Consider the following 50,964-nt stretch of genomic DNA (forward strand, 5'->3'; position numbering starts at 1 on the left):
GCTCGAAAACCAGTGGATCGATTATATCCGCATGCCGCTTGCTCACGGTGGCGGCATTACCCACATGCGGCGTGTCGCTGATCTGGCAGGCCTTTATCACGTACGTACCGGCTTCCATGGCCCCACCGACCTGTCGCCGGTGTGCCTGGGGGCGGCGATCCACTTCGACACCTGGGTGCCCAATTTCGGCATTCAGGAGTACATGCCCCACGAGACCATCACCGACGAGGTCTTTCCCCACGACTACCGCTTCGAAGATGGCCACTTCCTGGTCGGCGAGACGCCCGGACACGGCGTCGACATCGACGAAGCGGCCGCCGCCAAGTATCCCTATCGTCGTGCCAGCCTGCCGGTCAATCGGCTGGAGGACGGCACTCTGTGGCACTGGTAACGAGGTAAGCCGATGCAAGCCTTTCAGGTAAACGCTCCCCAGGACTATCGTCTGGTCGAGACAGAGGTTCCCGACGCTGCCCCCGGCGAGGTGCTGGTCAGCGTCGCCTTCGCCGGTATCTGCGGCTCGGACATGCACATCATTCATGGCGATAACGCCTTCGTGCGTTTTCCGCGCATCACCGGCCATGAGTTTGCCGGCGTGGTCGAGGCGGTGGGCGAGGGCGTCGAGGACGTTGCCATCGGTGATCGCGTGTGTATCGACCCGGTGATCAACTGTGGCCACTGCTATCCCTGCCGTATCGGACGCCCCAATGTCTGCACCGCCCTGGAGGTGATCGGGGTGCATCGCAATGGGGGCTTCGAGGAGCGGGTCAACGTGCCGGCAGGCAATGTCCATCGACTGCCCGAGGGCCTGGGACTGGACGCCGCCGCGTTGGTGGAGCCCTACACCATTGCCGCCAATGTTCTCGATCGCATGCAGCCGCATCCAGGCGATCGCCTGCTGATCCTGGGTGCCGGGGTGATCGGCCTGACCATTCTGCAGGTGGCCCGAGCCCTGGGCATCGAGGATGTCACCGTCAGCGACGTGATCGATGCCCGCCTGGAAACCGCCAAAGAGCTGGGCGCTACCCGGACCCTCAACGGTGCCGAACAGGACGTCGAGGCCGAAGTCCAGGCGCTGACCGATGGTGAAGGCATGCCATTGATCGCCGATGCCGCCTGCGTGCCGGCCCTGTTGCCGCAGATGTTGCGCATGGCCTCGCCGGCAGGACGCATCGGCCTGCTCGGGTTCACGCCCACGCCCAGCGATCTGGCTCAGCTGGAGGTCATCAAGAAGGAACTGACGCTGGTCGGCTCACGGCTCAATAACCGCAAGTTTCCGGAGGTGATTGACCTGATGGCATCCGGGCGTCTCGATCCGCTGGCGCTGATCAGTCATCGCTTGCCCTTCGACGACATGCCCGGTGCCATCGAAATGCTCGACAATCATCCCGAAAGGGCCCGCAAAGTACTGATTCAGATCGGTTCTTGACGGCCATTCATGCTCGCTCGCAAATCGCACATCAAGCAAAACCACAACAGCAAGTGCCAGGAGACAACGCCATGATGAAACGACTTTTGACCAGTGCCGTTCTGGGGGCTGCCATGCTCGCCAGCCAGGCCAGCCTCGCTGCTGACTTCACCCTGAAATTCGGCCACCTGGCCAACGAGGAGCACGTCTGGCATCAGGCCGCCGCCAAGTTCAAGGAAGTGGTCGAGGCCGAGTCCGACGGGCGGATCGAAGTTCAGCTGTTTCCCAACGAGCAGCTCGGTGCCGAGATGGATGTCATCAACAGCATTCAGCTGGGTACCGCCGACATGACCATCACCGGCGAGAGCCTGCAGAACTGGGCACCCAAGGCGGCATTGATGGCCGTGCCTTATGCCTTCCGCGATTCTGCCCACATGCAACAGGCCGTGGAAGGCGAGATCGGTGACCAGATCGAGGCGCAGATCACCGAGCGCGCCAACCTGGTGCCGCTGGCCTGGTTCGAGCGGGGGCCGCGTCAATTGACCAGCAACCGGCCGATCACCTCGCCCGACGAACTGGATGGCCTTCGCCTGCGTGTGCCCAACGTGCCGCTGTTCGTGGACACCTGGGAGGCGCTGGGCGCCCGTCCCACGCCCATGGCCTTCAGCGAGGTCTTCACCTCCCTGCAGCAGAACACCATCGAAGGCCAGGAGAACCCGCTGAGCCTGATCGAGAGTGCCAGCTTCAATGAGGTCCAGGACTACGTGAACCTCACCAACCACGTGCGTAGCTGGATCTATGTCGTGATCGGCAAGAACCAGCTCGAGGCCATGCCCGAGGAACTGCAGCAGGTGGTTCGTGATGCCGCCCAGGAGATGCAGTCCTACGAGGCCGAGCTGTTCGAGGCGGATCAGAAGCGACTGCAAGAGAGCCTGAAGGAACGTGGCATGGAATTCGTCGAGGTCGACACCGAAGCGTTCGCCGAAAAGGCCCGCCCGGCCGTGCTGGAGGCGCTCACCGACGAGCAGCGCGAGCTGTACGAAGCTATCCAGGATCTGTGATGCCGCTTACGGGCGAGTCCTTTCGGGGCTCGCCCGCTTGCTGATGGGTGCCGCCCAGGCATCATGAGGAGGACGTATGGACCCCAATCAGAAGGTGGCCGAGCAGGAGGCGCTCGAGCAGTTGGACCCACTTGCCTCGGTTCCCACCTTTCAGGGCGCCCTGGGGCGGCTGATCGGGGGAATCGATACCCTGTTCACCGTGCTGGCTGTCCTGGCGCTGGTGGCGATTGCCGGCACGGTGCTGCTGCAGATTTCGGCGCGTCTCTTCCTGCCATTCAGTGTCTCCTGGACCGAGGAGCTGTCGCGCTACCTGTTCATCTACATGGTGGCCATGTCGGTGGGGGTGGTGCTGCGCCAGCACCGCAACGTCAGTGTGGAACTCTTTCATCATACGCTGGGGCTCCGCGCCAGGGCGGCCTTCCAGGCGTTGATCTGCCTGTTGATTGCCGGCTTCGCCTGGATGGTGCTGCCTCACGCCTGGCAGTACGCCATGAATGGCGCCTGGCAGACGTCCCCGACCCTCAGGGTTCCCATGCTCTATATCTTCTTCTCCACGGTGGTGATGTTCGTGCTGTTGCTGGCCTACGGCGCCATTGGCTTCCTGGAGGGCCTCGTTGCCATCTTCCGCTCGCCTGAGCGTCCCGATACGGAGAAGCCGTGATGGAAGTCATCATCCTGTTCAGCACCTTCCTGGTCCTGCTGCTGATCGGCATGCCTATCGCCTTCTCCCTGGGCATCGCCTCGCTGGCCTACCTGTTGCTGGAAGGCATCTCGCTGACCGTCGTGCCGCAGCGCCTGTACGCGGGCATCGATACCTTCGTGCTGCTGTGCATCCCCGGCTTCGTGCTGGCCGGCAACCTGATGAACGTCGGTAACATCACCGAGAACATCGTGCGCTTCTCCAATGCGCTGCTCGGCCATATCCGCGGCGGGCTGGGTCTGGCCAACGTCGGCGGCTCGATGATCTTCGGCGGCATCTCCGGCACGGCCGTGGCGGACTCGGCCAGCATCGGCTCGGTGATGATTCCTGGCATGGCCCGGTCCGGCTACGACAAGCCGTTCGCCGCGGCGGTCACGGCCGCTTCTTCCACCGTGGGGCCGATCATTCCGCCCAGCGTGCCGATGATCATCGCCGGCTCGCTCTCCGGCGTGTCAGTGGGACGAATGTTCCTGGCCGGTGCCATTCCCGGCTTGCTGCTGGGCCTGGCGATGATGATCACGGTGTATATCCTCGCCGTGCGGCGTGGCTATCCCAAGGAGGCCCGCGTGCCCTTCCTGCAGTTGCTGCGTGAGGCCAGGACCGCCTTCTGGGCGCTGCTGATGACGGCGATCATCCTCTACGGCATCATCGGTGGCTTCTTCACACCCACCGAGGCGTCCATCGTTGCCAGCTTGTACGCCCTGGTGGTGGGCATGTATGTCTACAAGGGGCTCACCTGGCGCAAGCTGCCGGCGATCCTCACCGATACCGTCTTTACCTCCGCGGCGCTGCTGCTGATGGTGGGACTGGCCAATCTGTTCGGCTGGATCCTGACCAGCGAGCAGATTCCCCAGATGATTGCCGGCCTGATCCTGACCATCAGCGAAAACCCGCTCGTCGTCATCCTGATCCTCAATCTGATCCTGCTGTTCGTCGGCGCCTTCATGGAGACCATCGCCGCGCTGATCATCCTCTTTCCGGCGCTGCTTGGCGTGGCCACCGGGGTGGGCATGGACCCGGTGCATTTCGCCGTCATGGCGGTGCTCAACCTGATGATCGGCCTGACCACTCCACCGGTGGGCGTCTGCCTGTTCGTGGTCTCGGGGATCGGCAAGCTGCCCATGCTGACCGTGGCCCGGGCCATCCTGCCGTTCTTGCTCTGCAACCTGGCGGTGTTGCTGCTGGTGGCCTATGTGCCGTCCATATCGCTATGGCTGCCCAACCTGATACTGGGGCAGTGAGGCGGAAATACCTACCGACATGGAGAGCGTGATGCAGAATGTCACACGGCTGCCGGCGAGCGCCGGCAGCGGCCAGATCCGCATCGTCCACCTGGGGCTGGGCGCCTTCCACCGCGCCCACCAGGCGGTCTACCTGGAGCGCTACCGTCAACGCAGCGGTGACGATGCCTGGGGCGTGAGCAGCGCCAACCTGCGGACCAACGTGGCGCTGGTGGACGCCCTGCGCGAGGCCGGCCATCGCTATCATGTGGCCGAGTACGCCGACAGCGAGCATGTCACCATCCGCGAGATCGGTGTGATCGAGGAGACGCATTTTACGGGGCGGGACAAGAGCACCGACGGCGACGGGCAATGGGGACGCGACCGCGAGGCGCTACTCTCGCGCCTGGCCTCGCCCGAAACGTGCCTAGTCACCCTGACGGTGACCGAGAAGGGCTACTTCCTGAGCCCGGCCAGTGGCGAGCTGCTTGTCGACGATCCGATGATCGCCGCTGACATAGCGAGCCCCGAGACGCCGTGCACGGCACCGGGACTGCTGGTGGAGGCCTTGAGACAGCGTCGTGGCGCCGAGCTGGCGCCGTTCACGGTGCTGAGCTGCGACAACATGCCCGACAACGGCAAGCGCACCCGCGACGCCGTGGTCCAGTTGGCCGCGCGTCGTGACACCGAACTGGCGGCCTGGATCGAGCGCGAGGTCGCCTTTCCGTGCAGCATGGTCGACCGCATCGTGCCAGCCATGACCGAGGAAGACTTCGCTCGACTGGCCGAACTGGGTATCGAAGACCCCAATGCCGTGGTCGGCGAGGCCTTCAGCCAGTGGGTGGTCGAGGATGACTTTCCTCTGGGGCGGCCGGCCTGGGAGGCCGATGGCGTGGAGATGGTCGCCGATGTGGCGCCCTTCGAAACCATGAAGCTGCGCATGCTCAATGGCAGCCACTCGCTGCTGGCTTACCTGGGCGCGCTGGACGGCATCGAGACGGTGGCCGAGGCGGTGGGCCGAGACGACCTGGTGGCCTTGCTGCGTCGCTACATGCTCGACGAGGCCGCCCCGACGCTGGCCATGCCCGAAGGCACCGATCTGACCGCCTACGCCGAGCAACTGCTCGCGCGTTTCGCCAATGACAGCCTGCGCCATCGCCTGCAACAGATCGCCATGGATGGCTCCCAGAAGCTTCCCCAGCGCTGGCTGCACGGCGCCCAGGCGCGTCTGGCGGTCGATGGCGATGTAGCTTGCACGGCCCTCGGCGTGGCTGCCTGGATCCGCTACACAGCCGGCAACGACCTGGCCGGTCAGCCCCATGCCGTGGACGATCCTCTGGCCGGACGACTGGCCGACCTGCATGCTCGCCATGGCGATGACGTCGCGTCCCTGGTACGGGCTTTCCTGGCCGTCGAGGACGTCTTCCCGCCGGCGCTGGCAGCCGAGCCTCGCTTTACCGAGGCGGTCGTCGATGCCTATACCACCCTGACGAAACAGGGGCTCGACGGGGCGCTGGCCGCCCTCGGGCGAGCCTGATCGAGAGGTTTTTACATGGAACACACCTGGCGCTGGTTCGGCCCTGCCGACCCCATCACCCTCGACGAGATCCGCCAGACCGGGGCGACCGGCATCGTCACCGCCCTGCACGAGATCCCCAATGGTGAGGTCTGGCCGGTCGAGGCCATCGCCAAACGCCAGCGAATGATCGAGGCGGCCGGCCTCACCTGGTCGGTGGTGGAGAGCGTGCCGGTGCACGAGGCGATCAAGAAGGGTCTGCCGGAGCGCGAGCGGTATATCGCCGCCTACCAGCAGACGCTGCGTAACCTGGCGGCCTGTGGCATTGATGTGGTCTGCTACAACTTCATGCCGGTGCTCGACTGGACACGCACCGACCTGGCCTGGCGCCTGCCGGATGGGGGGCTGGCGCTGCGTTTCGATCAGACCGCCTTTGCTGCCTTCGACCTCTATCTTCTGGCACGTCCCGGCGCGGAGGCCGAGTACACCGAGGTCGAGAAAGTCCAGGCGAAGGACTATCTCGACGGCCTCGACGACGCCGGTCGCGAGCGGCTGGTGAAGACCGTCATCGCCGGGCTGCCCGGCGCCGAGGAGCACTATACGCTGACGCGGTTCCGCGAGGTGATCGCCGATTATGCCGAGATCGATGCCGATGTCCTCCGCGAGCACCTCGGCCACTTTCTCGAGGCGATCATCCCGGTCGCCGAAGAGGCGGGCGTGCGCATGGCCATTCATCCCGACGATCCGCCGCGGCCGCTGCTCGGACTGCCGCGGGTAGTGTCCGGTCCCGAGGATGCCCAGTGGCTGCTCGAGCGAGTGCCGAGCCCGGCCAATGGCCTGACCTTGTGCACCGGCTCCTATGGCGTTCGTGCCGACCTCGATCTGGTGGAGATGGCGCGTCGCTTCGGGCCGTCGATCCATTTTGCCCATCTACGCGCCACGCAACGCGACGCGGCGGAACCCAGGACCTTTCACGAAGCGCCTCACCTGGGCGGTGACCTGGACATGGTCGGTGTCGTCCAGGCGCTGGTCGACGAGGAACGGCGACGCGAGCGAGAGGGCGGCCCGCGACTGCCGCTGCGCCCCGATCACGGCCACCACATCCTCGACGATCAGCATCGTGATACCGCACCGGGATACCCGCTCTACGGTCGTCTCAAGGGGCTGGCCGAGCTGCGCGGCGTGGAGCTGGCGGTCCGGCATCTTGGCTCACCGGCACGCTGAATCTCTCCTGCCATCCGCTTCGCCGTTTCATCCACAGCCTCATGGCCCGCGACGGGCTGTGGATGAATCAGGCCTCCTCGGTGTTGGTCACGGTGCTGGCCAGTCGTTCAATGACCGCGGGCAGCTCACGGGCATGATAGATGGCGATGGCACCCTCGGGTGTGGTTTCCTCGTCGGGGAAGTGGTTGAGGTGAATCACCTGCATGCCGGCGGCCAGCCCGGCTTCCACGCCTACTGCCGCATCGTCGATGACCACGCAGCGCTCGGGCGGATACCCCATGGCCTCGGCTGCCTTGAGGTAGAGGCCGGGGTCGGGTTTCCAGACCCCCAGGGTGTAGGCGCTGAACAGGTGCTCGCCGAAGTGATGCGCCAGGCCGGCACTGACCATGGCGCAGCGGATCTTGCTGTCGGGCCCGTTGGAGACGACGGCCTTGGGGTAGCAGGCCAGGGCGTCGAGCGCGTCGGGCATGCCGTCGATGGCGATGAGTTCCTCGCGCATGCGCGCCTGCATGCGGGTGCGCATGGAAGTTTCCAGACGCGCCAGGCTGTCTTCGGTGAGGTTGCCGTGATGGCGTTGCTGGGCGGCGACGATATCGTGGAAGCGCACGCCCCGGAAGGCTTCCATGTACTGGCGGGCGGTAAAGGGGAGCCCGTACTCGGGCAGGACATCACCCATGACCTCGGCCAGCAGGATCTCACTGTCGACCAGGGTGCCGTCGGAGTCGAACAGCAGGCAGAGGGGAGCCGAAGCGGGGCGTGCAGAAGGCGAGGACGCGGACATTGGGGCCTCGTGGGTTGGTCGTGGATGGGCGCCGCCGGCCAGTGTACCCGGCCAGGCGACGTGATGCAGGCTCACACGAAATCGGGGGCGATCAGCCGGGGCAGCATCAGGACCAGGTCCGGATAGAGGATCAGCAGCAGAATCACGCCCAGCATGACGGCCAGATACAGCAGCGTGGTGCCGAGGGCCTTGAGCAGCGGGATGCCGCCGATCTTCGCCGAGATCATCAGGCAGAGCCCATAGGGCGGCGTGATCAGTCCCAGGCCCAGTGCCATGACGCCGATGACACCGAACTGTACCGGATGGACGCCGGCTTGCATGGCCAGGGGCTGGAAGATCGGTGCCATGATGGCCATGGCCGGCAGGGAGTCCATGAAGGTGCCGATGACCAGCATGACGGCGGTCATCAACAGCAGGAGCATCACGGGATCGCTGATGTTGACGCCGGCCATCAGCTTGGGGGGAATCTGGTAGAAGCTGATCAGATAGCCGAAGATTGCCGCCCCGACGAGGCTGAACAGCGACAGTGAGCACAGGCGCACGGTGTCGGTGGAGGCATCGAGCACCTTGGCGAGGTTGAGTTCTCGATAGACGAGGGTGCCCAGCGCCAGGGCGTAGAGGACGGCGATCACGGCCGCCTCGGTGGGGGTGACCAGCCCCAGGGTGATGCCGCCGATGATGACCACCGGGATGCCGGCGGCCAGCAGGCCGTCCTTGCTCGAACGTGCCAGTTCGATCAGCGAGGCGCGACGGCGGACCGGCACCTGGTAGCGACGCACATAGCCGACGTTGAGCGCCAGCTGGGCCATGCCGATCATCACGCCGGGCAGGATGCCGCCGAGGAACAGGCCGGCGATGGAGGTGTTGGTCAGGGCACCCCAGACGATCATGTTGATGGAGGGCGGAATGATGATGCCCATGACCGACGAGGCGGCAGTCACGGCTACCGAGAAATGGCTCGGATAGCCCTCGCGCTGCATGGCCGGGATCAGCACGGTACCCACGCCGGCGCTGTCGGCCGTCGAAGAGCCGGAGACGCCGGCGAACAGCATGCTGACCATCACGTTGACATGTGCCAGGGCGCCCTTGAAGTGACCCACCAGGCGCATGCACAAGGTGATCAGCCGGTCGGTGATGCGGGCGGCGTTCATCAGGTTGCCTGCCAGCAGGAACAACGGTACGGCGAGCAGCACGAACGAGTCCATGCCGTTGTACATGCGTTGAAACATGACCCAGTAGGTCAGGCGCGGGTCGAGCAGGATCATGCCGGCGGCGGTCAGGACCAGGGCCATGGCGATCGGCACTCCGGCGATGATCAGCACACCAAGCAGGCCGAACAGCAGCCAGGGCAGGATGAAGACGGCATCCATGGGAATCATGGCGTTCTCCCGTCGGTGGAGGAGAGAGAGGCATCCAGTTCGTTGCCGTGTTCAGCGTGCGCTTCAAGCGCTTCCTCGACGGCGTCGGGCGTGTCGAGGTCGATCTCCATGCGGGGCATGCCATCGAGCAGGGCGTGCAGCAGCCGCTGGGCGCTGAACAGGATGATCAACAGGCCGCTGACGCTGAAGGCAGAATAGACGTAGATCATCGACAGCCCAGAGGCGGTGGCCTCGCGCCGCAGGCCGGACAGGGCGAATTCCTTGCCGTGGATGACGAAGAGCAGGCCGACGGTCAGGCAGGCCAGGTCGCGAATCCAGCGTGTCACCAGGCTGGCCCGCGAGCCACGGGGGAAGGCCTCCAGGACGAAATGATCGGCATGCAGCACGCCGATGGCGGTGCCCAGCATGATCATCCACTGGAAGGCAAAACGACTGAATTCCTCGGTCCAGTACAGGCGGGGCATCAGCGGCAGGTTGCGGCTGACGATCTGGTAGACGATCAGGGCGATGAAGCCGAACAGCAGGGCCAGCAGGAGCCAGTGAAGGCAACGCTCCAGGCCACGATTGAGGCAGGTCAGGCCGTGCAACAAGCGTCTCATGGTGGGGTCTCCCGAAGGCGTGATCCGGGGCGCCAGGCGCCCCGGCAAGGGCTCATTCGACGTTGGCGATCTTCTGGCGCAGCTCGGTCAGTCCCATTTCCTCGACGACTTCGGTGAGCGGTTCACTGACGATCTCCTGCATGCGTTCCCGGTCCAGTTCATGCAGGGTGGCGCCTTCCTCGACGAGCAGCTCCAGAGCCTCGGCATCCTGCTCTAGCTGGACCTGACGTGCATAGCTCGCGGCCTCGCGGGCGGCTTCCATCACGGCCTGCTGCTGGCTCTCGTCGAGGCGATCCCAGGACATCTGCGACATGGTCAGCAGGCGTACCGTGATGTCGTGCTCGGAAAGGCCGATATGCGGGGCGACTTCATGGAAGCGCATGCGGTGGATCCACTCGGCCTCGTTGAGCAAGCCATCGATGGCGCCGAGCTGCAGGCCCGTGTAGATCTCCTTCCAGGCCATGACCGTGGGTTCGGTGCCCAGGGCCGACCAGGCGGCGATCAAGGGCTTGGTCGGGTTGGTGCGCAGCTTCATGCCTTGCAGGTCATCGAGGCTCTCGAGCGGACGGCTGCTGACGATCTGGCGCTTGCCGCCGCCGAAGAAGGCCAGCACCTTCACGCCGGTTTCGTCCGTGATCCGGTCGGCGATCTCGCGACCCACGTCGCCATCGAGCACGGCTTGCCAGTGCTCCTGATCGCGATACAGGAAGGGAATGGAAAAGACATTGGCGGTCGACGAGAAGTCGGTGATCAGGCCGGGATTGATGATCGACAGGTCCAGCGCGCCGGCCATCTGCTGCTCGAACATCTCGGTTTCATGACCGAGTACCGAGTTGCCCATGATCTGGACCCCGATGTCACCGTCACTCTTGTCCTCGACCAGTTCCTGAAAGCGGGTCGCGCCGAGATGGTAGGCGGTGTCTTCGGTACCGCCGTGGCCGAAGCGCAGTTCCACGGCCTGGGCGAGGCTCGTTGCGCCGAGTGCCGCGATCAGGGTGGCGCCGGTGATGAGGTGCTTGAAGACGTGTCTTGGCTGTGTGCGTGTCGTGAGCATGTCGTTACCTCTTGATTGTTATGTGTTGCCTGATGGGATACCGCCGGGCCGAAAGACGGTGGCGACGCCCTGGTGCCCGGCCGGTCAGGGCGCCGTCGTGGCGATGTCATGAGTGCGTCGGCCCAACCTCGTTGACCGGACTGGGCGGTTGCTCGCCGTTCAGGGCGGCGAGGATGTTGGCGACCGCGCGATCGGCCATGGCGGTGCGCGTTTCATGAGTCGCCGAGCCGATGTGCGGCAGCGCCACGACATTGGGCATGTGGCGCAGCGGAGACGTCTCGGGCAGAGGCTCGCGCTCGAAGACATCGAGGCCGGCGGCGTGCGGCGTGCCCGCGCGCAGCGCTTCGATCAGCGCCGCTTCATCGACCACCTTGCCGCGGGCGACGTTGACGAAGATCGCCGAGGGCTTCATCAGTGCGAATTCCCGGGCACCGATCAGGTGGTGCGTGTCGGCGTTGAGGGGCACGGTGACGCAGACGATGTCGGCCTCGGCGAGCAGGGCATCGAGTTCGCGGTGCTGGGCACCGAGTTCGGCCTCGAGTTCGGGCTTGGGCGAGGCGTTCGAATACAGCACCCGCATGCCGAAGCCCAGTGCACCACGTCGCGCGATGGCGGCTCCGATGCGGCCGAAGCCGACCATGCCGAGCGTCTTGCCGTGCACGTCGGTGCCGAACCACTCCTTGCCGATGCTCTCGTGCCACTCGCCGCGCTGGACCATCCCGGCCAGTTCGATGGCGCGGCGGGCAGCGCACATGATCAGCAGGAAACCGGTGTCGGCAGTGGTCTCGGTCAGCACGTCGGGCGTATTGCACAGCAGGATGCCGCGCCGGGTCAGCTCGTCCACCGGATAGTTGTCGTAGCCCACCGAGATGCTGGCGATGGCCTCGAGATTCGGTGCCCGGTCGAGCAGCGCCGGGGTGATCGGCAGGCTGGCGCCGACCAGGCCGTGAGCGTTGACCAGGGCATCGAGGAAGGCGGGATCCTCGGCGCTGTCGATCTTCGGCAGGTAGTCGACCCGGAAGTCGCGCTCCAGTCGTGCGAGCTGGTCCTCGTTGAGCGGGCGATATACCAGAATGCGCTTGGTCATGGGGAATTCCTCCGGGAGATCTAGCCGAGGGCGGCTTCGAGGTATGCAAGGCGGTCGCGATGGGGCAGGCCCTCCATGTCACCCGGGACCTGCACGGCCTCGGCGCCGATCAAGCAGCCTCGCTGCAGGGCCTGGCGCGGCGCGCCGCCATCGAGCAGGGCGCTGATCACACCGACCGCGAAGCCGTCGCCTGCGCCGACGGTATCGACCACCTCGGCTACCGGAATGCCGGGAACGCTGAAGGCCTGCTCTTCGCCGCCGAGGCGACCGCGATAGTAGCCGCCTTCCGGGCCGAGCTTGAGGAAGACCGCCTCGGCACCTCGGTCGAGGTAGAAGCCGGCGATGTCATGGGGCGTTTCCAGGCCCGTCAACAGTCGTCCCTCGGCGAGCCCCGGTAGCACCCAGTCGGTATGGGCGGCCAGGTCGTTGAGCGTCTCGCGCATTTCGCGCTCGCTGGACCACAGGCTGGGGCGCAGGTTGGGGTCGAAGGACAGGCTGGCGCCATGGCGACGTGCCTCGCCGAGCAGGTGCCAGGAGAGTTCGCGGCAGCTCGGCGACAGCGCCGGCGGAATGCCGGTGGCGTGCAGGTGCCGCAAGGCCGGGAAGTCGACCTCGCCGGCATCGGCGGTAGAGAGCCGACTGGCGGCGCTGCCCTGGCGGCGATATTCGACGCGGGGATCGGCACCGTCCAGGGCGCGTTCCTTGAAGACAAGCCCGGTGGCATGGTCGGCATCGGTGATCAGGTGACGGCAGTCCAGGCCCTCGTGTTCCAGGGTGGCACGCAGGTAGCGGCCGAAGCTGTCGTCGCCGACGCGACTCAGCCAGCCGACATGAAAGCCCAGGCGTGCCAAGCCGATGGCGACGTTGGTGTCGGCCCCGGCGATGCGTCGCTGAAAGCGCTCCACCTCGGCCAGGTCGCCGGTCGTCTCGGCAACGAACAGGGTCATGGCCTCGCCGAAGGAAAGAAGCTCAGGGGAAGAAGATCGTGTCATGGTCGTGTCTCGTCACAAGTGGCGTCGGGGGCCTTGTTGCCGGGGCGGCATGTCGAGGCCCGGGGTATCAGGGTCGGGATGAAGCGCTCGTGTCGGGGCTCGGGCGTGGTGCGTCCGGCCTGGCGGGCACGCAGCCGATCGACGGCGGCCTGGCCGATGGCATCGGTCGGCTGAGCGAGCGTGGTGATGCCGGGCGTGACCAGTTGGCACCAGTCGAGCTCATCGATGCCCATCAGGCCGATCTCGCCGAGCGGCACTTGACGGGCCTGGAGGGCTCGGGTCACCGCGAGCGTGACCTGGCCGTTGCCGCACAGAATGGCGGCGGGTTGCCGGGTCGAGGCAGCGAGGAAGTCGCTCAGCCCATGGTCGAGGCGGGTCGTGTCGTCGAGTTCGGCTTGCAGGATGTCGCCCTCGAGCCCTCGCGCGGCGCGATTTGACTCGAAGCGTGCCAAGCGCGCTTGGCGTGAACTGGCTCGGGCTGGCGGTTCGGTGACGAACAGTACCCGGCGGTAGCCGCGTTCGGTTAGGTGGTCGAGGGCTATGTCGATGGCCTGGTCGTTGTCGAGCCCGACCTCGTCGGCATCAATGCCTTCCAGGGAGCGGTCGAGCAGCACCAGGGGCAGGCCGCCGCCGGCCAGTTCGGCCAGGGCCTCGCCATGGCGACCGGCGGCGTTCACGATCAGTCCCTCGATCCGGTATGAGGTCAGCAACGCCAGGTTCTGGCGTTCCAGTGTCGGGTCGTTATCGGTGTTGCAGACCATCAGCGACAAGCCTTGTCGGCGACAGGCCTGTTCGACGCCATGCATCACAGCCACCGAAAAGGGGTTGCGGATATCGGCGACCAGCATGCCGACCAGGCCCGATGGGCCACCCTTGAGGCCGCGGGCCATGGGGTTGGGCTGGTAGCCGAGGCGCTCGGCGGCCTGGGCGATTCGCTGCTGCATGCTGGCAGAGAGACGCTCTCGCTCGCCACTGTAATAGCGGGATACGCTGGTCTTCGAGACGCCGGCGTCGCGGGCGACTTCGAGGATGGTGGCGGGGCGTGACGACGCGGGCATGGTGTTTCCGTATTGAATGGGAACGTTCCCATCGTAGGCAGCGCGTGCCGCTGGCGGCAAGGTTCTCGGTGCTAGACAAAGGTCGAAAGGCGGGGTAACGCGCTGATTGGAAACGAAAGCGGGTAGTGCCCGCGAGCATGGGCGGCCCGGGGCGAGCGGTCGTCACAAGACCGGCGGTTCCGCGTCGATCAGTTCGCCATGGCCTGCGCCTGGGTCAGACGCGAGATCACGGTGGGTAACTGGAACATGCTGGTGATGGAGATGGCGCCTTCGGGCGTTTCTTCGACATCCGGGAAACGGTTGAGGTGAATGACCGTCATTCCGGCGGCCAGTGCAGCCTGAACGCCAACGATGGAGTCGTCGATGGCCACGCAGTCTGCCGCGGCGAATCCCATCATGCTGGCGGCATGGAGATAGAGGCAGGGGTCGGGCTTCCAGCATTGGGCGTCATAGCCACTGAACAGGTAGTCGCCGAAAAGCTCGTCCAGTCCGGTGGCTTTCAGGGAGGTCCGAATCTTGTTCTCCGGCCCATTGGAGACCACGCCCATGGGAATCGACGCGAGTACCGCCAGCGCCTCGGTGGCGCCGTCGATCGGCTTGAGGTCGGTGGCCAGGCGACGGTTGAGGTTGGCGCGCATTTCCCGCTCGAGGGGCTCGAGGCGTTGCGCGTCCACGTTGCCATGGCGACGCTCGAGTTCAGCGACGATGTGCCGGAAGCGCGCACCGCGAAACTCGCCGATGTAATCGCTGGCCTGGAAGGGCAGGCCCACGGCGTTGAGGCTGGTCGCCATCTCGTCGGCCAGCAGGGGTTCGCTGTCGACCAGGGTGCCATCGCAATCGAAGAGCAGGCAGAGAGGACGCATTGTCACCGAGCCTCTGTGGGAATGTTGGAAAGCGAACACGCTGTCCTCGCGGGTCAAAGTGTGCTCACTGTCAATTAAAGACCATGTGACGCGCTTTGTGAACAGTGTTCTTCAACTGTTCATCATCCTTGCACCGAGTGTCGCCGATTCGCGAAACGTCACTACCCTGGCGAGATGGGGAGCCTCAGCCAATCCTCGAAGGGTCCGGAGTGCGACTCGCAGGCCGCGTAATAGACCAGACGCAGATGACGATCCTCGTCCAGCGTGAGGGTCATGTGTTCGAAATCGAGCGTGCCGATGTCCGAGGTGAATGGTGGGCGCTGGGCAGGATTCGCCGGTATCTCAGCGAGCGGTGCGTGCGCAGTTCTCGCGGTAGCGCGTGGCATTGGTGCCTACTGCCAGCTTCTTGGTGACGGTGTGGTAGTAGAAGGCGATGGCGGGACGGTCGTCTCTCAGGTAATCGCCGCAAAGACCGTAGCCCTTGTTCACCGTGCGCAGGTGGCTGATCTCTCCCTTGTCGTGGGTCTCGAGGTGCTCGGCGATACGGGTGGCGATATGGGCGTCGCGCTTGGCATCGGATACTGCCTGGCTGCCGAAGATCAGGCCGGCGATGAGCAGGATGGCGACGACGGGAATCCATAGGTTGTGCATGGTGGATCTCTGAGGAGGACCCACCGGCGCGGGGGCCGGTGGGTCGAGGGGCTCACTTCACCCGCGGGTCCAGTTCGCCGCGCTCGTAGCGCAGGAACATCTCTTCGAGGTTGATCGGCTTGATCTTCGAGGCGTTGCCGGCGGTGCCAAAGGCCTCGTAGCGGGCCTTGCAGACGTCCTTCATGGCCGCGGTGCTGGCCTTGAGGAACTTGCGCGGGTCGAACTCGGCAGGGTTCTCGGCCAGGAAGCGGCGCACCGCACCAGTGGAGGCCAGGCGCAGGTCGGTGTCGATGTTGACCTTGCGCACGCCGTGCTTGATGCCTTCGACGATCTCTTCGACGGGGACGCCGTAGGTCTCGGGGATCTCACCGCCGAACTCGTTGATCACCTCGAGCCATTCCTGGGGCACGGAGGAGGAGCCGTGCATCACCAGGTGCGTCTCCGGGATGCGGGCATGAATCTCCTTGATGCGCTGGATGGAGAGGGTGTCGCCGGTGGGCGGACGGGTGAACTTGTAGGCGCCGTGGCTGGTGCCGATGGCGATGGCCAGGGCATCCACGTGAGTGGCCTTGACGAAGTCGGCGGCCTCTTCGGGGTCGGTGAGCAGCTGGTCGTGATCGAGCTTGCCCTCGGCGCCGACGCCGTCCTCTTCACCGGCCATGCCGGTTTCCAGGCTGCCCAGGCAGCCCAGCTCGCCCTCGACGGAGACGCCGCAGGCGTGGGCCATCTCGACGGTGCGCCGGGTGACGTCGACGTTGTAGTCGTAGCTGGTCGGCGTCTTGCCGTCCTCACCCAGCGAGCCGTCCATCATCACCGAGGAGAAGCCGAGCTGGATGGAGCGCTGGCACACGGCGGGGCTGGTACCGTGGTCCTGGTGCATGGCCACCGGGATATGCGGAAACTCCTCGATGGCGGCCAGGATGAGATGGCGCAGGAAGGGGGCGCCTGCGTACTTGCGGGCACCGGCGGAGGCCTGGATGATCACCGGAGAGTCGGTCTCGTCGGCGGCTTCCATGATGGCGCGCATCTGTTCGAGGTTGTTGACGTTGAAGGCCGGAACGCCGTAGCCGTGTTCGGCGGCGTGGTCCAGCATCTGGCGCATGCTGATCAGTGCCATGTTTCGTACCTGTCTAGCGTGACGGCGGCGCCGTCCTGGGACGGCGCCGCACCGAGAGTCGATCGTTTAGAATCCGCGTAGTGTATCAGGCCTTGTCGGCCGCGGCTTCCAGGGCAGCCACGGCGGGCAGTGTCTTGCCTTCCACGTATTCAAGGAAGGCGCCGCCGCCGGTGGAGATGTAGGAAACCCGGTCGGCGATGCCGTACTTGTCGATGGCGGCCAGGGTGTCCCCGCCGCCGGCGATGGAGAAGGCCGGGCTTTCGGCGATGGCCTGGGACAGCGCCTCGGTGCCGCGACCGAACTGGTCGATCTCGAACACGCCGACCGGGCCGTTCCACAGGATGGTGCCGGCGGCCTTGAGCTGCTCGGCCAGGCGCCCGGCGGTGTCGGGGCCGATGTCGAGGATCATCTCGTCATCCTGCACTTGATCCACCGGCTTGATTTCGGCAGTGGCGCTTTCGGAGAACTCGGTGGCCACCACCACGTCGCTGGGCAGCGGGATCTCGACCTTGTTCATCAGGGCCTTGGCCTGCTCGATCAGGTCGCTTTCATGCAGTGACTTGCCGACGTTGTAGCCGGCAGCGGCGATGAAGGTGTTGGCGATGCCGCCACCGACGATCAGGCGATCGCATTTCTCGGCCAGGGCGGTCAGCACCTCAAGCTTGGTGGAGACCTTGGAGCCGCCGACGATGGCCGTCATCGGGCGGGCCGGCGTGGCCAGGGCCTTCTCGAGGGCGCTGAGCTCGTCGGCCAGCAAGGGACCGGCGCAGGCCTCGGGCGCGAAGCGTGCCACGCCATGGGTAGATGCCTGGGCGCGGTGAGCGGTGCCGAAGGCGTCCATCACGTAGACGTCGCAGAGTGCCGCGTACCGCTTGGCCAAGGCCTCGTCGTCCTTCTTCTCGCCGCTGTTGAAGCGGACGTTCTCGAGCAGCGCGACTTCGCCGTCGGCGAGCTCGACCTCAGTGTCGAGGTAGTGCTTGACCAGGCGCACGCGACGCTCGAGCAGCTCGCCGAGGTGATCCGCCACCGGGGCCAGCGAGAATTCCTCGGCGGGCTCGCCCTCGGTGGGGCGTCCCAGGTGGCTCATCAGCATCACCCGGGCACCGGCTTCCAGGGCCGCCCGAATGGTCGGCAGGCAGGCCCGCAGGCGGGCATCGCTGGTCACCTTGCCGTGCTTGACGGGTACGTTCAGGTCCTCGCGGATCAGGACACGCTTGCCGCGAAGGTCGAGGTCGGTCATCTTGCGCACGTTCATGGAAGCAGATTCCTCGTCTGGGAAGCCGAAGGGAGTCAGGCGTTGGGAGGTGGCACCGGGCCCAGCCTGGCGATCCGGCCGGCGACATCGAGCATGCGGTTGGCGAACCCCCACTCGTTGTCGAACCAGCACAGCATCTTGATCAAGCGGCCGCCGGCCACTCGGGTCTGGGTGGCGTCCACGATACCGGAGCGTGGGTCGTGGTTGAAGTCGATCGAGGCCATGGGCTCCTCGGTATAGCCGAGCAGCCCGGCCAGCCGGGTGTGGCTCGCCTCACGGAGCAGGGCGTTGACTGCTTCGGCGGTGGTGTCGGTACGTACGCACAGCGACAGGTCCATGGCCGAGACGTTGATGGTCGGCACACGCACGTGCAGGCATTCGAAGCGCTCGGCCAGGTGTGGCATCAGGCGGTTGATGCCTCGGGCCAGCCCGGTATCGACGGGCACGATGGACTGCATGGCCGAACGCGTCAGGCGAAGATCGGTCTGGTGGTAGGCGTCGATCACCGGCTGATCGTTCATCGCCGAGTGGATGGTGGTGGTCACGCCGTGTTCCAGGCCCAGCGCCGCGTCGAGCTCGGTCAGTACCGGCACCAGGCAATTGGTGGTGCAGGAGGCGGCGGAGACGATGCGGCACGTCGCCGTCAGGTCGGCATCGTTGATACCGGTGACGATGGTGGCGTCGACATCGCTCTCGGCGGGCTGGGAGAACAGCAGTCGGCCGGCGCCGGCGTTCAGGTGGCGCTCGGCAGTGGCGCGATCCTTGAAGCTGCCCGAGCACTCGAGTACCAGATCGATGTCGAGCGCGTCCCAAGGCAGTTGGTCTGGATCGGGTTCCGACAGCACCCGGATCGGGTGGCCATCGATGATCAGGCGGTCGCCATCGACCTCGACCTGGCCGGGGAAGCGGCCATGGGTGGTGTCGTAACGCGTCAGGTAGGCAATGGTATCCAGCCCCGACAGCTCATTGATGGCCACCACCTCGAGATCGGACTCACGTCGCTCGATGAGCGCGCGCAGTACGCACTGGCCGATGCGGCCGTAACCGTTGATGGCGATGCGGTGAGCCATGGAAAGCCTCGAATATGCTGGCGCCGGGAAAACTCGAGTTCGCGATTCTAGCGCAAATCCGGTCGGGCGTCCCGGAGCCGGGACTGGACGCGCTCGCCTGGCTTCGGCAGTCTGTGGCGGGCTACCCGCATTCGATGGCCGGGCCTGGGACGGGGCACTGAGGCTGCCACGAACGATGCCTGTACTCGTCGACTTCTCGTACAAGTCCTAGGCTAGATGGTGCATCCCTGTTATCCGTCGAACCACCAAGGAGAGGAAACGCACAATGACTGATATTACACGGCTGCTCGGCAATGAAGCGGACAGCCTGCTGAATCACGAGTGCCGGGGCGTGCCGGCCGAGTCGATCCACAAGCCGGGCCCGGACTTCATCGATCGCGTGATGGCGGACAGTGATCGCAGCCCTCAGGTGCTGCGCAACCTGCAGGCTATCTATAACCATGGCCGTCTGGGTGGCACCGGCTATGTCAGCATCCTGCCGGTCGACCAGGGCATCGAGCATTCGGCGGGTGCCTCGTTCGCCCCCAACCCGCTCTACTTCGACCCCGCCAACATCGTCGAGCTGGCGATCGAAGGGGGCTGCAACTGCGTGGCTTCGACACTCGGCGGCCTGGCCTCGGTGGCGCGGCGTTATGCCCACAAGATTCCGATGATGGTGAAGCTCAATCACAACGAGACGCTGACCTATCCGGCGGTCTACGACCAGACGCTGTTCGGTCAGGTCGAGCAGGCGCACGCCATGGGCTGCGCAGCGGTGGGCGCGACCATCTACTTCGGCTCGCCCGAGAGTCGCCGCCAGATTACCGAGATCAGTGAGGCCTTCGAACGGGCTCATCAGCTGGGCATGGTCACGGTGCTGTGGGCATACCTGCGCAACCCCGAGTTCAAGAAGGATGGCAGCGACTATCATGTCGCTTCCGACCTTACCGGCCAGGCCATCCATATGGCGGCGACCATCAAGGCTGACATCGTCAAGCAGAAGCTGGCGGAGAACAACGGTGGCTATCGGGCCGTCGGCTTCGGCCATACTCACGACAAGGTCTACGACGAGCTGACCTCCGACCATCCCATCGACCTGGCGCGCTACCAGGTGGCCAGTTGTTACATGGGGCGTATCGGCCTGATCAACTCGGGTGGCGGCTCCAAGGGCCATTCCGATCTCGGCGAGGCGGTGCGTACCGCGGTGATCAACAAGCGTGCTGGCGGTATGGGCCTGATTTCTGGCCGCAAGGCCTTCCAGAAGCCCATGGCCGAGGGCGTCGAGCTGCTCAACGCCATCCAGGATGTGTATCTCGACGACAGCATTACCATCGCCTGAGAAAAGATCCGATCTTCTGAGGCGTAAGTCTCGGTGACGCAAAGGGCGCGGCCAGTTGGCCGCGCCCTTTCATTTTCTCTGAGCGGCCAGGTGTACTCAGTCCTCGGCGTCGTCGAGCATTTGCTCGGCCTCGTCAACGACGTTGTCGACGGTGAAGCCGAAGTGCTTGAACAGGTCACCGGCCGGGGCGGATTCGCCGAAGGTGGTCATGCCGATGATCCGACCCTCGAGACCGACGTACTTGTACCAGAGGTCCGGGTGGCCGGCCTCGATGACGAGGCGGTTACCGACCTCGGCCGGCAGCACGGCCTGGCGGTAGGCGGCGTCCTGGGTGTCGAAGACATCGGTGGACGGCATGGAGACCACACGCACCCGGCGGCCCTTGTCGCCGAGGGCGGTGGCGGCGTCCATGGCCAGACCGACCTCGGAGCCGGTGGCGATCAGGATCAGCTCCGGCGTGCCGTCGCCGTCCTTGAGGATGTAGCCGCCGCGCTGAATGTCGGCGAGCTGCTGCTTGTCGCGGGCCTGATGGGGCAGGTTCTGGCGCGACAGCACCAGGGCGGTGGGGCCGGACTGGCGCTTGAGGGCGGCGTTCCAGGCGGCGGCGGTCTCCACGGCATCGCAGGGGCGCCAGGTGGAGAGGTTGGGCGTTGAGCGCAGGGTGGTCAGCTGTTCCACCGGCTGGTGGGTGGGGCCGTCCTCGCCCAGGCCGATGGAGTCGTGGGTGAACACGTAGATACTGCGCAGCCCCATCAGCGCGGCCATGCGCACGGCGTTGCGCATGTACTCCATGAAGATCAGGAAGGTCGCGGTGTAGGGCACGAAGCCACCGTGCAGGGCGATGCCGTTGGCGATGGCGGCCATGCCGAACTCGCGCACGCCATAGTGCAGGTAGTTGCCGTCGGGGGAGCCCTCACGCGAACCCTCGGGGCCGATCACTTTGGCACCGTTCCAGACGGTCAGGTTGGAGGGCGCCAGGTCGGCGCTGCCGCCGAGCAGCTCGGGCAATTGCGGGCCGAGCTCGTTGAGGCAGGCCAGCGAGGCCTTGCGCGAGGCGGTGGTCTCGGCCTTGTCCTGGGCCTGTTCGATCAGCGCTTCGCTGGTCAACTCGGCGGGCAGCTCGCCCTTCTGGCGGCGCAGGAACTCGCGGGCCAGCTCGGGATGGGCCTCGGCGTAGCGCTCGAAGCGGGCCTGCCAGTCGGCCTGGCGGCGATGGCCGGCCTCGGTGGCGTCCCAGCCCTGGTAGAGCGCCTCCGGCACATGGAAGGGCGCGTGCGGCCAGTCGAGCTGCTCGCGGGCGGCGGCGACCTCGTCCTCGCCCAGCGCCGCGCCGTGGCAGGCCTCGGTGCCCTGCTTGTTGGGGGCGCCGAAGCCGATCACCGTCTTGCAGATGATCAGGCTGGGCTTGTCGCTGTGCTGGCGGGCCAGCTCGATGGCGGCCTTGATTTCATCGGGCTTGTGACCATCGACATTGGGCACCACGTGCCAACCGTAGGCCTCGAAGCGCTTGGCGGTGTCGTCGGTGAACCAGCCTTCGACCTCGCCGTCGATGGAGATGCCGTTGTCGTCGTAGAAGGCGATCAGCTTGCCGAGCTGCTGGGTGCCGGCCAGGGAGGCGACCTCATGGGAGATGCCTTCCATCAGGCAGCCGTCGCCGACGAAGCAGTAGGTGTGATGGTCGACGATGGTGTGGCCGGGGCGGTTGAACTGGGCAGCCAGGGTGCGCTCGGCGATGGCCATGCCGACAGCATTGGCCAGGCCCTGGCCCAGCGGGCCGGTGGTGGTCTCGATGCCCGGGGCGTAGCCGTACTCGGGATGGCCGGCGGTCTTGGCGTGGAGCTGGCGGAAGTTCTGCAGCTGCTCGAGGCCGAGTTCGTAGCCGGAGAGATGCAGGAGGGAATAGAGGAGCATGGAGCCGTGGCCGTTGGAGAGCACGAAGCGGTCACGGTCGGGCCATTGGGGATCGGCGGGGTTGTGGACGAGGTAGTCGTTCCACAGGACCTCGGCGATGTCGGCCATGCCCATGGGGGCGCCGGGGTGACCGGAGTTGGCCTTCTGGACGGCATCCATGGAGAGGGCGCGAATGGCGTTGGCCAGTTCGAAACGGGATGGCATTGGGGTTGCTCCTCGCCTGCGGCGGTAGTCTGCGAACACCGTCCGGCCGGGGAGGGGCCGGGCGTGTATCTGGCTGGGTGCGCCGCAAGACGCGGGCGGCGCGGCCGAATTCGGTCGCTTATTGTCGCCGAGATGCGACCTGCCTTCAAATGCAGGGCGGCACTGTGCCGTCAGCTGGCTCGGTGTCGCTAGGAAGGCGGGCGGTGAGCGTGTAGAATTCGCAGCCAATCGGTCTGCCCGGGCCATGGCGCGAGCGTCGCCGCCCGCGGCCTGCGTCACCGTCTGTCCCGGCGGCGTGCCCTGCCGCCGTTATCCCACCAGCAGAGGGTCGAGGACGCCATGAGCGAATACTCCCTTTTCACCTCCGAGTCCGTGTCCGAAGGGCATCCGGACAAGATCGCCGACCAGATTTCCGATGCGGTGCTCGATGCCATCATTGCCCGCGACAAGAATGCGCGGGTGGCATGCGAGACCATGGTCAAGACCGGTGTGGCGATCGTTGCCGGCGAAATCACGACCTCCGCCTGGGTCGATCTGGAAGACCTGGTGCGTCGGGTCATTCTGGATATCGGCTATACCTCCTCGGATGTGGGCTTCGACGGTGAGACCTGCGGGGTGCTCAACCTGATCGGCAAGCAGAGCGTGGATATCGCCCAAGGGGTCGACCGGGCCAAGCCCGAGGACCAGGGGGCCGGCGACCAGGGCTTGATGTTCGGTTACGCCACCAACGAGACCGACTCCTACATGCCGGCGCCGATCCACTACGCGCATCGCCTGGTGGAGCGCCAGTCGGAGCTGCGCCGTCAGGGCCTGCTGCCCTGGCTGCGGCCCGACGCCAAGAGCCAGCTGACCTTCCGTTACGATGAGCACGGCAAGCCCTGCGCCGTCGATGCCGTGGTGCTGTCCACCCAGCATGACCCGGACATCGACCAGGAACAGCTGCGCAAGATGGTACGCCGCGAGATCATCGAGCAGGTGATCCCCGACGAGTGGCTGACCGAGACCACCCGGTACCACATCAACCCGACCGGCAAGTTCGTCATCGGCGGCCCGGTGGGCGACTGTGGCCTGACCGGGCGCAAGATCATCGTCGACACTTACGGCGGCATGGCGCGCCACGGCGGCGGTGCCTTCTCCGGCAAGGATCCCTCCAAGGTCGATCGCAGCGCTGCCTATGCCGGCCGCTACGTGGCCAAGAACCTGGTGGCCGCCGGGTTGGCCGAGCGTTGCGAAATCCAGGTGTCCTACGCCATCGGCGTGGCCGAGCCGACCTCGGTGTCGGTCAATACCTTCGGCACCGGCCGCATCAGCGACGAACGCATCGTCGAGCTGGTGCGCGAGCATTTCGATCTGCGCCCCAACGCCATCACCCGCATGCTCGATCTGCAGCACCCGATGTATCAGCTGACGGCGGCGTATGGCCATTTCGGCCGCGAGCCGTTCGAGCACAGCTACACCTGGACCGATACCCAGGGCGAAGAGCATGTCGAGACCTTCACGGCCTTCCCCTGGGAGAAGACCGACCGGGCCGATGCCCTGCGGGCCGCCGCCGGTCTTTGAGCCGACACGAGGCGTACACCGAGCGCCATTCCCCATGGCGCTTGTCGTTGATTTCGCACAACGTGCCGCCGCTTTTTCCAGTGGCGGCGTTCGTGCCTCCTTGCTAGGGTCGAAGCAGGATCGCAGGGCCTGGAGGTGCATGCCATGCTTCGACTCGTCGTTCTGGCGTTGTGGTCGATCTGGCCATCGACCCTTCTCGCCGCCTGCCCGGATTGGTCGGAAGGGCGCGCAGAACGGGAAATCATAGCGCTACACGATCGACTTGCCGCCTGGAACCGAGCATATCGGCGGGACGGCAGTTCGCCGGTCGATGACGACATCTACGATCAGGCCCAGGCGCGCCTCGATGCCTGGCGTGATTGCTTCCCCGGTATTTCCGTCGCGTCTTCGCCATCGCCGGCTCACGCTTCCGGCGAGCTGCCCCATCCTGTCCCCCAGGCGGGACTTGACAAGCTGGACGATGCCGTCGAGGCGGGCGCCTGGCTGGCCAGGCGAGAGGATGTCTGGTTGCAGCCCAAGGTGGATGGGGTGGCGGTCACCCTGGTATACGAGCGTGGGCGGTTGCACCGTGCCATCAGCCGCGGAGACGGGCGGACGGGACAGGACTGGACGGCTAGCGTACGGCGCATTCCCGAGGTGCCGACGCAGTTGCCGACGCAGCAGCGGATCGTGGTCCTGGGGGAGCTCTATCGTCGACTCGACGACCATGTTCAGGCCGAGCGGGGCACTGCCGGTGCACGCAGTGAAGTGGCCGGCTGGCTGGCCCGTGAAACGCTCGGCGATGCCGAGGCTCGGCGTATTGGTCTGTTCGTCTGGGATTGGCCCGATGGCCCGGCGGCGTTGCCGGAGCGTCTTGCACGGCTGGCAGAGCTGGGATTCCCCGACTCGAGTGACTGGACCTTGCCGGTCGAGTCGCTGCAGAACGTCCTGAACCAGCGTGACACCTGGTATCGCTCGCCATTGCCCTTCGCCACCGATGGCGTAGTGCTCAAGCAGGGGCGGCGGCCTGGCGGAGAGGCGCGGTCCGAGGAACCGCCGGACTGGGCGGCGGCCTGGAAATACCCGCCACGTTCGGCGCTGGCGCGAGTGCGGGGCGTCGAGTTCCGCGTCGGCCGTACGGGGCGCATCACGCCCTTGTTGCACCTTGTGCCGGTGAGTCTGGCGGGGCGCACGATTCGCCGAGTGACCGTGGGCTCGCTCGGTCGCTGGCAAACCCTGGACATTCGCCCCGGCGATGCCGTGACCATCAGCCTGGCCGGACAGACGATCCCGCGCTTGGATAGCGTTGCCTGGCGGGCCGTCTCGCGCCCCGAGGTGGAGCCGCCACCGACCTCCGATTACCACGCCCTGAGCTGTTGGCATCCATCGCCGGGTTGCGAGGACCAATTCCTCGAGCGCCTGGCGTGGCTGGGAGGGCCGGAGGCTCTGGACCTGTCTGGCATAGGAGTCGGTACCTGGCGCTCGCTGGTCGAGGCGGGCCTGGTGACTGACCTGCTCGACTGGATGTCGCTTTCCGCCGAAGCGCTGGATTCGGCTTCGGGTATCGGTGAGGTACGGAGTCGACAACTGATGGAGGCGTTCGCGACGGCTCGACAGCGTCCCTTCGAGGCCTGGCTGGAGGCATTGGGTGCGCCCCCGGGGGCGCTGACCGGTGAGGAAGCGGAGTGGTCGACGCTGGTCTCGCGGGATCTGGCGCAGTGGCAATCCTTGCCCGAGGTAGGTGAGACACGGGCGGAAGCCCTGCACGACTTCTTTACCGATCCCGAGGTTCGAGGCCTGGCCGAACGCCTGGGCGAGGAAGGGGTTGCCGGGTTCCAGGCATCTCGCTAGGGCATATCGGCTTGTCCGCCTTTCACGCGGCTGCCTATAGTGAAGGTCACGTTTTTCCTAGGGAAAGAGGTGATGCATGAACCAGCCTGCCGTATCCGCCGCCACCCATGTGGACTACAAGGTCGCCGACATCGCATTGGCCGATTGGGGCCGCCGCGAGATCCGCATCGCCGAGACCGAGATGCCCGCTCTGATGGCAATTCGCGAGCGTTATCGTGACAGCCAGCCGCTGGCCGGTGCGCGTATCGCGGGGTGTATTCACATGACCATCCAGACCGCGGTGCTGATCGAGACGCTGATCGACCTCGGCGCCTCGGTGCGCTGGTCGTCATGCAACATCTTCTCGACGCAGGATCATGCCGCCGCCGCCATCGCCGCTGCCGGCATTCCGGTCTTCGCCTGGAAGGGTGAAACCGAGGAAGAGTTCTGGTGGTGCATCGAGCAGACGGTGGAAGGCCCCGATAGCTGGAAGCCCAATCTGGTGCTGGACGATGGGGGCGATCTGACCGCCCTACTGCATGACAAGCGCCCCGAGCTGCTCGATGCCATCCATGGCATCAGCGAGGAAACCACCACCGGGGTGCACCGCCTGCTCGACATGTGGCGGGAGGGCTCGCTCAAGGTACCGGCCATCAACGTCAATGATGCCGTGACCAAGTCCAAGAACGACAACAAGTATGGTTGCCGTCATTCCCTCAACGATGCGATCAAGCGTGGCGTGGACCACTTGCTGGCCGGCAAGCAGGCCCTGGTGATGGGCTACGGCGATGTCGGCAAGGGGTCGGCAGCCTCGTTGCGGCAGGAAGGCATGATCGTCAAGATCGCCGAGATCGATCCGCTGTGTGCCATGCAGGCCTGCATGGACGGCTTCGAGGTGGTGTCGCCCTATCGGAACGGTATCAATCAGGGCATGGAGAGCGTCGATCGAGACCTGTTGCAGAAGATCGACCTGGTGGTGACCGCCACCGGCAATATCGATGCCTGCGACGCGCCGATGCTGCGTGCGCTCAAGGCCGGGGCCGTGGTCTGCAACATCGGCCACTTCGACAGCGAGATCGATACCGCCTACATGCGTCGCCAGTGGCACTGGGAAGAGGTCAAGCCCCAGGTGCACAAGGTGTATCGGGACAGCGATCCAGGCGAATACGATCCGCGGAGCCGCGATTACCTGATCCTGCTCTCCGAAGGGCGTCTGGTGAACCTGGGCAATGCCACCGGTCATCCCTCCCGCGTGATGGACGGCTCCTTTGCCAACCAGGTGCTGGCCCAGATACATCTGTTCGAGGCGGGCTTTGCCGCGCTGTCCGAGGACGACAAGCGCGGGGCGCTGGGTGTCCGGGTGTTGCCGCGTCATCTGGACGAGGAGGTGGCGCGTTACATGGTCGAAGGCTTCGGTGGCGTGATCACGCACATGACGCCTGCCCAGGCCGAATACACCGGCGTACCGGTCGAAGGGCCCTACAAGCCCGATAGTTATCGGTACTGAACAACCCGGCTTCGCCGGGAGCATGAAGTCGTAAGCTTGAAGCTGGAAGAAAAAACCTTGCCCCCATGCTGTCGGGGGGCGTGCTGTCTTCCAGCTTTTAACGACACAATATCGTCATCTGGCCGCCATGGCATGGTCATGGCGGCGGGTCAGCCTGTAGGGGCATCGTCAGGAGGATGCCCCATGTCGAATCCCATGCCCGTGCGAACCCTGTTCGTCTCCGACGTCCACCTGGGAACCCGCGACTGTCAGGCGGAGCTCTTGGCCCGTCTGTTGCGTCGCGTGCGTCCCGAGCGCCTCTATCTGGTCGGTGACATCGTTGATCTGATCGCCATGCGCAAGCGCGCGGTACTCCCGCCGGCGCAGCAGCGGCTGGTGGCGCGCCTGTTGCGTCTGGCACGCAGCGGCTGCGAGATCATTTACATTCCCGGCAACCACGATGCCGCTTTCCGGCGGCTGTGTGGCCTGCGCGTCCATCGTGTACGCATCGAGCACCGCATGGTGCATGCCACCGCCGATGGCCGGCGCTTGCTGATCAGCCATGGCGATGAGTTCGATACCCATGTGCGCATGGCACCCTGGATGATGGCTCTCGGGGATGGCATGCATCAGTTCGTGCTGGCACTCAATCGCTGGTGCAATCGTGGGCGTCGACTACTGGGCATGCCATATTGGTCGCTGGCGTCCGCGCTCAAGCGTCGCAGCGGTGCCGCTCGACGCTATGTGGCCCAGTTCGAGCAGGCCGCGTTGCACCAGGCCTCTCGTGAAGGGCTGGATGGCTATGTGGGAGGGCATATCCACAAGGCCGGCTTCCGTGCCCGGGATGGCGTGCTCTATTGCAACGATGGCGATTGGGTGGAGCACTGCACGGCGCTGATGGAAACGCCCAATGGCCGCTTGCAGCTGATCGACTGGCGCGGTGAGGTGATCGCGGTGGAACCACCAGTCACCGCCCCTGCTCCCCGGGAAGGCTGGGCAGGCCCCGTCGAGGCCGTCACTCGTACGCCGTGACCCTCAGCCGCCGACCAGTGGCGCCATCCATCCCAGGTACAGCGGTATCAGCAGCGGCGCGGCCAGGGTGGTGATCAGCACTGCCAGGGCCCCCTTCTCCGGGGCGATGCCGAGTTCCATGGCCACCACCACTACATTGGCGGCCATGGGGACCACACCGACCAGCAGCAGCGCCATGGCAAGTTCTGTCGATATCCCGACCGTGGCCTGCATGCCGAGCACGACCCCAAGCGCCAGAAGGGGCCACAGCAGGTAACGAACCGCCACGCAGGCGCCAATGAAGCGCCAGTCGAACTGCCGGAGCGTCACCCGGCCGAGCGTCATGCCGATGATCATCATGCCCAGCAGGGTATAGGTCGGCGGAAAGACCTCGAGCCCTTCCATGACGGCATCAGGCACGCCGATGTTCAGTCCCTCGACGAGCAGTGCCGCGAGAAAGGCGTAGATCAAGGGCAGGCGGACGATCTTGAACAGGCTCTGTCGGGCCGAGAAGCGTCCTCGGGCACTCAGGTAGAATCCCACGGTGAATTCGTAGAGCGTCACGCCCAGTACCGCGAAGAGATACAGCGTCACGCCTGTCGGGGGCAGCAGCACCAGAGCAACCGGCAGGCCGAAGTAGCCGGTGTTGCCGGTACCGGCGGAGAAGGCCAGGACAGCGCTCTCCTCGGCGGGAAGTGAGTGGCGCGCCAGGCGGTTGATCACCAGGGCGATCAGGCTGGCGCAGAGAAAGAGTGCGCCGGTCACCAGCAGGTAGGCGGGAGTGGGGCCGCCGAGCACCAGGCCTCGGAAGAAGGTCAGAGGCGCGATCAGATAGATCAGCAGGGTGGCGATGGGGCGCGGATCGACGGACAGGCGGCGCGAGGCGAGCCAGCCGAGTCCGACGAAGGCCAGAAGCGTCCATAGCGGACCCATCAGCGTGCCGGGCTCCAGGGTCATGGTATCTCCATCCTTGAGTCGAAGCGGAGGGTTATCATGCCTGGGCGGAAGAACGCTGTCAGTGGCAGAGAGGCTCATCGACTCTCTTAGATCTTCAGGTTATCGTTGAACCGATGGTTATATGAATGATATTGATGGCGCCCGGCGAAACTTTCATTGGTCCCGATGTCCGGGAATCGTCACAATGGCGGCGCCACCGATGCAAATGAGGAATCACCGATGAGCGCGCCACAATCCCCGCTGGATATCAGCTTCGAATTCTTTCCGCCCAATACCGATGCCGGGCGCGATAAGCTGATGCGTGCCCGGGATGCCCTGGCCTCACGGGAGCCGCGCTTCTTTTCTGTGACTTATGGTGCCGGTGGTTCTACCCAGCATCGTACCCTGGATGCCGTCAAGGCAGTGCGCGAGTGCGGTATCGACACGGCGCCTCATCTGTCGTGCGTGGGTAGCGAGAAGGCGCAGTTGCGCGATCTGCTCACGCGCTTCCGGGAGGATGGTGTCAAACGGCTGGTGGCCTTGCGTGGTGATCTGCCATCCGGCATGGGTGGAGTCGGTGAGCTGCGTTATGCCAACGAGCTGGTCGAATTCATCCGCGAGGAGACCGGGGAGCATTTCGAGATTGCCGTGGCGGCCTATCCGGAGTCTCATCCACAGGCGCCCAGCTTCGAACGGGATGTGGAAAACTTTGCTCGCAAGATGCAGGCCGGGGCCGATCTCGCCATCACCCAGTATTTCTTCACTGCCGAAGCATATTTCCATTTTGTCGATCGCGCCCGTGCCCTGGGCGTCGAAGCGCCGATCGTGCCGGGCATCATGCCGATCACCAACTACACCAAGCTGGCGCGTTTCTCCGATGCCTGTGGTGCCGAGATCCCGCGCTGGATTCGCAAGCAGCTCGAAGCCTACGGCGATGACAGCGAGGCCATTGCCGCCTTCGGCGAGGACGTGATTTCGGGCCTGTGCCAGCGCCTGCTCGACGGCGGCGCCCCGGGGCTGCACTTCTATACGCTCAACCAGGCCGAGCCGACCTTGAAGGTGCTGGACAACCTGCGTACTTGAGTCGCACAGCCTGCGATCAGGGCTTTGCCCGTCTCGGTCGAAAAATGACAGGGCCCCGCCGAATGATTCGGCGGGGCCCCTTTGCGTTGATGGGCGGGAAGTCTCAGCCGGAGGCCACCGAGCGGGTGCCGCCATCGTGGCGGCCACGCTGCAGCAGGAAGAGTGCAATCCCGATGGCCAGGCCGGCCACGTCGGTGATCAGGCCGCCATAGATCATGCACAGCGCGCCGATCAGCATGACGATACGCTGCCAGGCCTTCACCGGACCGAAGAACCAGGCTTGTACGGTGGCCGACAGCAGCACGATCCCCAGAGTGGCGGTGACACCGACCCGCAGAATCTGCATCCAGGAACCCTCCATCAGCATTGCCGGGCTGTAGAAGAACATGAAGGGCACGATGAACGCGGCCAGGCCGATCTTGAACGAAGCCACCGAAGTGCCCATGGCGCGGTCGCCGGAGATGCCCGCCGCCGCATAGGAGGCAAGCGCCACCGGCGGGGTGATCGCCGAGACCACGGCGAAGTAGAACACGAAGAAGTGGGCTACCAGCGGCTGGATGCCGATCTCGATCAGGCCTGGCGCCACCACCGAGGCGGCCACTGCATAGGCCGCCGTGGTCGGCATGCCCATGCCCAGCAGGATCGAGATGCACATGGCGAAGAACAGCGCCAGTAGTTGACTGACGCCGGCCAGGCCCAGCAGCAGCGAGGAGAAGCGGGCACCGACGCCGGTCAGGGCGATCACGCCGACGATCAGACCGGCGCAGGCGCACACGGCAATGATCTGGATCGACATGCTGCCGGCCAGTTGCAGTGCCTGGAGAATGGCGCGGATGCCCATCTTGTTCGGGGACAGCCAGCTCACCACGGCGGCAGAGGCGGTGGCCAGGGTGCCGGCACGAATCACCGAGTAGCCCATGAACAGGGCGGCGATCAGGATGATGATCGGTGCGAACAGATAGACTTGCTTGACCAGGCGACGGAATTTCGGAATTTCGTCGCTGCGCATGCCGCGCATTCCCTTGCGAGCCGCCTCGAAATCCACCATGCAGTAGATCGAGAGAAAATAGAGGATGGCCGGAATCAGCGCCGCCACGGCGATCTCGGTATAGGGGATGCCGGTGACCTCGGCCATGATGAAGGCCCCGGCGCCCATGATCGGCGGCATGATCTGCCCGCCGGTGGAGGCCGCGGCCTCGATGGCGCCGGCACTGCGCGCCGGATAACCGACCTTTTTCATCAGCGGAATGGTCAGCGAGCCGGTGGATACCACATTGCCGGCCGAGGTGCCGTTGATCATGCCCATCAGGCCTGAGGCGAAGATCGATACCTTGGCCGGGCCACCGCGTGCCCGGCCTGCCGCGGCGAAGGCGAAGTTGACGAAATAGTCACCGACCTTGGAAGCCTGCAAGAAGGCGGCGAAGATGATGAACAGGATGATGTAGGTCGAGGACACCGCCGTGGTCGGTCCGAGGATACCCGCGTCGGTGTAGACCTGACTGAAGAAGCGGCCGATCGAGAGGCCCGGATAACCGAGAAACCCCGGCAAGTGAGGGCCGGCAAAGACATAGCCCAGGAAGATCGCCGAGATGATCACCAGCGCCAGACCCGCGACACGCCGGGTCAGCTCAAGGATCAGCAGCGAACCGGCGATGGCCGCATAGGATATGCCCATGGGCGCGAAGGAGGTGCCGGTGGAGGCCCGCAGCGGACTATTGAACATCACCAGCAGGTAGCCGGCCACGGCCATGGCACAGATCATCAGCACGAGGTCCGCCGGCGAGAGGCGATGCTGGACCTGGCGATAGCCCCAGGACAGCAGAATGCCGGCCACGGTGGCCAGGATCAGCGGGTAACCGAAATGCCAGGCCTCGATCTCGGGGGCGATGCGCATGGCGCCGGCGCTCATTTCCTGCTGCATCAGTACCACGCGTACTAGGGCATAGAGCGCGGGAACCAGCAGAGCATAGCTGAGCCAGCGCATCCAGGTAGCGGAACGTTGACTGTCATCGTCGGCGAACCGGGTACCGGCATAGAAACCGAAACCGAGGATCAGGGCGCCGGCGATGTGCAGGATGCGAAACGACCAGGTCTCGAGCGGGTAGACATTGAGCGAGACCAGGTGAAAGAGAGAGTAGGCGATGGCAAGGATGCCAAAGAGCAGCCATTGCCAGCCGCTGTAGAGGCGACGATTGGGCTCTGCGGCGACCTCATCGACGCCCTCGGCATTGACGGGCTGAACGTTGTCGGTGGCGGCCTCGTCACGGGGTTCGGGAGTATGCGACATGAAAACACCCTTGGGTGTGGAACGGAGGAGCAGACGGGCAGCCCCGCACCGGCTTGGCCGGCACGGGGCAAGGGGGCGAGAAGACGCTTACAGTTTCAGGTCTTCGGGAATCTCGTAGCCATTCTCCTCGTACCAGCGCACCGCACCCGGGTGGAAAGGCAGCACGGTGTTGTACTTGAGGTTTTCCGGCACGCTGAATTCGGCGCTGCGGTGGATGTCGCGCATCTTGTCGTTGTTTTCCATGCTCAGCTTGGTGACCTCGTAGACGAAGTCTTCGGGCAGGTCACAGCCGGCGATGGTGAAGTTCCACATGGAGACAGCGCGAGCATCTTCCTCGAGGGTCTCGTAGGTGCTGGCCGGGATCTCGAAGGCGGAAACTGGGAACTCCTCCATCACCTTGGCCTGCTCCTCCTCGGTGAACTCGATGATGTTCACGTCGGTCTGGACCTCGAGCTGACTGACGGCAGGAATCGGAATGCCGGCGGCAAAGGCGATGACGTCGATAAGGCCATCCTGCAGTTGGCCGCCCAGGTCGTTCCAGCCACCGTTGCGGCGATCGAACTCGACGCCCAGGGTCTCGAGCATGGCCGGGAAGTAGGTATCGGAGGTGGAAGCCGCCGGACCAAAGCCAATGCTGGCGCCATCGGGGATGTCGGAAATCGACTCGATGCCGCTGTCGGCCAGGGCGGTGATGGAGAACGGGGTCTCGTACATGGGAAAGAGGGCACAGACGTTGTCCATCGGCACGCCCGGCGCCAGGGAGCTTTCGCCGGCCACCGCGTCGGCGGCTGGCCCCATGGTGGTCAGGCCGAATGCCACGTCTCCGCCATGAACCAGGGCGAGGTTCTGGTTGGGGCCGCCGGTGACTTCGCCACCGCCGGACAGGCCGAGTTCGTCGGCGATCAGGTTGGCCCAGCCGGAACCGTAGACAAAATAGGTGCCGCCCTGGCTGGCGGTGCCGACGGTGAAGTTTTCTGGCCAGTCAGCGCGATCGGCCTGGGCCGTGCCGGCGATCAGCATGGCGCTGGTCAGCGTGCCGGTAATCAGGCGAGTCTTGAGGGTCATGGCGTGTCTCCCTTGCATTCTGGTTGTGGGATGCCGATCCCGTACAGGATCGGTCTGGGGTACGCTCCCAATTTATAGCAAGGAATGCTCCATTTTATAAAAATGGATTTTTATTCAGAGAGTTATATTTTTGCATTACGACCAAGGTCGAAGTGACTGATCGTCGTTCGGGGCGAAATGCCACACACTCTGGTTGCCTGTGTGTGCGAGATATCGCACAGGCACCTTCGTTCTTGTCTCCGTCACTCTGAGAAAATCGCTTGAGCTGCCCATACATTGCCGAGGGGCTCAAAGGCCCCGGGTGATGATTCTCGAGACAGTTCTCGGGTATCGGGTAGTGAGGATGGTCGCCTAGTAGCTAAAGCAAGCGAATCATGTCCAATAGACTAAGGTTTTATCGACCAAAGTTTTACTTATTTTTCTACTCTTCATGCTGTCGTCTTTAGTCGGCATGGTTGAGGGGTTCAGACAAGATATAGAGAGATATCGATACTTATCGTAACAGGTGTTGTCGATACATCTCTTGCGGATCTAAGGTAAATTGCCTATAGGTATGTAACCGGTTACATACCGAGTGTCTTCATTCCGCAATCAGGTGAATCATGGCCACCCTCAGGTCGGCATGAATGACAGCGGCCCGTGACAATAAGCAAGAAGGGGAGCACCGCAAAAATGGCAAGAAACAGTTACCGCATCACATCAAGGATGACGCGCCTTCTCACCATGACCTCCATGTTCATGATGGGGGCTTTCGTCACGACACCTGCTGTCGCAGCGGAAGACAGTCTCACTCCTCCCATCGCCGTACAGATGTATACAATGAGAGATTATGGCACCACGGAAGAACAGTTTGCCGCCGTCAATCGGGCTGGCATCAAGGCGATAGAAACCGTAGGGGATCATGGCGTTTCTGCGGAACGCATGAATGAGCTCCTGGACACGTACGATCTCGATATCATCGCCGCGCATGTTGGCCTTGATGATCTGCGCAGTGATAGCAGCGAGATCGTCGATTTCAACAAGTCCGTTGGCAACGACACCATTGTCATACCCTATCTGGAGGAAGACGCTCGCCCGGACAATGCCGAGGGCTGGAAACGGTTGGGGGAGGAGCTTGGAGGGATGGTAGACGAGCTTGAACAAGAAGGGATGACGCTCGCCTATCATAACCATGATTTCGAAATGCAGAAGTATGGTGAAAAGACGGCGCTTGAGCTTCTGTTCGATGCTGCAGGACCTGGCCTGATGAGCGAGATCGATCTTGCCTGGGTCGAGCGGGCCGGTCTCAATCCTGCCGAGTATGTCACTCACTTCGATGGACGCCTGTTTGCCGTACATGCCAAGGATAATGCGCCTGAAGGGGTGGCAGAAGACGAAGGAGGATTTACCTCGCTGGGTGAAGGCGTGCTGGACTGGAAAGCCATACTTCCCGCCGTCAAGCAGGCTGGTGCCGAGTGGTACATCATCGAGCATGACCACCCTCTCGATCCTGAAGAGGTCATCACGGATGGCAACCGCTTTCTGAAGGAAAACCTCTGACTGAAAGAAATGGTGAGAGGTTTTCCATGATGATGGCTCGATGGTAGCGAATGAATATGGCGACACACCTTATCAGCAGGCGCGGCCTGTTGCGCAATGCTGCGACCGGCTCTCTTGGCGTAATGGCGCTGGGTTCGCTTGGCCCTGTCGCCCTTGCGGACAAGAAGCCCCGGGACTTGGCGCTAAAGGGTAATGTCCATCACTCCGTAGCACGCTGGACATTCGATTTTCTCTCCCTGGAGGAGCTTTGCCAGCTTGTCAGGCAGATCGGGTTTTCCGCCATTGATCTGGTGGGGCCGGATCAATGGCACATTCTCAAGCGCCATGGCATCGACTCCTCCATGTGCAATGGTGCGGAGCCGAACCTGGAGGATGGGTGGGGTGACAGGAGGTTTCATCCTGCCCTGGTGGAAAGTTATCGCCGGCATATCGACTTGGTAAGCGAGGCTGGCTACAAGAACCTTATCTGCTTCAGTGGCAATGCCAGGGGCATGACGCCCGAAGAGGGACTCGCCAATGCGGAAGAGGGGCTAAAGAAAGTCCTGGGACATGCAGAGAAGAAGGGTGTCACGCTGCAGATGGAGCTCTTCAACAGCAAGATCGATCACCCTGATTACCTGTGTGACAACTCTGCCTGGGGGATAGCATTGTGCAAGAGACTCGACTCCCCGAACTTCAAGCTTCTGTATGATATTTACCATATGCAGATCAGTGAGGGCGATGTCATTCGAACCATTCGCGAAAACCACCAGTATTTCGGCCACTATCATACTGCGGGTGTCCCGGGACGACATGAACTCGATAATAACCAGGAGCTTTACTATCCGGCGATCATGCGCGCCATAACGGAAACGGGATTTGAAGGTTATGTGGCGCAGGAGTTCATGCCAAGCGGGGAAAGCAATGAAGAGAAGAAGAGGTCGTTGGCGTCGGCAATAAAGACGTGTGACGTGTGACGCAGGCCTCAAGTTCAATAACAAAGGAGCGAAGCCGTGGCGGAAAATCATTATGATGCAATCGTGGTCGGTTCAGGCATCAGTGGCGGTTGGGCAGCGAAGGAACTTACCGAGAAAGGACTGAAGGTCCTTCTGCTCGAACGTGGTCGAAACATTGAACATGTCAAAGACTACAAGAACGCGTCCAAGGAGGTCTGGGATTACCCTCACAGGGATCAGCCAACGCAGGAAATGAAGGAGAAGTTTCCGGTCCTCAAGCGTGACTATCCATTGAACGAATCCACGATGGGAATGTGGGCAGATGAGCAAGACAATCCCTATATCGAAGAAAAGCGCTTCGATTGGTTTCGTGGATATCATGTGGGTGGTCGCTCGTTGCTGTGGGGACGCCAGAGCTATCGCTGGTCCCCCATGGATTTCGAGGCCAATCTGCGCGAAGGCGTTGCCATCGACTGGCCCATTCGGTACGAGGATATGGCCCCCTGGTACGATTATGTCGAGCGCTTTGCCGGCATAGCAGGCAGCCGCCAGGGGCTGGATGTCCTGCCCGATGGCCAGTTCCTTCCGCCCATCGAGCTTAATTGCGTCGAAGAGGATGTTGCCAAGCGTATCGAGAAGGCCTTTGGCGGCACTCGACACCTCATTCACAGTCGGGTCGCCAATATCACGCAGCCAAAACCCGAACAGAACCGGGTGAACTGCCAATACCGCAACAAGTGCTGGCTGGGATGCCCCTATGGTGCGTATTTCAGCACGCAGTCATCCACGCTGCCGGTGGCCATGAACACGGGCAACCTGACCTTGCGTCCCTTTTCCATCGTGACCCAGGTGCTCTACGACAAGGACAGAAAGCGTGCGCGGGGCGTGGAGGTCATCGATGCCGAGAACAATCAGACCTACGAATACACGGCCGACGTGATCTTCCTCAACGCCTCCACGTTCAATTCCACCTGGATCCTGATGAATTCCGCCACGGATGTCTGGCCAGACGGCTTGGGCAGCAGCAGCGGCGAGCTGGGGCACAACGTGATGGATCACCACTTCCGCTGCGGTGCCAGCGGCGATGTGGAAGGCTACGAGGACAAGTACTACTTCGGACGCCGGCCGGCGGGCTTCTATATCCCGCGTTTCCGCAATGTCGGGGAGGATAGGCGCCAGTATCTGCGTGGATTCGGCTATCAGGGCTCGGCCAGTCGGCAGCGCTGGGATCGCGAGATCGCGGAACTCAACATCGGGGCAGACCTGAAGCAGACACTCAGTCAGCCCGGCGGCTGGACGATCGGCATGACCGGTTTCGGCGAAATGCTGCCCTACCACGAGAACCGTATTTCTCTCGATCGAAGTGTTACTGACAAGTGGGGATTGCCTGTTCTGGCCATGAATGTGGAGATCAAGCAGAACGAGCGGGACATGCGCAAGGACATGGTTCAGGACGCGGTCGACCTGCTGGAAGCGGCCGGCGTGAAGAATGTCCAGGGCGAGGAAGACGACTACGCGCCGGGCATGGGTATTCACGAGATGGGTACGGCGCGCATGGGGCGTGATCCGACGACTTCGGTACTCAATCGTCACAACCAGGTATGGGATGCGCCGAATGTCTTCGTGACGGACGGTGCCTGCATGACCTCGGCATCCTGCGTCAATCCATCCTTGACCTACATGGCCTTGACCGCCCGAGCGGTCGATCATGCGGTCAGCGAGCTGAAGAAGAGGAACCTGTGATGAACCGCCGTGAACTGTTGAAGTTGATCACCGTCGCGACCGGCACGGCCATGATCGGTGGCAATGCCGTGTTCGCCTATAGCGCCAGCGACAACGGGAAGGGGCGTTTCAGTGCCCGGGATACCCGGCTTCTGGATGAAGTGGCGGAAACCATCCTGCCGCGGACCGATACGCCCGGCGCCAAGGACGCCAGAGTTGGCGAGTTCATGACCGTGTTCGTCACCGATTGCTATACCCCGCAGGAGCAAGCGATCTTCCATGATGGCCTGGTGAAGCTGGATGCCCTCAGCCGTGCGGAATATGACCGCGATTTCCTGAACCTGGATGCCGGCCAGCGCGAGACACTGGTATGCCGGCTCGATGCCCAGGCCAAGACCCAGGCGGCAAGCGATGGTGATCCCCACTATTTCACCATGATCAAGCAATTGACGCTGTTCGGATTTTTCACGTCGGAAGTCGGCGCCAAGGAGGTGCTGCGCTATGTCGCGGTGCCAGGTCGTTATGATGGATGTACCCCTTACGAGCAAGGACAACCCGTCTGGGCCACGACCTGATCGTCCGGCTTCACGGCAATGACTTCACTCTCCCGAGAGGAGCGATCGCATGCTGGAACATCTACGTCCCTTCGCGCCGCGCGGCTTGATGCTGATCGCCTGCGGCAGCCTGGCTCCCATGACCGGCGTCGCGGCCGATGGTGTCGACCCGGAACTCGAGCCTTGGCAGCAAGCCGAGAAGACGGAAGTCTGGGAGCCGGTTCCTGAAACGGTGCAGGCACCAGCGGATGGGGTGCCCTCGGATGCGACCGTACTGTTCGATGGTACGAATCTCGATGCCTGGGAAGCCGAGGATGGCGGGGCGGCGCCATGGCATGTCGAGGGTCGTGCCATGACGGTGAAGCGGGGAGCCGGGGGCATTCGTACCCGGGAAGACTTCTGCGACGTGCAGCTGCATCTCGAATGGCGAACCCCCGAGGACACTGCAGGCATGGACGGCCAGGACAGAGGCAACAGTGGCGTCTTTCTGCAGGAGCGCTATGAGATCCAGGTGCTCGACTCGTACGACAACGAGACGTACCCGAATGGCCAGGCGGCATCGATCTACAAGCAGCACATTCCGCTGGTGAATGCCTCGCGGCCTCCCGGCGAGTGGCAGAGTTACGACATCATCTACACCGCGCCCCGTTTCGATGACGCGGGAGAGCTCGAGTCCCCGGCCTACGCGACGGTGTTGCACAACGGCGTGCTCGTCCAGAACCACGTGGAAATTCAGGGCACCACCGAGTGGATCGGAGCCCCTTCATACGACGAGGCGCACGGCTGCGCCCCGCTCTATCTGCAGGATCACGACGCCGCCGTCAGCTTTCGCAACATCTGGGTCCGGGAACTGTAAATATCTTCCTTGCTGTGATGGCAGGCTAGTGCTGCTGACCGGGATCGAGAATCCGCACGGTCTGCAGGTCATCGGGCTGTGACGCCTGGTCCTCGTGGGGCCGGCTGATGCGGGTCTCGAGTTCGGGCGGGGTTTCCTCCTCGATGGGAAGCTGCTCGAAGAAATCGCAGCTGACGCACTCGCGATAGCGCATGCCGTTCTGTTCCCAACTGCGGATGCGGTCCATCTCGGCGCAGCGGGGGCAGATGGCGCCGGCGATGAAGCGTTTCTGAGTGGCCATGAGGCCTCCTGGTGATGCGCGCCGAGGGTGCCCCCGGCGCATGATGAAACGGTGAAGCGACGTGTCAGGCGGCGCGGATGCCGCTGTGGCGCAGCAGCGGTTCGACGCTTGGTTCGCGCCCCCGGAAGGCACGGAACAGTTCAGCGGCGTCTCGAGAACCGCCGCGCTCGAGAATTTCGGTACGGAAACGTCGCCCGGTCTCCGGGTCGAAGATACCGGCCTCCTCGAAGGCACTCCAGGCGTCGGCGGACAGGACTTCGGCCCACTTGTAACTGTAGTAGCCCGCCGCATAGCCGCCGGCGAAGATGTGACCGAAGCCGTTCTGGAAGCGGTTGAAGTCCACGCGCGGGACGACCGAGACGCTGTTTCGTACCTCGTCGAGCAACGCCTGGATATCGGCGGCGCTGGGTGCGCTGGTTTCGAGGTGCAGGCGGAAGTCGAACAGCGAGAACTCCAGCTGGCGCACCATGCCCATGGCCGACTGGAAGTTCTTGGCGGCCAGCAGCTTGTCGAACAGTTCGTCGGGCAGTGGCTCGCCGGTTTCCACGTGGCCGGCGATCAGGTCCAGGCCCTCGCGCTCCCAACAGTAGTTTTCCATGAACTGGCTGGGCAGTTCGACCGCGTCCCAGGCCACGCCGTTGATGCCGGAGATGTCGGCGATGGTCTGACGCGTCAGCATATGATGCAGGCCATGGCCGAATTCATGGAACAGGGTGGTGACCTCGTCATGGGTCAACAGCGCCGGCGCCTCGCCCACGGGACGCGTGAAGTTGCAGGTCAGATAGGCCACCGGTAGCTGCAGCGTGCCATCTTCCTCTCGGCGGACACGGCATTCGTCCATCCAGGCGCCGCCACGCTTGCCTTCGCGAGCGTAGAGGTCGAGATAGAAGCCGGCGATCGGCTTGCCGCTTTCCATGATATGGAAGAAGCGCACATCGGGATGGTAGCGCGGTGCTTCGCTGTCTTCCTCGAAGGTCACGCCATAGAGCCTTTCGACGACCTTGAACAATCCGTTGACCACTTGAGGGGCGGGAAAGTAGGGCCGCAGTTGCTCGTCGGAAATGGCGTAACGCGCCTCGCGCAGCTTCTCGCTGGCGTAGCCCACGTCCCAGGGCGCCAACTCGGCCAGGTCCAGCCGCTCCCGGGCGAAGGCGGCCAATGCGGCGTACTCTTCGCGTGCTTGGGGCACGGCGCGTTCGGCGAGATCGTTCAAGAAGCGAATCACGCCCTGCGGGGAGTCGGCCATCTTGGTGGCCAGTGAATAGTCGGCATAGGTCGCGAAGCCCAGTAGCTCGGCCAGTTCGCGACGCAATGCGAGGATTTCTTCCATGACGGGGGCGTTGTCGAACTCACCGGCATTGGGGCCGGTCTCGGAGGCGCGGGTGACGAAGGCGGTATAGACCTCGCGGCGCAGCTCACGGTCGTCGGCGTATGTCATCACCGGCAGGAAGCTGGGGAAATCCAGGGTGATGCGATAGCCCTTCTGCCCCTTGGCCTCGGCGTTGGCCGCCAGGGTCGACAGGGCGCTTTCCGGCAGGCCGGCCAGTCGGCTGTCGTCGTCCAGCGCCAGATGCCAGGCCTGGGTGGCATCGAGCAACTGGTTGGAGAAGGTGTTGGCCAGGCTCGACAGGCGAGCCTGGATCTCGCCATAGCGCTGCTTCTTGTCGGCCGGGAGATCGACGCCGGCCAGCCGGAAGTCGCGAAGGGCGTTGTCCACGGTGCGGCGCTGAGGCTCGTCGAGCGTCGCCCAGGCCGGGCCGTCCTTGAGTGCCTGCCAGGCGCGGAACAGGCCCTCGTGCTGGCCGAGCCAAGTGCTGTAGTCGGAGAGCATGCCCAGGCTCTGCTCATAGGCCTCGCGCAGGGCCGGCGTGTTCATGGTGCCATTGAGGTGCGACACCGGCGACCAGGCGCGGGAAAGACGATCGTTGAGGGCTTCCAGGGGCGCGGCCAGGCTCTCCCAGGTGGGCGGTTCGCGCTCGGCACGGTCGACCAGTGCCTCGATGGCCTCGCGGTTCTCCGTGAGCAGGGTCTCGATGGCCGGCACCACGTGCTCGGGCTTGATCTCGGCGAAAGGGGGAAGCGAGTGGGCGTCGAGCAGTGGATTCGTGGACATGCACACCTCGGTTGATGATGGGAATGTCCGTTTAGATGCGGGCGGTCGCGGCAGGTTTCAATGTGCTAGGCTTGGCGGCTTTTCCACCTTGGCCGGAGTATAGGCGATGAAAGAGACCCTGGAGCGCTGGAGCAGTCGCCGCGCTTTCATACTGGCGGTGACCGGGGCGGCCGTCGGGCTGGGGAATATCTGGCGATTTCCCTACATCACCGGCGAGAACGGCGGAGCCGCTTTCCTGCTGCTCTACGTGGCCTTCGTGGTCCTGCTGGGGGTGCCGGTGATGATGGCCGAGATCCTGATAGGACGCGCCGGGCGCCGCAGCCCGATGCAGTCGCTCGGCCATCTGGCCGCCGAATCGGGCGCCAGTGGCCACTGGCGCTGGCTGGGGTTGTTCGGCGCCTTCACCGTGTTCTGCATCCTATCGTTCTATTCGGTGGTGTCGGGTTGGTCCATCGAGTTCCTCATCGATGCGATCAATGGCGACTTTGTCGGCCGCAGCGCCGCTGAAATCGGTGCCGGCTTCGACGCTTTCCTGGCCGATCCGGCACGCATGGCCTTCAACCATACCCTGTTTCTGGTGATGACCATGCTGGTGGTGGCAGGGGGCGTGGCCAAGGGGCTGGAGCGACTCAATAATCTCTTGATGCCGCTGCTGTATCTGCTGTTGCTGGTGCTGGCCGGACATGCGGCCACCACGAGCGGATTCGGGCCGGCGCTGTCCTGGCTGTTCAGACCGGACCTGTCGGCGGTGACGCCGATGGTACTGGTGCATGCCATGGGGCACGCCTTCTTTACCCTGGCGGTGGGTGCCTGTGCGTTGATGGCCTATGGTGCCTACATGCCGGATCACCAGAGCCTGCCGCGGGCGGCGGCGTCGGTGGCGGTGCTGGATGTGACGGTGGCGCTGTTGGCCGGTATCGCCATCTTCTCGATCGTGTTTGCCCAGGGCATGGACCCCGGTGAGGGCCCCGGGCTGATGTTCGTCACCCTGCCGGTGGCCTTTGCCGAGTTGCCCTTCGGCGCCTTCTGGCTGTCGCTGTTCTTCCTGTTGCTGCTGCTGGCGACCTGGACCTCGTCGATCAACCTCGCCGAGCCCATGGTGGCGACCCTGCAGGGCTGGGGGATCAGTCGGGGCAAGGCGGCGGCGGTGGTCGGCCTGACGGTCTGGTCGCTGGGGCTGCTGTCGGTCCTTTCCTTCTCGACCCTGGCCGATGTCGAAATCCTGTTCGGCATGAATGGCTTTGCCCTGGTCAGCACTATTCCGCCGGAGATCTTCCTGCCGATCGGAGGGCTGTTGATCGCGATTTTCGCCGGCTGGGTGATGCCCGAGCACGTTGCCCTGCGTGCTCTGGATGCCGGCCCGCTCGGGTTCCGCGTCTGGCGCTTTCTGGTGCGCTGGGTGTCGATCCCGCTGACGCTGGTAGTATTGGCGTCGGGACTAATATGACGACGGGAGGTGCATGATGAGCGAGGCGACGACCCTGCGATCCTGGCGTGGCGTCACGCCGACACTGGGAGAGCGCGTCTACATCGATCCCCAGTGCATGGTGCTGGGGGATGTCGAGTTGGGTGATGACTGCTCGGTATGGCCCATGGCGGTGATCCGTGGCGACATGCATCGTATCCGTATCGGGGCACGGACCAGCGTGCAGGACGGCAGCGTGCTGCATATCACCCATGCCAGCGATTTCAATCCCGATGGTTTTCCGTTGACCATCGGCAATGAGGTGACCATCGGCCACAAGGCGATCCTGCATGGCTGCACTCTGGGCAACCGCATCCTGGTGGGCATGGGGGCTATCGTCATGGATGGCGCGGTGGTCGACGATGAGGTGATCATCGCGGCCGGTGCCGTGGTGCCGCCCGGCAAGCACCTGGCTGGTGGCCAGGTCTATGCCGGCAACCCCGCCAAGGCACTGCGTCCGCTCAAGGACAAGGAGCGCGCCTTCTTCGCGTATACCGCCGGCAACTACGTCAATCTCAAGGATGAGTATCTGTCAGCCGCTGAGGGCTGAATCGGCAGTGAGCCTGGGGGGCGCGCCATGCCTCGATGCCGGTGGCCTGCACCAGGACATGAAGGCCTGCCACGGAAACTTCGTTAACTGATTGTTCTGTATCGCGATATTGCGCGATAATGGATGTTTATCCAGTTTTCGAGGTATCCGGCCATGGCAAACTTCGGCACCCACATCAGCGTGGCGGCGGGCAGCGGTTGCGTGCTGGCGCTGGGGGGCTGGCACTTCGGTCTCTGGACGCCATGGCAGGCCGGGCCGCTGATGCTGCTGACCACGCTCGGCGGCATCCTCCCGGATATCGACTCGGATCACTCGTATTCGGTGCGCCTGGTATTCAGCTTGCTGGCCTTCATGGCGGCCGCCGCCGGAGCTTGGACCCTGCAGTCCCAGCTTGCCTTCGGCCACTGGTTGCTGGTCTGCGCGGGGATCTACATCGGGGTACGCTATCTGCTGGCGCCGGCTTTCAAGCGTTTCTCCGTGCATCGCGGCATCTGGCATTCGTTGCTGGCGGCGATCTTCTTTGCCTGGGCAGGCAGCGCGCTGAGCTACGGCGTGCTTGGCCAGCCGCCTGAGCTGGCCTGGATTCAGGGGCTGGCATTGCTGGTGGGATGCCTCGTTCATTTGACGCTCGATGAACTCTACAGCGTCGATCTGGAAGGGGGGCGTCTCAAGCGTTCATTCGGCACGGCGCTCAAGCTCTTCGATTATGACAGGCCCCTGCGTGCCGTCGCCCTGGTACTGCTGATGCTGGCCATGTTGCCGTGGCTGCCGAGCTGGTCGAGCTTGCTGGCCGTGTGGGAGCAGTGGCTGGCGATCTGGTGAGTTGCTGACCGGCAGGCACGTCACGCCATCGTCATGGGGCGCCAGTACAGAGGTGTGGCATGATGGTCGCCTTGTTCATTCGCCAGGGATTGCTCCATGAACGATGCCATGAGTGTGCACGATGTGCTGCAGCGCCTTCAGCAAGAGGCCGAGGCGGACAATGTGGCCGTCGGGACGCTGGTCGATGCGCTGAACTCACGTGGATTCGGCCCCTTGCTGCTGGCGCCGGCGCTGATTGCGCTGTTGCCGACCGGCGGCATTCCGGGGGTGCCGAGTCTCTGCGGTGTGCTGATTTTCTTGATTGCCATCCAGGGCAGCATGGGGGATCGGTCGCCCTGGGTGCCGCAGCGGCTGCGTCGCCTGACAGTTAGCCGCGAGAGACTGGTCTCCGCGACCGAGCGGGCCAAGCCGGTGGCGCGTCGCCTGGACCGCTGGTTCCGACCGCGCTTGACCGTGTTGACCCAGGCGCCGGTCAGTCAGGTGGTAGCGTTGCTCTGTGCGGTATCCGGGTTGGCGATGATTCCGTTGGAGCTACTGCCTTTTGCCAGCAGCATTCCAGCCTTGGCCGTGACCCTGGCGGCCATTGGCATGAGCACGCGGGATGGCGCCATGGTGGTCTTGGCTGGCCTGGCCATCGCTGGCGGCGCGAGCGTGTTGATCCTGATCTGATGATTGGCGGCTACCGGCATCGATGCTTCGAGGGGCGCCTGGCCTGGTGCCTCGGGCGTGTTGCGAGCCCGAGGCTCAGGGATCGGCGCCGTGGCGATAGTGCTCGGCCTTCAGGTTGTGGCGTTTCAGCTTATCGTAGAGGGTCTTGCGGGGCAGCCCGAGGTGTTCGCAGACATCGGTCACATGGCCGTGATGACGGGCCAGGGCCTGGCTGATCAGTTGTTTCTCGAAGAGCTCGACCTGTTCGGGCAGGGATAGCTCGGCGCCGTCGTTACCCACGCCTTCCATCAGCATGTCGAGCCGATAGTCGCACGTCACGCCGAGCAGTACGTAACGCTCGGCGAGATTGCGCAGCTCCCGAGCATTGCCTGGCCAGTCGTGGGCGAGCAGTGCCGAGATGCCCGCCGCATCGAGGGGCGGGGCCTCCATGCTGCTGCGGCTGGCCGCCACGGCGGCGAAGTGCTGGAAGAGCAACGGAATGTCCTCGCGGCGTTCGCGCAGCGGCGGGATCGGCAGGGTCACCACATTGAGTCGATAGTAGAGGTCCTCACGGAACTCGCCGGCCTCGGCGGCGGCCTTGAGATCGATCTTGGTGGCGGCGATGACCCGGATATCCAGCGGCACCGGCTGGTTGGAGCCAAGACGCTCGATGGTGCGTTCCTGCAGGACACGCAGCAGCTTGACCTGCAGGGCCAGTGGCATCGACTCGATTTCGTCGAGGAAGACGGTGCCGCCGCCGGCATGCTCGAACTTGCCGATGCGCCGCTCCAGGGCGCCGGTAAAGGCGCCTTTCTCGTGGCCGAACAGTTCCGATTCGATGGTGCTCTCCGGCACCGCGCCGCAGTTGATGGCAACGAAGGGGCGTCCGCCGCGTGAGCTGCGCTCGTGGATCGCCCTGGCCACCAGGTCCTTGCCGGTACCGGTCTCGCCGAACAGCAGGACGTCGGCCTCGACGCGGCTGATTCGCTGGACCATGGCGGCCAGGCGCTGGATGACCGGCGTGCGACCGACGAGCCGGGGTCCGGGCGCCGACTGTTGCGCTTCCAGTTCAGCCTTGAGGGCGCGGTTTTCCAGGCTGAGGCGGCGCTTTTCGCTGCCGCGTCGCACCACTTCGACCAGGCGCTCGCCGGCAAAGGGCTTTTCTAGAAAGTCCCAGGCGCCTTCGCGCATGGCCTCCACGGCGGTGGAAATGTCGCCGTGGCCGGTGATCAGAATCACGGGCAGGTCCGGGTCGCGGCGACGGACCTCACGCAGCAGGGCCATGCCATCCATGCCGGGCATGCGAATGTCGCTGACCACGACGCCGGCGAAATCGGTCTCGAGTTCGGCCAGGGCGGCTTCGGCGCTTTCGAAGGGGCGAGGTATGTAGCCGGCCAGTTCGAGTGTCTGGCCCGCGGTGATACGCAGGTGGGCCTCGTCATCGACGATCATCACCGGAACATCCGCGTTGTCATGCATGGGTCGATGGCTCCTCGGTCGCTCGGCGGGCCTTCGGCCCGGGGTCGCGTGGCAGGGTAATGGTGAACAGGGCGCCGCCGCCAGGGGCATTGCCGGCCTCGATCCGGCCGCCCAGGTCGTCGATGATGCGCCCCGAGATGGAGAGGCCCAGTCCCAGGCCGCTGCCCGTGGACTTGGTGGTGAAAAAGGGCTCGAAGACGCGTGATATCTGCGACTCGGCAATACCGGGACCGCTGTCCGCTACCTGTATGTACACCTGTTCCGGTGTCGTCTCGATGGTCAGCGACAGGTGCGGCGTGACGGTATCTGCCATGGCCTGGAGGGCGTTGCCGATCAGGTTGACCAGAACCTGTTCGAGGCGGACCGGGTCGGCACGCACCCAGATGTCTTCCGCTTGCCATTGCCGTTCCACCGTGACGCCGAGCTCGTTGAGGCGTGCCTGGAACAATCGTAATGCATAGTCGAAGCAGGAAGGCACCGAGACGGCGCTGAGGGTGTCGCCACTCTTGCGCGAGAACTGCCGCAGTTGAGCGCTGATCTCGGACATGCGATCGGTGAGTTCGATGATCTGCTCGAGATTGGTGTCAGCAGTTTCGGCACGCCCGCGCTCGATGAAGGCACGTGCGTTCTCGGCATAGGCACGGATCGCCGACAGGGGTTGGTTGAGTTCATGGTTGATGCCGGCGGCAAGCTGGCCGAGCACGGCAAGCTTGGCGGCCTGGACCAGCTCGTCGCGAGTCTCGCGCAGGCTGCTCTCGGCGCGGCGGCGCTCTTCGATCTCGTCGGACAGTCGCTGGTTGGTGGTCACCAGATCGTGGGTACGCTTGGCCACGTTGCGCTCGAGCTCGTCCCTGACGCGGGCCAGGGTTTGGCGCTCGCGTTCGGCGAAACGCTCTCGCTCCCGACGCAGCCGCAAGCGTTGCCAGCCGATGCCGCCGCCCAGTGCGACAAGGCCGTAGAGCCCTCCGGCCAGCAGAGCCGATATCCACTGGGCATTCACCACCGGTGTCAGCGGCTTGAGAATGTGCATGTCCCACTCGAGGTCCGGCATGGCGCGGGTCAGGCTGAGGTAGTGCTGACCCTCTAGGGGACCGGAGGAAAAATCGACCAGGCGAGTGCGTGAATCGCGTCGTTCGATTTCCTGGATGCCGGCGTGCGGGAGCGGTTCCTCGGCATAGCGTCGTGAAGCGTGCAATGCCTCGCGCTCGGCGTCGCTGAGCGGGGTCATGGCAGTCAGGCGCAGCTCCGGCTGGCTGGCCATGAAGACGATGCCGTCGCGGTCGGTGACCAGCAGCTCTGCATCCTGCTCGGCCCAGCTCTGCTCCACGGCATCGAGCGTGACCTTGAGCACCATGACGCCGTCCGGGGTGGCATGTGGCGCGGTTTCGTTCAGCCAGACCGGCGCCGAGAAATAGTAGCCCCGGGTCATCGATTGGACGCCCAGGCCATAGAAGCGGCCGCGGCGGCCCTGGATGGCGTCCTTGTAGTAGCGCCGATAGTGGTAGTTCTCACCGATGAAGGTGTCGGAACGATGCCAGTTGCTGGCAGCCAGGGTATCGGCCTGATGATCGAGCAAATAGATATCGGAAACACCGGCGGTGGCGCGGAAACGGTCCAGCATCAGGTTGAGCGGCATGGGGTTCTGGCTGTCCGGGGAGGACAGGAAACGCTTGACCATTTCCCGTGAGGCCAGCAGTTCCGGCAGGTAGTCATGGCGCGACAGGTGCCCGACCAGGCTCGCTGCCGAGAGTCGTAGCTCGTTTTCTGCATCGCGGCGCAAGTCCTGCAGTGCCTGCTCCCTGGCGACCTGAGCGGTCTGCCACATGCACAAGGCGAGGCCGGCCAGCCCGAGTCCTGCGAGCAGGCCGCGCCAGGCGCGCTGGCGCCGTGTTAGGCGATGGCTGCCGACCATGGGTCAGGACGGTGCCGTCGGCAGGGCCTGAGCCCGGCGCAGCGAGCGCTGGGCCCGGGTTTCGGCGCGGGCCACTTCCAGCAAGCCTTCCTCCACGTATACCAGATGCTCGTGGGCGCGGTTGCGAGCGTCCTCGGCGCGTCCCTCGAGGATGGCATCCAGCAGGGCGCGGTGCTGTGTCATCAGCTGTTGCCGAGCATCGGGCTTGTCGAGCAGGTGATCAAGGTTGTCGACGATACTGCGCTCGAGCTGATGGAAAATGCCGCGGATAGTGTGCAGGAGCATCACATTATGGGCGGCTTCGGCAATGGCCAGGTGGAAGGCGGCGTCTGCCTTGGCCTCGCTTGCCGGGTCGCGACTGGCGAAGCAGGCCTCGAGTTCCTCGAAGCGCTCAAGTAGTACGGCTCTGTCCGTGGGTGTGGAGCGCAGGGCGGCATAGTAGGCCGACAGCCCCTCCATGGCATCGCGGAATTCCAGCAGATCCAAGTGGAATTCCCCATGGCGAGAAAGCATCTCGAGCAGAGGATCGCTGTAGCCGTTGTGGAGCTCTTCGGTAATGAAAGTGCCGCCGCCCTGTCGGCTGGCCAGCAGCCCTCGGGCGGCGAGCTTCTGTATTGCCTCGCGCACGGAAGGGCGCGAAACACCAAAGCGTTCGGCGAGTTCGCGTTCTGGCGGCAGTCGCTGGCCGGGCTTCAGGCTGCCTTCGAGGATGAGGCCTTCGAGCCGCTCGGTAATGACATCGGCGAGGCGAGGCTGACGGACAGGTTGATAGGACATGGCGAGACCTTGGCTGCGGGGTCGAGCATCAAGGCGGCATGATATCGCCGTTAAATTGGTATTACCAATAGCAAACTAGGATTTCATGGATTGGTCATACCAAATTTCTCGGTGACGGTAGGGATGATGGAGGGCCGTGTAGATTACGCGCCATGACGACTTCCATTCAGATGAATGGGCGACCAAGGGAGAGTTTGACAGCGAAACCGTCGCGCCATAACGTGCAGTGACAACTTGTTTTTAATTGGTTTTACCAATTACCCACTGTCTAGAGCTTGCCATGATTATCTCAGCCGCTACGGACTACCGACAGGCCGCCAAGCGCCGTATCCCTCCCTTTCTCTTTCACTACGCCGACGGAGGTGCCTATGCCGAGCATACACTGCGGCGTAACGTCGAGGATCTGGCCGATATCGCATTGCGCCAGCGGGTGCTGAAGGACATGTCCAGCCTGTCGCTGGAGACCGAGCTGTTCGGCGAATCCCTGGCGATGCCCGTCGCTCTGGCTCCCGTAGGGCTGACGGGCATGTACGCCCGGCGCGGTGAAGTTCAGGCGGCCCGCGCTGCTGCCGGGAAGGGGATTCCCTTCACGTTGTCTACGGTATCGGTATGCCCCATCGGCGAGGTGGCCGCGGCCGTGGATCGCCCGCTCTGGTTTCAACTCTATGTGTTGAAGGACAGAGGGTTCATGCAGCATGTCCTGGAGCGTGCCAAGGCCGCCGGCATCAAGACGCTCGTCTTCACGGTCGACATGCCTGTGCCGGGAGCGCGTTATCGCGATGCCCACTCCGGCATGAGCGGCAGGCATGCGGCGATTCGTCGAATGCTCCAGGCTGCGACCCATCCGGCCTGGGCCTGGGACGTGGGGATCCATGGCCGCCCGCATGACCTGGGAAACGTGTCGGACTATCGCGGCCAGCCGACGGAGCTTGAGGACTATATCGCCTGGCTGGGCGATAACTTCGATCCCTCCATTTCCTGGAAGGATCTGGAGTGGATTCGCGAGTTCTGGGATGGCCCGATGATCATCAAGGGGATCCTCGACCCCGAGGACGCTCGTGATGCGGTCCGTTTCGGGGCGGACGGCATCGTCGTGTCCAATCATGGCGGGCGTCAGCTTGATGGAGTGCTTTCCACGGCGCGCGCCTTGCCTGCCATTGCCGACGCGGTCAAGGGCGACCTGGCCATCCTGGCCGATTCCGGTATTCGCAGCGGGCTGGATGTCGTGCGGATGGTGGCCATGGGGGCCGATACTGTCTTGCTGGGCCGCGCCTTCCTCTATGCGCTCGCCGCTGCCGGGGAAGCAGGGGTAGCCCATCTACTCGAGTTGTTCGAAAAGGAGATGCGGGTCGCGATGACGCTCACCGGCGCGCGGTCCATTGCCGACCTCGGGCCGGATTCTCTGGTCTCGGGTGCAAGGAATGGCGAGAGTTGAAACGAGCCCCTTCTTTGCACTAGCTGGGATGAACGGGGCTTGCCGGCCGGAATGGGGGGCAGAATAGGTTGTCAGTACTCCTGCCGGCGGACCGATCATGACGAGGAAGGCATGCGCTTCGTCTCGATATTCGATCGCAGCGATTCGGCAAAAAAGGCTTGCGTCCTCGGCGCTG

44 protein-coding genes (1 of these 44 only partly in view) are annotated in these 50,964 nt (G+C 64.0%); 23 read left to right on the forward strand and 21 right to left on the reverse strand.

The genetic code is table 11. From position 1 onward, the window contains the following. From manD to uxuA, 7 genes are all read left to right on the forward strand, one after another. A protein-coding gene (manD, locus tag A9O65_RS15100) for a D-mannonate dehydratase ManD (protein ID WP_064702524.1) crosses the window boundary here: on the forward strand, positions 1-391 show its 3' portion. The gene continues 821 nt to the left of window position 1, outside the view; 391 of the gene's 1,212 nt are visible here — the last part of the coding sequence; the start codon falls outside the window, past its left edge; it ends in the stop codon at positions 389-391. Positions 392-403: 12 nt separating this feature from the next. Continuing rightward, entirely contained in the window at positions 404-1,426 is a 1,023-nt protein-coding gene (locus A9O65_RS15105; RefSeq protein ID WP_064702525.1) for a Zn-dependent oxidoreductase, read from the forward strand. 71 nt (positions 1,427-1,497) lie between these two features. After that, on the forward strand, positions 1,498-2,466 hold the full coding sequence (locus tag A9O65_RS15110) for a TRAP transporter substrate-binding protein (protein WP_064700917.1): 969 nt from the start codon (positions 1,498-1,500) through the stop codon (positions 2,464-2,466). Positions 2,467-2,542: 76 nt separating this feature from the next. Beyond that, the gene (locus A9O65_RS15115) at positions 2,543-3,127 is read left to right on the forward strand and encodes a TRAP transporter small permease (protein WP_064700916.1); all 585 of its coding nucleotides are present in this window, start codon (positions 2,543-2,545) and stop codon (positions 3,125-3,127) included. Beyond that, entirely contained in the window at positions 3,127-4,407 is a 1,281-nt protein-coding gene (locus A9O65_RS15120; RefSeq protein ID WP_064700915.1) for a TRAP transporter large permease, read from the forward strand. The genes A9O65_RS15115 and A9O65_RS15120 overlap by 1 nt, the downstream gene beginning before the upstream one ends. A 31-nt stretch (positions 4,408-4,438) precedes the next feature. Continuing rightward, a complete protein-coding gene (locus tag A9O65_RS15125; protein ID WP_064702526.1) occupies positions 4,439-5,923 on the forward strand; it encodes a mannitol dehydrogenase family protein in 1,485 nt (494 codons plus the stop codon). Positions 5,924-5,938: 15 nt separating this feature from the next. Continuing rightward, the gene (gene uxuA / locus A9O65_RS15130; RefSeq protein WP_064702527.1) at positions 5,939-7,126 is read left to right on the forward strand and encodes a mannonate dehydratase; all 1,188 of its coding nucleotides are present in this window, start codon (positions 5,939-5,941) and stop codon (positions 7,124-7,126) included. A gap of 67 nt (positions 7,127-7,193) precedes the next feature. On the opposite strand, the gene A9O65_RS15135 is transcribed toward uxuA, so the two are convergent. The 12 genes from A9O65_RS15135 to A9O65_RS15190 all read right to left on the reverse strand — a co-directional run bounded on the left by A9O65_RS15135 (position 7,194) and on the right by A9O65_RS15190 (position 19,032). Then, positions 7,194-7,907, reverse strand: coding sequence for an HAD family hydrolase (locus A9O65_RS15135; protein ID WP_064702528.1), 714 nt, complete (start codon positions 7,905-7,907; stop codon positions 7,194-7,196). A 71-nt stretch (positions 7,908-7,978) separates the two neighbouring features. Beyond that, positions 7,979-9,286 (reverse strand): TRAP transporter large permease, encoded by a 1,308-nt coding sequence (locus tag A9O65_RS15140; protein WP_064700911.1) that lies wholly within the window; start codon positions 9,284-9,286, stop codon positions 7,979-7,981. Next, positions 9,283-9,885, reverse strand: coding sequence for a TRAP transporter small permease (locus A9O65_RS15145; protein ID WP_064700910.1), 603 nt, complete (start codon positions 9,883-9,885; stop codon positions 9,283-9,285). Before A9O65_RS15145 ends, A9O65_RS15140 begins: the two co-directional genes overlap by 4 nt. Before the next feature lie 52 nt (positions 9,886-9,937). Continuing rightward, a complete protein-coding gene (locus tag A9O65_RS15150) occupies positions 9,938-10,939 on the reverse strand; it encodes a TRAP transporter substrate-binding protein (RefSeq protein ID WP_064702529.1) in 1,002 nt (333 codons plus the stop codon). Between the two features lie 106 nt (positions 10,940-11,045). Further along, a complete protein-coding gene (locus A9O65_RS15155) occupies positions 11,046-12,026 on the reverse strand; it encodes a 2-hydroxyacid dehydrogenase (RefSeq protein WP_064702530.1) in 981 nt (326 codons plus the stop codon). Between the two features lie 20 nt (positions 12,027-12,046). Continuing rightward, on the reverse strand, positions 12,047-13,018 hold the full coding sequence (locus A9O65_RS15160) for a sugar kinase (RefSeq protein WP_064702531.1): 972 nt from the start codon (positions 13,016-13,018) through the stop codon (positions 12,047-12,049). Then, a complete protein-coding gene (locus tag A9O65_RS15165) occupies positions 13,015-14,076 on the reverse strand; it encodes a LacI family DNA-binding transcriptional regulator (RefSeq protein WP_064700906.1) in 1,062 nt (353 codons plus the stop codon). The genes A9O65_RS15160 and A9O65_RS15165 overlap by 4 nt, the downstream gene beginning before the upstream one ends. Before the next feature lie 188 nt (positions 14,077-14,264). Beyond that, positions 14,265-14,939 (reverse strand): HAD family hydrolase, encoded by a 675-nt coding sequence (locus A9O65_RS15170; RefSeq protein WP_064700905.1) that lies wholly within the window; start codon positions 14,937-14,939, stop codon positions 14,265-14,267. 342 nt (positions 14,940-15,281) lie between these two features. Then, a complete protein-coding gene (locus A9O65_RS15175) occupies positions 15,282-15,590 on the reverse strand; it encodes a hypothetical protein (protein ID WP_064700904.1) in 309 nt (102 codons plus the stop codon). Positions 15,591-15,642: 52 nt separating this feature from the next. After that, positions 15,643-16,707, reverse strand: coding sequence for a class II fructose-bisphosphate aldolase (gene fba, locus A9O65_RS15180; RefSeq protein WP_064700903.1), 1,065 nt, complete (start codon positions 16,705-16,707; stop codon positions 15,643-15,645). 85 nt (positions 16,708-16,792) lie between these two features. Beyond that, positions 16,793-17,962: a phosphoglycerate kinase gene (locus tag A9O65_RS15185; RefSeq protein ID WP_064700902.1), complete on the reverse strand. Its 1,170-nt coding sequence runs from the start codon at positions 17,960-17,962 to the stop codon at positions 16,793-16,795. Between the two features lie 35 nt (positions 17,963-17,997). Next, positions 17,998-19,032: a type I glyceraldehyde-3-phosphate dehydrogenase gene (locus A9O65_RS15190; protein WP_064700901.1), complete on the reverse strand. Its 1,035-nt coding sequence runs from the start codon at positions 19,030-19,032 to the stop codon at positions 17,998-18,000. A 265-nt stretch (positions 19,033-19,297) separates the two neighbouring features. Here A9O65_RS15190 and A9O65_RS15195 point away from each other — a divergent pair, with 265 nt between their 5' ends. Continuing rightward, entirely contained in the window at positions 19,298-20,350 is a 1,053-nt protein-coding gene (locus tag A9O65_RS15195; RefSeq protein ID WP_064702532.1) for a class I fructose-bisphosphate aldolase, read from the forward strand. A gap of 96 nt (positions 20,351-20,446) precedes the next feature. Here A9O65_RS15195 and tkt read toward each other — a convergent pair whose 3' ends face one another. Continuing rightward, positions 20,447-22,465, reverse strand: coding sequence for a transketolase (gene tkt / locus A9O65_RS15200; protein WP_064702533.1), 2,019 nt, complete (start codon positions 22,463-22,465; stop codon positions 20,447-20,449). Positions 22,466-22,804: 339 nt separating this feature from the next. Between tkt and metK the strand changes: the two genes are divergently transcribed. From metK to A9O65_RS15220, 4 genes are all read left to right on the forward strand, one after another. Beyond that, positions 22,805-24,025, forward strand: coding sequence for a methionine adenosyltransferase (metK, locus tag A9O65_RS15205; RefSeq protein WP_064700989.1), 1,221 nt, complete (start codon positions 22,805-22,807; stop codon positions 24,023-24,025). Positions 24,026-24,169: 144 nt separating this feature from the next. Then, a complete protein-coding gene (ligB, locus tag A9O65_RS15210; protein WP_064700990.1) occupies positions 24,170-25,855 on the forward strand; it encodes an NAD-dependent DNA ligase LigB in 1,686 nt (561 codons plus the stop codon). Positions 25,856-25,931: 76 nt separating this feature from the next. Next, positions 25,932-27,341: an adenosylhomocysteinase gene (ahcY, locus tag A9O65_RS15215; protein WP_064700991.1), complete on the forward strand. Its 1,410-nt coding sequence runs from the start codon at positions 25,932-25,934 to the stop codon at positions 27,339-27,341. Between the two features lie 183 nt (positions 27,342-27,524). After that, positions 27,525-28,352, forward strand: coding sequence for a UDP-2,3-diacylglucosamine diphosphatase (locus A9O65_RS15220; protein ID WP_082920191.1), 828 nt, complete (start codon positions 27,525-27,527; stop codon positions 28,350-28,352). A gap of 3 nt (positions 28,353-28,355) precedes the next feature. Here A9O65_RS15220 and A9O65_RS15225 read toward each other — a convergent pair whose 3' ends face one another. Continuing rightward, positions 28,356-29,288, reverse strand: coding sequence for an AEC family transporter (locus A9O65_RS15225; RefSeq protein WP_064702534.1), 933 nt, complete (start codon positions 29,286-29,288; stop codon positions 28,356-28,358). A gap of 219 nt (positions 29,289-29,507) precedes the next feature. Here A9O65_RS15225 and metF point away from each other — a divergent pair, with 219 nt between their 5' ends. After that, complete coding sequence (metF, locus tag A9O65_RS15230; RefSeq protein WP_064700993.1) at positions 29,508-30,350, forward strand: methylenetetrahydrofolate reductase [NAD(P)H]; 843 nt, start codon at positions 29,508-29,510, stop codon at positions 30,348-30,350. A 103-nt stretch (positions 30,351-30,453) separates the two neighbouring features. Here metF and A9O65_RS15235 read toward each other — a convergent pair whose 3' ends face one another. Together A9O65_RS15235 and A9O65_RS15240 are read right to left on the reverse strand one after the other, a co-directional pair. Then, positions 30,454-32,637 (reverse strand): TRAP transporter permease, encoded by a 2,184-nt coding sequence (locus A9O65_RS15235; RefSeq protein WP_064700994.1) that lies wholly within the window; start codon positions 32,635-32,637, stop codon positions 30,454-30,456. A gap of 87 nt (positions 32,638-32,724) precedes the next feature. Next, positions 32,725-33,702 carry a TAXI family TRAP transporter solute-binding subunit gene (locus tag A9O65_RS15240; RefSeq protein ID WP_064700995.1) on the reverse strand — a complete coding sequence of 326 codons (978 nt, stop codon included), beginning with the start codon at positions 33,700-33,702 and terminating at the stop codon, positions 32,725-32,727. 639 nt (positions 33,703-34,341) lie between these two features. Here A9O65_RS15240 and A9O65_RS15245 point away from each other — a divergent pair. From A9O65_RS15245 to A9O65_RS15265, 5 genes are all read left to right on the forward strand, one after another. Then, positions 34,342-35,241, forward strand: a complete 900-nt coding sequence (locus A9O65_RS15245) for a sugar phosphate isomerase/epimerase family protein (RefSeq protein ID WP_254783133.1) — start codon at positions 34,342-34,344, stop codon at positions 35,239-35,241. 56 nt (positions 35,242-35,297) lie between these two features. Next, positions 35,298-36,197, forward strand: coding sequence for a hydroxypyruvate isomerase family protein (locus tag A9O65_RS15250; protein ID WP_122983340.1), 900 nt, complete (start codon positions 35,298-35,300; stop codon positions 36,195-36,197). A 63-nt stretch (positions 36,198-36,260) separates the two neighbouring features. Then, positions 36,261-37,919, forward strand: a complete 1,659-nt coding sequence (locus tag A9O65_RS15255) for a GMC oxidoreductase (protein ID WP_369691745.1) — start codon at positions 36,261-36,263, stop codon at positions 37,917-37,919. Then, positions 37,919-38,473, forward strand: coding sequence for a gluconate 2-dehydrogenase subunit 3 family protein (locus A9O65_RS15260; RefSeq protein ID WP_064702536.1), 555 nt, complete (start codon positions 37,919-37,921; stop codon positions 38,471-38,473). Before A9O65_RS15255 ends, A9O65_RS15260 begins: the two co-directional genes overlap by 1 nt. A 49-nt stretch (positions 38,474-38,522) precedes the next feature. Further along, complete coding sequence (locus A9O65_RS15265; protein WP_064701000.1) at positions 38,523-39,308, forward strand: 3-keto-disaccharide hydrolase; 786 nt, start codon at positions 38,523-38,525, stop codon at positions 39,306-39,308. 25 nt (positions 39,309-39,333) lie between these two features. On the opposite strand, the gene A9O65_RS15270 is transcribed toward A9O65_RS15265, so the two are convergent. Continuing rightward, positions 39,334-39,588 (reverse strand): YheV family putative zinc ribbon protein, encoded by a 255-nt coding sequence (locus tag A9O65_RS15270; protein ID WP_064701001.1) that lies wholly within the window; start codon positions 39,586-39,588, stop codon positions 39,334-39,336. Between the two features lie 64 nt (positions 39,589-39,652). Beyond that, the gene (gene prlC, locus A9O65_RS15275) at positions 39,653-41,701 is read right to left on the reverse strand and encodes an oligopeptidase A (RefSeq protein WP_064701002.1); all 2,049 of its coding nucleotides are present in this window, start codon (positions 41,699-41,701) and stop codon (positions 39,653-39,655) included. A gap of 106 nt (positions 41,702-41,807) precedes the next feature. On the opposite strand from prlC, the gene A9O65_RS15280 reads away from it, so the two are divergent. The 4 genes from A9O65_RS15280 to A9O65_RS15295 all read left to right on the forward strand — a co-directional run bounded on the left by A9O65_RS15280 (position 41,808) and on the right by A9O65_RS15295 (position 45,207). Next, positions 41,808-43,148, forward strand: a complete 1,341-nt coding sequence (locus A9O65_RS15280; protein WP_064701003.1) for a sodium-dependent transporter — start codon at positions 41,808-41,810, stop codon at positions 43,146-43,148. Between the two features lie 16 nt (positions 43,149-43,164). Continuing rightward, positions 43,165-43,716 carry a gamma carbonic anhydrase family protein gene (locus A9O65_RS15285; RefSeq protein ID WP_064701004.1) on the forward strand — a complete coding sequence of 184 codons (552 nt, stop codon included), beginning with the start codon at positions 43,165-43,167 and terminating at the stop codon, positions 43,714-43,716. A 153-nt stretch (positions 43,717-43,869) separates the two neighbouring features. Further along, positions 43,870-44,538 carry a metal-dependent hydrolase gene (locus tag A9O65_RS15290; protein WP_064701005.1) on the forward strand — a complete coding sequence of 223 codons (669 nt, stop codon included), beginning with the start codon at positions 43,870-43,872 and terminating at the stop codon, positions 44,536-44,538. A gap of 96 nt (positions 44,539-44,634) precedes the next feature. Continuing rightward, positions 44,635-45,207 carry an exopolysaccharide biosynthesis protein gene (locus tag A9O65_RS15295; protein WP_064702537.1) on the forward strand — a complete coding sequence of 191 codons (573 nt, stop codon included), beginning with the start codon at positions 44,635-44,637 and terminating at the stop codon, positions 45,205-45,207. A gap of 75 nt (positions 45,208-45,282) precedes the next feature. On the opposite strand, the gene A9O65_RS15300 is transcribed toward A9O65_RS15295, so the two are convergent. The 3 genes from A9O65_RS15300 to A9O65_RS15310 are packed head-to-tail and all read right to left on the reverse strand — an operon-like array spanning position 45,283 to position 49,354. Beyond that, on the reverse strand, positions 45,283-46,665 hold the full coding sequence (locus A9O65_RS15300) for a sigma-54-dependent transcriptional regulator (RefSeq protein WP_064701007.1): 1,383 nt from the start codon (positions 46,663-46,665) through the stop codon (positions 45,283-45,285). After that, positions 46,658-48,577 carry a sensor histidine kinase gene (locus tag A9O65_RS15305; protein ID WP_064702538.1) on the reverse strand — a complete coding sequence of 640 codons (1,920 nt, stop codon included), beginning with the start codon at positions 48,575-48,577 and terminating at the stop codon, positions 46,658-46,660. The genes A9O65_RS15300 and A9O65_RS15305 overlap by 8 nt, the downstream gene beginning before the upstream one ends. Before the next feature lie 3 nt (positions 48,578-48,580). Continuing rightward, positions 48,581-49,354 (reverse strand): GntR family transcriptional regulator, encoded by a 774-nt coding sequence (locus A9O65_RS15310; RefSeq protein WP_064702539.1) that lies wholly within the window; start codon positions 49,352-49,354, stop codon positions 48,581-48,583. Between the two features lie 280 nt (positions 49,355-49,634). Between A9O65_RS15310 and lldD the strand changes: the two genes are divergently transcribed. Beyond that, positions 49,635-50,789: an FMN-dependent L-lactate dehydrogenase LldD gene (gene lldD, locus A9O65_RS15315; RefSeq protein WP_064701010.1), complete on the forward strand. Its 1,155-nt coding sequence runs from the start codon at positions 49,635-49,637 to the stop codon at positions 50,787-50,789. The last annotated feature ends 175 nt before the right edge of the window (positions 50,790-50,964 follow it).

The organism is Halomonas caseinilytica (genome assembly GCF_001662305.1).
GTDB lineage: Bacteria > Pseudomonadota > Gammaproteobacteria > Pseudomonadales > Halomonadaceae > Halomonas > Halomonas caseinilytica.

Coding starts and splice junctions, on each gene's coding strand:
- A9O65_RS15105 (WP_064702525.1), top strand. CDS start 404: ATGCAAGCCTTTCAGGTAAACGCTCCCCAGGACTATCGTCTGGTCGAG.
- A9O65_RS15110 (WP_064700917.1), top strand. CDS start 1,498: ATGATGAAACGACTTTTGACCAGTGCCGTTCTGGGGGCTGCCATGCTC.
- A9O65_RS15115 (WP_064700916.1), top strand. CDS start 2,543: ATGGACCCCAATCAGAAGGTGGCCGAGCAGGAGGCGCTCGAGCAGTTG.
- A9O65_RS15120 (WP_064700915.1), top strand. CDS start 3,127: ATGGAAGTCATCATCCTGTTCAGCACCTTCCTGGTCCTGCTGCTGATC.
- A9O65_RS15125 (WP_064702526.1), top strand. CDS start 4,439: ATGCAGAATGTCACACGGCTGCCGGCGAGCGCCGGCAGCGGCCAGATC.
- uxuA (WP_064702527.1), top strand. CDS start 5,939: ATGGAACACACCTGGCGCTGGTTCGGCCCTGCCGACCCCATCACCCTC.
- A9O65_RS15135 (WP_064702528.1), bottom strand. CDS start 7,907: ATGTCCGCGTCCTCGCCTTCTGCACGCCCCGCTTCGGCTCCCCTCTGC.
- A9O65_RS15140 (WP_064700911.1), bottom strand. CDS start 9,286: ATGATTCCCATGGATGCCGTCTTCATCCTGCCCTGGCTGCTGTTCGGC.
- A9O65_RS15145 (WP_064700910.1), bottom strand. CDS start 9,885: ATGAGACGCTTGTTGCACGGCCTGACCTGCCTCAATCGTGGCCTGGAG.
- A9O65_RS15150 (WP_064702529.1), bottom strand. CDS start 10,939: ATGCTCACGACACGCACACAGCCAAGACACGTCTTCAAGCACCTCATC.
- A9O65_RS15155 (WP_064702530.1), bottom strand. CDS start 12,026: ATGACCAAGCGCATTCTGGTATATCGCCCGCTCAACGAGGACCAGCTC.
- A9O65_RS15160 (WP_064702531.1), bottom strand. CDS start 13,018: ATGACACGATCTTCTTCCCCTGAGCTTCTTTCCTTCGGCGAGGCCATG.
- A9O65_RS15165 (WP_064700906.1), bottom strand. CDS start 14,076: ATGCCCGCGTCGTCACGCCCCGCCACCATCCTCGAAGTCGCCCGCGAC.
- A9O65_RS15170 (WP_064700905.1), bottom strand. CDS start 14,939: ATGCGTCCTCTCTGCCTGCTCTTCGATTGCGATGGCACCCTGGTCGAC.
- A9O65_RS15175 (WP_064700904.1), bottom strand. CDS start 15,590: ATGCACAACCTATGGATTCCCGTCGTCGCCATCCTGCTCATCGCCGGC.
- fba (WP_064700903.1), bottom strand. CDS start 16,707: ATGGCACTGATCAGCATGCGCCAGATGCTGGACCACGCCGCCGAACAC.
- A9O65_RS15185 (WP_064700902.1), bottom strand. CDS start 17,962: ATGAACGTGCGCAAGATGACCGACCTCGACCTTCGCGGCAAGCGTGTC.
- A9O65_RS15190 (WP_064700901.1), bottom strand. CDS start 19,032: ATGGCTCACCGCATCGCCATCAACGGTTACGGCCGCATCGGCCAGTGC.
- A9O65_RS15195 (WP_064702532.1), top strand. CDS start 19,298: ATGACTGATATTACACGGCTGCTCGGCAATGAAGCGGACAGCCTGCTG.
- tkt (WP_064702533.1), bottom strand. CDS start 22,465: ATGCCATCCCGTTTCGAACTGGCCAACGCCATTCGCGCCCTCTCCATG.
- metK (WP_064700989.1), top strand. CDS start 22,805: ATGAGCGAATACTCCCTTTTCACCTCCGAGTCCGTGTCCGAAGGGCAT.
- ligB (WP_064700990.1), top strand. CDS start 24,170: ATGCTTCGACTCGTCGTTCTGGCGTTGTGGTCGATCTGGCCATCGACC.
- ahcY (WP_064700991.1), top strand. CDS start 25,932: ATGAACCAGCCTGCCGTATCCGCCGCCACCCATGTGGACTACAAGGTC.
- A9O65_RS15220 (WP_082920191.1), top strand. CDS start 27,525: ATGTCGAATCCCATGCCCGTGCGAACCCTGTTCGTCTCCGACGTCCAC.
- A9O65_RS15225 (WP_064702534.1), bottom strand. CDS start 29,288: ATGACCCTGGAGCCCGGCACGCTGATGGGTCCGCTATGGACGCTTCTG.
- metF (WP_064700993.1), top strand. CDS start 29,508: ATGAGCGCGCCACAATCCCCGCTGGATATCAGCTTCGAATTCTTTCCG.
- A9O65_RS15235 (WP_064700994.1), bottom strand. CDS start 32,637: ATGTCGCATACTCCCGAACCCCGTGACGAGGCCGCCACCGACAACGTT.
- A9O65_RS15240 (WP_064700995.1), bottom strand. CDS start 33,702: ATGACCCTCAAGACTCGCCTGATTACCGGCACGCTGACCAGCGCCATG.
- A9O65_RS15250 (WP_122983340.1), top strand. CDS start 35,298: ATGGCGACACACCTTATCAGCAGGCGCGGCCTGTTGCGCAATGCTGCG.
- A9O65_RS15260 (WP_064702536.1), top strand. CDS start 37,919: ATGAACCGCCGTGAACTGTTGAAGTTGATCACCGTCGCGACCGGCACG.
- A9O65_RS15265 (WP_064701000.1), top strand. CDS start 38,523: ATGCTGGAACATCTACGTCCCTTCGCGCCGCGCGGCTTGATGCTGATC.
- A9O65_RS15270 (WP_064701001.1), bottom strand. CDS start 39,588: ATGGCCACTCAGAAACGCTTCATCGCCGGCGCCATCTGCCCCCGCTGC.
- prlC (WP_064701002.1), bottom strand. CDS start 41,701: ATGTCCACGAATCCACTGCTCGACGCCCACTCGCTTCCCCCTTTCGCC.
- A9O65_RS15280 (WP_064701003.1), top strand. CDS start 41,808: ATGAAAGAGACCCTGGAGCGCTGGAGCAGTCGCCGCGCTTTCATACTG.
- A9O65_RS15285 (WP_064701004.1), top strand. CDS start 43,165: ATGAGCGAGGCGACGACCCTGCGATCCTGGCGTGGCGTCACGCCGACA.
- A9O65_RS15290 (WP_064701005.1), top strand. CDS start 43,870: ATGGCAAACTTCGGCACCCACATCAGCGTGGCGGCGGGCAGCGGTTGC.
- A9O65_RS15295 (WP_064702537.1), top strand. CDS start 44,635: ATGAACGATGCCATGAGTGTGCACGATGTGCTGCAGCGCCTTCAGCAA.
- A9O65_RS15300 (WP_064701007.1), bottom strand. CDS start 46,665: ATGCATGACAACGCGGATGTTCCGGTGATGATCGTCGATGACGAGGCC.
- A9O65_RS15305 (WP_064702538.1), bottom strand. CDS start 48,577: ATGGTCGGCAGCCATCGCCTAACACGGCGCCAGCGCGCCTGGCGCGGC.
- A9O65_RS15310 (WP_064702539.1), bottom strand. CDS start 49,354: ATGTCCTATCAACCTGTCCGTCAGCCTCGCCTCGCCGATGTCATTACC.
- lldD (WP_064701010.1), top strand. CDS start 49,635: ATGATTATCTCAGCCGCTACGGACTACCGACAGGCCGCCAAGCGCCGT.